The sequence below is a fragment of the Micromonospora sp. NPDC050980 genome, from assembly GCF_040653835.1.
Taxonomy (GTDB): Bacteria; Actinomycetota; Actinomycetes; order Mycobacteriales; family Micromonosporaceae; genus Micromonospora.
The window spans coordinates 82,090-139,760 of record NZ_JBFAGS010000015.1 but is presented as its reverse complement, the minus strand read 5'-3'; the positions used below and the strand labels follow the sequence as shown (position 1 = coordinate 139,760).

General features: G+C 73.3%; 49 protein-coding genes and 1 pseudogene (1 of these 50 running past the window's edge). 43 read left to right on the top strand and 7 right to left on the bottom strand.

The window, feature by feature from the left end; all coding sequences use genetic code 11:
* A protein-coding gene (dnaE, locus tag AB0H28_RS21955; RefSeq protein ID WP_358043066.1) for a DNA polymerase III subunit alpha crosses the window boundary here: on the top strand, positions 1–3,048 show its 3' portion. The gene continues 486 nt to the left of window position 1, outside the view; only the last 3,048 of its 3,534 coding nucleotides appear in the window; its start codon lies off the left edge, out of view; it ends in the stop codon at positions 3,046–3,048.
* Between the two features lie 37 nt (positions 3,049–3,085).
* Positions 3,086–3,979: a hypothetical protein gene (locus AB0H28_RS21950; protein WP_358043063.1), complete on the top strand. Its 894-nt coding sequence runs from the start codon at positions 3,086–3,088 to the stop codon at positions 3,977–3,979.
* A 70-nt stretch (positions 3,980–4,049) separates the two neighbouring features.
* On the opposite strand, the gene AB0H28_RS21945 is transcribed toward AB0H28_RS21950, so the two are convergent.
* The gene (locus AB0H28_RS21945; RefSeq protein WP_358043060.1) at positions 4,050–5,012 is read right to left on the bottom strand and encodes a hypothetical protein; all 963 of its coding nucleotides are present in this window, start codon (positions 5,010–5,012) and stop codon (positions 4,050–4,052) included.
* A 184-nt stretch (positions 5,013–5,196) separates the two neighbouring features.
* Between AB0H28_RS21945 and AB0H28_RS21940 the strand changes: the two genes are divergently transcribed.
* Both AB0H28_RS21940 and AB0H28_RS21935 read left to right on the top strand, forming a co-directional pair.
* Entirely contained in the window at positions 5,197–6,141 is a 945-nt protein-coding gene (locus tag AB0H28_RS21940) for a LysR family transcriptional regulator (protein ID WP_358043057.1), read from the top strand.
* 116 nt (positions 6,142–6,257) lie between these two features.
* The gene (locus AB0H28_RS21935; protein ID WP_358043054.1) at positions 6,258–7,295 is read left to right on the top strand and encodes an aminotransferase class V-fold PLP-dependent enzyme; all 1,038 of its coding nucleotides are present in this window, start codon (positions 6,258–6,260) and stop codon (positions 7,293–7,295) included.
* Here the strand turns inward: AB0H28_RS21935 and AB0H28_RS21930 are convergent, their stop codons facing one another.
* Positions 7,296–8,468 carry an acyl-CoA dehydrogenase family protein gene (locus tag AB0H28_RS21930; RefSeq protein WP_358043052.1) on the bottom strand — a complete coding sequence of 391 codons (1,173 nt, stop codon included), beginning with the start codon at positions 8,466–8,468 and terminating at the stop codon, positions 7,296–7,298.
* 90 nt (positions 8,469–8,558) lie between these two features.
* Here AB0H28_RS21930 and AB0H28_RS21925 point away from each other — a divergent pair, with 90 nt between their 5' ends.
* From AB0H28_RS21925 to AB0H28_RS21875, 11 genes are all read left to right on the top strand, one after another.
* Positions 8,559–9,212, top strand: a complete 654-nt coding sequence (locus tag AB0H28_RS21925; RefSeq protein WP_358043049.1) for a TetR/AcrR family transcriptional regulator C-terminal domain-containing protein — start codon at positions 8,559–8,561, stop codon at positions 9,210–9,212.
* 42 nt (positions 9,213–9,254) lie between these two features.
* Positions 9,255–10,697: an aldehyde dehydrogenase family protein gene (locus AB0H28_RS21920; protein WP_358043046.1), complete on the top strand. Its 1,443-nt coding sequence runs from the start codon at positions 9,255–9,257 to the stop codon at positions 10,695–10,697.
* Positions 10,694–11,770 carry a zinc-binding dehydrogenase gene (locus tag AB0H28_RS21915; protein WP_358043043.1) on the top strand — a complete coding sequence of 359 codons (1,077 nt, stop codon included), beginning with the start codon at positions 10,694–10,696 and terminating at the stop codon, positions 11,768–11,770. Before AB0H28_RS21920 ends, AB0H28_RS21915 begins: the two co-directional genes overlap by 4 nt.
* A gap of 223 nt (positions 11,771–11,993) precedes the next feature.
* Complete coding sequence (locus AB0H28_RS21910) at positions 11,994–12,755, top strand: ABC transporter ATP-binding protein (RefSeq protein WP_358043041.1); 762 nt, start codon at positions 11,994–11,996, stop codon at positions 12,753–12,755.
* Entirely contained in the window at positions 12,742–13,434 is a 693-nt protein-coding gene (locus AB0H28_RS21905; RefSeq protein WP_358043038.1) for an ABC transporter ATP-binding protein, read from the top strand. Before AB0H28_RS21910 ends, AB0H28_RS21905 begins: the two co-directional genes overlap by 14 nt.
* A 42-nt stretch (positions 13,435–13,476) precedes the next feature.
* Positions 13,477–14,733 (top strand): ABC transporter substrate-binding protein, encoded by a 1,257-nt coding sequence (locus AB0H28_RS21900; protein ID WP_358043035.1) that lies wholly within the window; start codon positions 13,477–13,479, stop codon positions 14,731–14,733.
* On the top strand, positions 14,730–15,611 hold the full coding sequence (locus AB0H28_RS21895; protein WP_358043031.1) for a branched-chain amino acid ABC transporter permease: 882 nt from the start codon (positions 14,730–14,732) through the stop codon (positions 15,609–15,611). The genes AB0H28_RS21900 and AB0H28_RS21895 overlap by 4 nt, the downstream gene beginning before the upstream one ends.
* Positions 15,608–16,612 carry a branched-chain amino acid ABC transporter permease gene (locus AB0H28_RS21890; protein WP_358043029.1) on the top strand — a complete coding sequence of 335 codons (1,005 nt, stop codon included), beginning with the start codon at positions 15,608–15,610 and terminating at the stop codon, positions 16,610–16,612. Before AB0H28_RS21895 ends, AB0H28_RS21890 begins: the two co-directional genes overlap by 4 nt.
* Positions 16,613–16,702: 90 nt before the next feature.
* A complete protein-coding gene (locus AB0H28_RS21885; RefSeq protein WP_358043026.1) occupies positions 16,703–17,329 on the top strand; it encodes a transcriptional regulator in 627 nt (208 codons plus the stop codon).
* 146 nt (positions 17,330–17,475) lie between these two features.
* A complete protein-coding gene (locus AB0H28_RS21880) occupies positions 17,476–19,041 on the top strand; it encodes an MFS transporter (RefSeq protein ID WP_358043023.1) in 1,566 nt (521 codons plus the stop codon).
* An 11-nt stretch (positions 19,042–19,052) separates the two neighbouring features.
* Entirely contained in the window at positions 19,053–19,661 is a 609-nt protein-coding gene (locus tag AB0H28_RS21875) for a TetR/AcrR family transcriptional regulator (protein ID WP_358043020.1), read from the top strand.
* Positions 19,662–19,671: 10 nt separating this feature from the next.
* Here the strand turns inward: AB0H28_RS21875 and AB0H28_RS21870 are convergent, their stop codons facing one another.
* Both AB0H28_RS21870 and AB0H28_RS21865 read right to left on the bottom strand, forming a co-directional pair.
* Entirely contained in the window at positions 19,672–21,591 is a 1,920-nt protein-coding gene (locus AB0H28_RS21870; protein ID WP_358043116.1) for a helix-turn-helix domain-containing protein, read from the bottom strand.
* Between the two features lie 14 nt (positions 21,592–21,605).
* Positions 21,606–22,388, bottom strand: a complete 783-nt coding sequence (locus AB0H28_RS21865) for a 3-hydroxybutyrate dehydrogenase (RefSeq protein ID WP_358043017.1) — start codon at positions 22,386–22,388, stop codon at positions 21,606–21,608.
* Positions 22,389–22,570: 182 nt separating this feature from the next.
* On the opposite strand from AB0H28_RS21865, the gene ruvC reads away from it, so the two are divergent.
* The 8 genes from ruvC to AB0H28_RS21825 all read left to right on the top strand — a co-directional run bounded on the left by ruvC (position 22,571) and on the right by AB0H28_RS21825 (position 31,928).
* Complete coding sequence (gene ruvC / locus AB0H28_RS21860) at positions 22,571–23,101, top strand: crossover junction endodeoxyribonuclease RuvC (protein ID WP_358043014.1); 531 nt, start codon at positions 22,571–22,573, stop codon at positions 23,099–23,101.
* Positions 23,098–23,700 carry a Holliday junction branch migration protein RuvA gene (gene ruvA / locus AB0H28_RS21855; RefSeq protein ID WP_358043011.1) on the top strand — a complete coding sequence of 201 codons (603 nt, stop codon included), beginning with the start codon at positions 23,098–23,100 and terminating at the stop codon, positions 23,698–23,700. Before ruvC ends, ruvA begins: the two co-directional genes overlap by 4 nt.
* Positions 23,701–23,710: 10 nt before the next feature.
* The gene (ruvB, locus tag AB0H28_RS21850; RefSeq protein ID WP_358043008.1) at positions 23,711–24,775 is read left to right on the top strand and encodes a Holliday junction branch migration DNA helicase RuvB; all 1,065 of its coding nucleotides are present in this window, start codon (positions 23,711–23,713) and stop codon (positions 24,773–24,775) included.
* Between the two features lie 137 nt (positions 24,776–24,912).
* The gene (gene yajC / locus AB0H28_RS21845; RefSeq protein WP_091067253.1) at positions 24,913–25,257 is read left to right on the top strand and encodes a preprotein translocase subunit YajC; all 345 of its coding nucleotides are present in this window, start codon (positions 24,913–24,915) and stop codon (positions 25,255–25,257) included.
* Positions 25,258–25,482: 225 nt separating this feature from the next.
* The gene (gene secD, locus AB0H28_RS21840) at positions 25,483–27,390 is read left to right on the top strand and encodes a protein translocase subunit SecD (protein ID WP_358043005.1); all 1,908 of its coding nucleotides are present in this window, start codon (positions 25,483–25,485) and stop codon (positions 27,388–27,390) included.
* 1 nt (position 27,391) lies between these two features.
* Positions 27,392–28,573: a protein translocase subunit SecF gene (gene secF, locus AB0H28_RS21835; protein WP_358043002.1), complete on the top strand. Its 1,182-nt coding sequence runs from the start codon at positions 27,392–27,394 to the stop codon at positions 28,571–28,573.
* 91 nt (positions 28,574–28,664) lie between these two features.
* Positions 28,665–29,231: an adenine phosphoribosyltransferase gene (locus AB0H28_RS21830; RefSeq protein ID WP_358042999.1), complete on the top strand. Its 567-nt coding sequence runs from the start codon at positions 28,665–28,667 to the stop codon at positions 29,229–29,231.
* A gap of 255 nt (positions 29,232–29,486) precedes the next feature.
* Positions 29,487–31,928, top strand: a complete 2,442-nt coding sequence (locus AB0H28_RS21825; protein WP_358043113.1) for a bifunctional (p)ppGpp synthetase/guanosine-3',5'-bis(diphosphate) 3'-pyrophosphohydrolase — start codon at positions 29,487–29,489, stop codon at positions 31,926–31,928.
* Between the two features lie 56 nt (positions 31,929–31,984).
* Here AB0H28_RS21825 and AB0H28_RS21820 read toward each other — a convergent pair whose 3' ends face one another.
* Together AB0H28_RS21820 and AB0H28_RS21815 are read right to left on the bottom strand one after the other, a co-directional pair.
* Positions 31,985–32,821 (bottom strand): peptidylprolyl isomerase, encoded by an 837-nt coding sequence (locus AB0H28_RS21820; RefSeq protein ID WP_358042997.1) that lies wholly within the window; start codon positions 32,819–32,821, stop codon positions 31,985–31,987.
* Between the two features lie 73 nt (positions 32,822–32,894).
* On the bottom strand, positions 32,895–33,746 hold the full coding sequence (locus AB0H28_RS21815; protein ID WP_358042994.1) for a peptidylprolyl isomerase: 852 nt from the start codon (positions 33,744–33,746) through the stop codon (positions 32,895–32,897).
* 259 nt (positions 33,747–34,005) lie between these two features.
* On the opposite strand from AB0H28_RS21815, the gene AB0H28_RS21810 reads away from it, so the two are divergent.
* From AB0H28_RS21810 to AB0H28_RS21770, 9 genes and pseudogenes are all read left to right on the top strand, one after another.
* A complete protein-coding gene (locus AB0H28_RS21810; protein ID WP_358042991.1) occupies positions 34,006–34,719 on the top strand; it encodes an MBL fold metallo-hydrolase in 714 nt (237 codons plus the stop codon).
* Positions 34,720–34,761: 42 nt separating this feature from the next.
* Complete coding sequence (gene hisS / locus AB0H28_RS21805) at positions 34,762–36,102, top strand: histidine--tRNA ligase (protein ID WP_358042989.1); 1,341 nt, start codon at positions 34,762–34,764, stop codon at positions 36,100–36,102.
* A gap of 51 nt (positions 36,103–36,153) precedes the next feature.
* Positions 36,154–37,101: an acyl-ACP desaturase gene (locus AB0H28_RS21800; RefSeq protein ID WP_358042986.1), complete on the top strand. Its 948-nt coding sequence runs from the start codon at positions 36,154–36,156 to the stop codon at positions 37,099–37,101.
* Between the two features lie 93 nt (positions 37,102–37,194).
* Positions 37,195–37,460, top strand: a pseudogene (locus tag AB0H28_RS21795) (winged helix-turn-helix transcriptional regulator); the annotation flags it as partial.
* Between the two features lie 210 nt (positions 37,461–37,670).
* Positions 37,671–38,720 (top strand): S1 family peptidase, encoded by a 1,050-nt coding sequence (locus tag AB0H28_RS21790; RefSeq protein ID WP_358042983.1) that lies wholly within the window; start codon positions 37,671–37,673, stop codon positions 38,718–38,720.
* Between the two features lie 210 nt (positions 38,721–38,930).
* On the top strand, positions 38,931–40,736 hold the full coding sequence (gene aspS, locus AB0H28_RS21785) for an aspartate--tRNA ligase (protein WP_358042980.1): 1,806 nt from the start codon (positions 38,931–38,933) through the stop codon (positions 40,734–40,736).
* 65 nt (positions 40,737–40,801) lie between these two features.
* Positions 40,802–41,611 carry a sugar nucleotide-binding protein gene (locus AB0H28_RS21780; protein WP_358042977.1) on the top strand — a complete coding sequence of 270 codons (810 nt, stop codon included), beginning with the start codon at positions 40,802–40,804 and terminating at the stop codon, positions 41,609–41,611.
* A 65-nt stretch (positions 41,612–41,676) separates the two neighbouring features.
* Positions 41,677–42,288 carry a helix-turn-helix domain-containing protein gene (locus AB0H28_RS21775; protein WP_358042974.1) on the top strand — a complete coding sequence of 204 codons (612 nt, stop codon included), beginning with the start codon at positions 41,677–41,679 and terminating at the stop codon, positions 42,286–42,288.
* Positions 42,285–43,715, top strand: coding sequence for an MFS transporter (locus AB0H28_RS21770; protein ID WP_358042971.1), 1,431 nt, complete (start codon positions 42,285–42,287; stop codon positions 43,713–43,715). The genes AB0H28_RS21775 and AB0H28_RS21770 overlap by 4 nt, the downstream gene beginning before the upstream one ends.
* 92 nt (positions 43,716–43,807) lie before the next feature.
* Here AB0H28_RS21770 and AB0H28_RS21765 read toward each other — a convergent pair whose 3' ends face one another.
* Positions 43,808–44,413, bottom strand: coding sequence for a GNAT family N-acetyltransferase (locus tag AB0H28_RS21765; RefSeq protein ID WP_358042968.1), 606 nt, complete (start codon positions 44,411–44,413; stop codon positions 43,808–43,810).
* 26 nt (positions 44,414–44,439) lie between these two features.
* Between AB0H28_RS21765 and AB0H28_RS21760 the strand changes: the two genes are divergently transcribed.
* The 11 genes from AB0H28_RS21760 (at position 44,440) to aroC (ending at position 57,662) form a co-directional block, all read left to right on the top strand.
* Positions 44,440–45,009: a GNAT family protein gene (locus tag AB0H28_RS21760; protein WP_358042965.1), complete on the top strand. Its 570-nt coding sequence runs from the start codon at positions 44,440–44,442 to the stop codon at positions 45,007–45,009.
* 62 nt (positions 45,010–45,071) lie between these two features.
* Positions 45,072–45,284, top strand: coding sequence for a hypothetical protein (locus AB0H28_RS21755; RefSeq protein ID WP_358042962.1), 213 nt, complete (start codon positions 45,072–45,074; stop codon positions 45,282–45,284).
* A gap of 74 nt (positions 45,285–45,358) precedes the next feature.
* On the top strand, positions 45,359–46,858 hold the full coding sequence (locus AB0H28_RS21750; protein ID WP_358042959.1) for a replication-associated recombination protein A: 1,500 nt from the start codon (positions 45,359–45,361) through the stop codon (positions 46,856–46,858).
* A gap of 2,441 nt (positions 46,859–49,299) precedes the next feature.
* On the top strand, positions 49,300–49,995 hold the full coding sequence (locus AB0H28_RS21745) for a hypothetical protein (RefSeq protein ID WP_358043110.1): 696 nt from the start codon (positions 49,300–49,302) through the stop codon (positions 49,993–49,995).
* A gap of 143 nt (positions 49,996–50,138) precedes the next feature.
* On the top strand, positions 50,139–50,600 hold the full coding sequence (locus AB0H28_RS21740) for a DUF948 domain-containing protein (RefSeq protein ID WP_358042957.1): 462 nt from the start codon (positions 50,139–50,141) through the stop codon (positions 50,598–50,600).
* A gap of 31 nt (positions 50,601–50,631) precedes the next feature.
* Entirely contained in the window at positions 50,632–50,937 is a 306-nt protein-coding gene (locus AB0H28_RS21735; protein WP_091578080.1) for a DUF6167 family protein, read from the top strand.
* Positions 50,934–53,615 (top strand): alanine--tRNA ligase, encoded by a 2,682-nt coding sequence (alaS, locus tag AB0H28_RS21730; protein WP_358042954.1) that lies wholly within the window; start codon positions 50,934–50,936, stop codon positions 53,613–53,615. The genes AB0H28_RS21735 and alaS overlap by 4 nt, the downstream gene beginning before the upstream one ends.
* A 181-nt stretch (positions 53,616–53,796) precedes the next feature.
* Positions 53,797–54,270, top strand: a complete 474-nt coding sequence (gene ruvX / locus AB0H28_RS21725; RefSeq protein WP_358042951.1) for a Holliday junction resolvase RuvX — start codon at positions 53,797–53,799, stop codon at positions 54,268–54,270.
* On the top strand, positions 54,254–55,474 hold the full coding sequence (gene mltG / locus AB0H28_RS21720) for an endolytic transglycosylase MltG (RefSeq protein WP_358042948.1): 1,221 nt from the start codon (positions 54,254–54,256) through the stop codon (positions 55,472–55,474). The genes ruvX and mltG overlap by 17 nt, the downstream gene beginning before the upstream one ends.
* Positions 55,474–56,274, top strand: coding sequence for a shikimate dehydrogenase (locus AB0H28_RS21715; protein ID WP_358042946.1), 801 nt, complete (start codon positions 55,474–55,476; stop codon positions 56,272–56,274). The genes mltG and AB0H28_RS21715 overlap by 1 nt, the downstream gene beginning before the upstream one ends.
* A gap of 209 nt (positions 56,275–56,483) precedes the next feature.
* Positions 56,484–57,662: a chorismate synthase gene (gene aroC, locus AB0H28_RS21710; protein ID WP_358042944.1), complete on the top strand. Its 1,179-nt coding sequence runs from the start codon at positions 56,484–56,486 to the stop codon at positions 57,660–57,662.
* Positions 57,663–57,671: the final 9 nt, after the last annotated feature.

The following is a 57,671-nucleotide window of genomic DNA, read 5'->3' as shown; positions in this document are numbered from 1 at the left end:
CGCCTCGGCCAGTTCGACGAGGCGTTGAAGGCGGCAGCCAGATACCAGGACATCTTCGGAAAGGACAACTACTTCCTAGAGATCATGGACCACGGCATCCCGATCGAGCACCGGGTACGCAAGGAACTGCTGGAGATCGGCCAGAAGCTGGGCATCCCGCCGGTCGTCACCAACGACTCGCACTACACCCACGAGGCGCAGGCCGAGGCGCACGACGTCCTGCTCTGTGTGCAGACGGCGGCGAACGTGTCCGACCCGAACCGGTTCCGGTTCGACGGCAGCGGCTACTACATCAAGTCGGCCGACGAGATGCGCGCGGTCGACAACTCCGATGCCTGGCTGGAGGGCTGCCGCAACACGCTGCTGGTGGCGGAGAAGGTCGACCCGGCCGGGATGTTCGCGTTCCACAACCTGATGCCGCGGTTCCCCGTCCCCGAGGGCGAGACCGAGGAGTCCTGGTTCCGCAAGGAGACGTTCGCCGGGCTCAAGCGCCGCTTCCCCGGCGGCATCCCGGAGGGCCACGTCGTCCAGGCGGAGTACGAGCTGGGCGTCATCATCCAGATGGGCTTCCCGTCCTACTTCCTCGTGGTCGCCGACTTCATCCAGTGGGCGAAGAGCCAGGGCATCGCGGTGGGGCCGGGCCGGGGCTCGGCGGCCGGCTCGCTCGTCGCGTACGCGCTGGGCATCACCGACCTCGACCCGATCCCGCACGGGCTGATCTTCGAGCGGTTCCTCAACCCGGAGCGCGTCTCGATGCCGGATGTCGACATCGACTTCGACGAGCGCCGGCGCGGCGAGGTGATCAAGTACGTGACCGACAAGTGGGGCGAGGACAAGGTCGCGCAGATCGCCACGTTCGGCACGATCAAGGCGAAGGCCGCGATCAAGGACTCGGCCCGGGTGCTGGGTTTCCCGTACGCGGTGGGTGACCGGATCACCAAGGCCATGCCGCCGGCGGTGATGGGCAAGGACATCCCGCTGTCCGGCATCTTCGACCCGAAGCACCCGCGCTTCGCCGAGGCCGGCGAGATCCGCGGGCTCTACGAGTCCGACCCGGACGTCAAGAAGGTCATCGAGACCGCGAAGGGCATCGAGGGGCTGATCCGGCAGACCGGCGTGCACGCGGCCGGCGTCATCATGTCCGCCGAGCCGATCATCGAGCACATCCCGCTGATGCGCCGCGACGCCGACGGCGTGATCATCACGCAGTTCGACTACCCGACCTGCGAGTCGCTCGGGCTGCTGAAGATGGACTTCCTCGGCCTGCGCAACCTGACCATCATCGACGACGCGGTGAAGAACATCGGGCTCAACCACGGCAAGGAGCTGGACCTGCTCGGCCTGCCGCTGGACGACAAGGCCGCGTACGAACTGCTCGCCCGGGGCGACACGCTCGGCGTGTTCCAGCTCGACGGCGGGCCGATGCGCTCGCTGCTGCGGATGATGAAGCCGGACAACTTCGAGGACATCTCCGCCGTGCTGGCGCTCTACCGGCCCGGCCCGATGGGCGTCGACTCGCACACCAACTACGCGCTGCGCAAGAACGGCCTCCAGGAGATCACCCCGATCCACCCGGCGCTGGAGGAGCCGCTGCGCGAGATCCTCGCGCCCACCTACGGCCTGATCGTCTACCAGGAGCAGGTGCAGCGTGCCGCGCAGATCCTCGCCGGCTACACGCTCGGCCAGGCCGACCTGCTGCGCCGGGCGATGGGCAAGAAGAAGAAGGAGATCCTGGACAAGGAGTTCGTCCCGTTCCGGGACGGCTGCCGCGCGAACGGCTACCCCGACGACGCCATCCAGGCGGTGTGGGACGTCCTGGTGCCGTTCGCCGGCTACGCGTTCAACAAGGCCCACTCCGCCGCGTACGGCCTGGTCTCCTACTGGACCGCCTACCTCAAGGCGCACTACCCGGCGGAATACATGGCGGCGCTGCTCACCTCCGTCGGCGACGACAAGGACAAGATGGCGCTCTACCTGTCCGAGTGCCGCCGGATGCGGATCCAGGTGCTCCCGCCGGACGTGAACACCTCCGCCGGCCCGTTCACCCCGGTCGGCAAGGAGATCCGCTTCGGCCTCGGCGCGGTACGCAACGTCGGCGCGAACGTGGTCGCCTCGATCATGCGCTGCCGCGAGGAGAAGGGCGAGTACGCCGACTTCTACGACTTCCTGTCCAAGGTCGACGCGGTGGCCTGCAACAAGAAGACCATCGAATCGCTGATCAAGGCCGGCGCGTTCGACTCGCTGAAGCACTCGCGCAAGGGCCTGCTGGCCGTGCACGCCGACGCCATCGACGCGTACGCCGACGTCAAGCGCAAGGAGGCGGTCGGCCAGTACGACCTCTTCGGCGCCGGCTTCGGCGATGCCGACGCCGGCGGCAGCACCACCGTCATGCCGGTGATCGGCGACGGGGAGTGGGACAAGCGCGACAAGCTGGCGTTCGAGCGCGAGATGCTCGGCCTGTACGTCTCCGACCACCCGCTGTTCGGCCTGGAGCACGTGCTCGGCGCGGCGGCCGACACCACCATCGCCGCGCTGTCGGAGGAGGGCACGGTGCCCGACGGCGCGGTGGTCACGCTCGCCGGCATCCTCTCCGGCGTGCAGCGTCGGGTCACCAAGCAGGGCCGGGCCTGGGCCTCGGCCACCCTGGAGGACCTGGCCGGCGGCGTCGAGACGTTGTTCTTCCCGAACACCTACGAGGTGATCGGGCAATACATCGCGGAGGACGCGATCGTGGTGGTCAAGGGCCGGGTGGACCGCCGCGACGACACCCCCCGGATCATGGCGATGGACATGTCCATGCCGGACGTGACGAGCAACCCGGCGAACAAGCCGGTCACGCTCACCATCCCGGTGCACCGCTGCACCCCGCCGCTCGTCGAACGGCTCAAGGAGACCCTGGTGCTGCACCCCGGCGACACCGAGGTGCACGTCAAGCTGCTCAACGGCGGCAAGACCACCACGCTGCGGCTCGGCCCGTTCCGGGTGGCCGCCACCACCGCGCTGATGGGCGACCTGAAGAGCGTCCTGGGCCCGGCCAACGTGAGCTGACCGTGCGGGCCGGTCGGTGATCGGGCAGCATCGGGGCATGCCCCCGACGGACCTGTTGCGCGTGCGCGACCTCGTGCCGGACGCGCTGGCCGCCCTCGGCGAGTGCCGGTCCGTCGACGCGGAACGCTGGCCGCAGGCGTGGCGGTCCCGCTACCTGGCCCGGCACCCGGACGTGTTCGGTGTGCTGGACCGCGGCGGCGACTGGTCCGACCCGCAGGCCGTGACCGCCGCCGTGGCCGGCCTCCGCGACCGGGTCGCCGACCTGGCCGCCCGCGCCGAGGCGGTACGCGAGCTGCTGCCCGCCGGCGTCGCGGACGCGGCCGGCGTGCTCGGCTGGTCCGGCGAGGGCGGGCCGGTCGAGTGCGTGGTGCTCGTCGGGCTGCGCCAGGCCAACGGCTGGGCCGACGACCTCGGCGGTCGCTACGCGCTCTTCCTCGCCGTCGAGGGGCGCGAGCCCGACGACGACGCGCTGCTGGTGCGGCACGAGGCCGCGCACGTGGTGCACGACCGCCGGGCCGGCATCCGCGACTGGCCGTCGCACGGGGTGGCGAACCAGCTCTTCGCCGAGGGGCTGGCCACCCAGGTCACCGCCGAGCTGGATCCCGGCCGGCCGGTCGAGGCGTACCTCTGGTTCGGTCGTCCCGGCCACCGGGCCTGGCTGGACGAGTGTCGCCGCCGGTGGCCGGAGATCGTGGGCCGGGTCCGGGCCGACCTGGACGCCACCGACCCGGACCACCACGCGGCGTACTTCCTGATGCGGGACTCGCCGTTGCGGGGTGACCTGCCCCGGCGCTGCGGCTATCTCGTCGGCCTGGCGGCGGTGCGGCGGTTGCGGGCGCGGCACCCCCTGCCCGAGCTGGCCGGTTGGTCGCTGCCCCGGGTGCGGGCGGAGATGACCGCGGTGCTCGCGGACCTCGCACCGCCGGCCTGACCGTTCGTCGCCGGTGCGCCGGAACACCGCCGCTCGGCCGGGGCAGGCCGGCCGAGCGGCTGGTTCCGGCTCAGAGTCCGGTGCCGATGGCGCTCGTCCAGACCTCGGCGCCCGAGGTGGCCTCCACGGTCCCGCCGGCGTTGAGCCGGGTGTCGAAGTTGATTTTACCGACGTAGCGGTCGGACATCTGCGGGATGGGCACACCGTAGATCCGTACCCCCGCGGGCACGTCCACGTAGATGTCCACCCCGGACTGCGTCACCCGGTAGAAGCCCCGGTTGGAGTCGAGGTAGATGCTGCCGGTGCGGGGGTTCTTGCGTTCGAAGAACAGCCCGGCCGGCACCGGTGAACTGGTGAAGTCGTGCTGGATCGGCTCGATCCGCTGCCGGGTGACCTGGTTTCCGTTCCAGCAGTAGCGCCCCTTGAGCTGGGCGTAGGCCAGCGCCGCCACCACCACGCGGCTGTCGTTGCCGGTGCCCAGCAGTTGTGCCATGGTGACCTGGCCGTAGCGCCCGGTGATGGTGAAGCTGCGGCAGCGCTCGCCCGCCGGCGGCGGGAGGGTGCAGGTGAAGCCCTGCCCGGTGTAGGGCAGGCTGGTGACCCGGGTGATGGTGACGATGGAGCCCACCGCCAGCCGGGCCAGACCGCCGCTCGGCGTCGAGCCGTTCGGCAGGAGCACGCCGCCACCGTCCGTGTTCAGGCTGACCCAGCCGTACGCGCTCTGGTAGGTGAACCGCAGGCCCAGCCCGCGGTTGCCGGCGATGAAGTAATTCGCCGGGATCCAGAAGGTGTTGGTGCCGATCAGGCTCTGGTTGCCCTGGCCGGTGAGGTCGACGCGGTAACAACCGGTGGAGTAGGCGTTGTTGGCGCCGCCGAACTGCAACGTCTGGTTGGTGGTCCTGGTCATGGTGAGGGTGTTCGGGCCGGCGACAGCCGGCGTGGCCGTGCCGACGGCGCCGAGGACGGCCGCCAGGAGCAGGGTCAACAGCCGGGAGGTCCGCCGCTGCCGGGCGGATCGCGGGATGGTTCGCATGGGCCACCTCAGGGTGATTGTCCGGCCGCCGGGTGTCGGCTGCCGCGACAAGAGCCTCCGGCAGCGGCCGAAGCCGGGGAAGTGACGGTTCGGCAGCATCAGGCATCGACCGTTGTCGACTGCGCAGAAGGTCAGGTCGACGCGGGCGATGGTCCGACGGCGCGACGTCCGATACAACTGGAGCGTGCAGTGGGTTGATCTCCACACGTTCGCCGTAGTCGCCGAGACCCTGTCGTTCAGCCGCGCCGCCGAACGGTTGTATCTCACCAACTCCGCGGTGGTGCGCCGGATCCAACGCCTGGAGCGCGCCGTCGGCGTACGCCTCCTGGACCGTTCGACCGTCCGGGTCGCGATGACCCCGGCCGGGGTCCGGCTCGCTCTTGTCGTCCCGGACCTGCTGGGTCGGTGGGAGCAGGCGGTGAACGATGTCGTCGCGGCCCCGTCCACGCGGACGCCGCTGCGGTTGGGCACGATCGAGCTGTACAGCCGGTTGATGGCGGAGCATGTCGAGGCGGCACTGCCGGACGTCGAGCTCGACTGGACGGTCGACGACTCCCCGGCGCTGCTCGCCCGGCTGGGCGAGGGTGGACAGGATGTCGTGTTGGTTGCCGACTTCCCGGGAGAGGCCGCGCCCCTGCCGCCGGGTGCGCACATGGTCACTGTCGTCCGCGAGCCGATCTGGCTGCAGGTCAGTCGCTTCCACCGGCTCGCCGACGCCGCCAGCATCGACATCGAAGATCTCGGCGACGAGTGCTGGGTGGTGAGCCCGCCGAGTCAGAGTCCGCACCGCTGGGAGACGCAGACGCTCGCTCGCCTGCCCCGGACCCGGGTGGTGCCGGCGTTCCAGCTCACCGGTCGGCCCATGATCGACAAGAACAGGGCGGTGGCCTTCAGCAGCGCGCTGGCCCACTCGCGCGGCGATTATCGGGTGGTGCCGCTGACCGGCCTGGCGGCCGGTGAGCGGCATCTGTACCTCGCCTGGAACCCGGAGACGACGGCGTCGGCGGACCTGGAACGCGTCCGGGTGGCCCTGCTCGGCTTCTACCGTCAGTTGGCGCGCAAGTCACCCGCCTACTGGGACTGGATCAGCAGCCGGTCGCACCGGTTCCCCGGCATCGCCGACGGGTGACACCTGCCTGCTCGGCTGGCCGGAAGTCCGCCCGAGCGGTGCGACCGCTGATCGCGAGCCACGTGGAGGGGATTGGCGGTGTCGGGGTGGGGGTGGGGGTGGCTAGCGTCGAGGGCATGGAGCTGGCGCAGGCGCGGAAGTTGTGGCAGGTGGAGCCGGGCTGGTTGAACACGGCGACCTACGGGCTGCCGCCCGACCCGGTGTCGGAGGCGGTGCAGCGGGTGCTCGCCGAGTGGCGCACCGGTGGGGTGTCGTTCGAGGTGTGGGACACCTCGGTCGACCGGTCCCGGGCCGCGTTCGCCCGGCTGGTCGGCGTGGATCCGGCCGACGTGAGCATCGGCTCCGCCGTCTCCCAGCTTGCCGCGCCGATCGCGGCGTCGCTGCCGCCGGGCGCGACGGTGGTGGTGCCCGAGGGGGAGTTCACCTCGATCCTGTTCCCGTGGCTTGTGCAGGAGGAGCGCGGGGTGCGGGTCCGGACCGTCCCGCTCGCCGGTCTGGTCGACGCGATCGACGCCGGCACCGACCTGGTGGCGTTCAGCCTGGTGCAGTCCGCCGACGGCACGGTCGCGGCGTACGACGAGATCGTCTCGGCGGCCCGGGCGCACGACGCGCTCGTGGTGGTCGACGCCACGCAGGCATGCGGCTGGCTGCCGTTCGAGGCCGGCCGGGCGGACGCGGTGCTGGTCGGGGCGTACAAGTGGTTGATGGCGCCGCGCGGCGCGGCCTTCGCCTACCTGGCGCCGGCGTTGCGCGAGCGGCTGCGCCCGGACGCTGCGGGCTGGTACGCCGGCCGCGACCCGCACGCCTCCTTCTACGGCCTGCCGTTGCGGCTGGCCGACGACGCCCGCCGGTTCGACATCTCCCCGTCCTGGCTCTGCTACGCCGGCGCGGCGCCCGCGCTGGAACTGCTCGCCGACCTGGACCTGGCCGCGGTGCGCGACCACGACGTGGCGCTGGCCAACCGGTTCCTGGCCGGGCTGGGCCGGCCGCCCGGCGACAGCGCGATCGTCACCGTGGAGGTGCCGGGCGCGTCGGAGAAGCTGGACGCCGCTGGGGTGCGGGCGGCGGTCCGGGCCGGCCGGGTGCGCGCCTCGTTCCACCTCTACACCACCGAGGCGGACGTCGACCTGGCCCTGGACGCGCTGACCGGGTGATCAGGCCAGGTGGCCGCCGATCTTGGTGTAGCCGCGCAGCAGGTCCCGTGAGATGATCAGCCGCTGCATCTCGTCGGTGCCCTCGAAGATCCGGTACAGGCGCACCTGCCGGTACCAGCGTTCGATCGGCAGCTCGCGGGTGTAGCCCATGCCGCCGTGGATCTGGAGCACCCGGTCCACCACCCGGTTGACCATGCCGGCGCCGTAGAGCTTGCCCATCGAGGAGGCGTGCCGGGGATCGAGGCCCGCGTCGACGGTCCAGGCCGAGCGCAGGATCAGCCAGCGGGCCGCCTCCAGCTCGGTCTCCGAGTCGGCGATCATCCACTGGATGGCCTGGTTGGCGGCGATCGGCGCGCCGAACGTCTCCCGCGTGTTGGCGTGCTCGATCGCCATCTGCAGGGCCCGCTCGGCGATGCCGACGGCGTGCGACGGGATGGTGTAACGGCCCTTGCCGATCCACTCCATGCCCAGCGTGAAGCCCTGCCCGATCTCGCCGAGGATGTTGCGGTGCGGCACCCGTACGCCGTCGAAGACCAGCGACGCGGGGCCACCCTCGCCCATCGTCTGGATGAACTCGGACCGCCAGCCCATCGCGCGGTCGACCAGGAACGCGGTCGCGCCGCCGCGCCGGGCGCCCTTCTCCGGGTCGGTCACCGCGACCACGATGGCGAAGTCGGCGTCGTTGCCTCCGGTGATGAACGTCTTCTCGCCGTCGAGGATCCAGTCGTCGCCGTCGCGGCGGGCGCGCAGCTTGATGTTCGCCGCGTCGGAGCCCGCGCCGGGCTCGGTGATGGCGAAGCAGGAGATCCGTTCGCCCTCAATGGTGGGGATCAGGAACTCATTCTTCTGCTCGTCGGTGGCGTGGAACAGGATGTTGTCCGCCTCACCGCCGAAGCGGAACGGCACGAAGCTGCGGCCCAGCTCGGTCCAGATCAGCGACTGCATGACCGCCGGCAGCGCCATCCCGCCGTACTCTTCCGGCGTGGCCAACCCCCAGAAGCCGAACTTCTTCGCCCTGAGCTGGAGTTCGCGCAGTTCGGAGCGGTCCAGGCCGGGCCGGTGGGTGCGCTCGCGGCGCAGCACCTCCGCCTCCAGCGGCATCACCTCGCGGGTGACGAACGTGCGAACGGTGTCCCGGATCGCGCGTTCCTCGTCGGACAGTGCGAAGTCCACGGTGCCCCCCTCAGGTCGGCGTCCGCTCTAAACTAGCGCTGGAAGTTTTCCGCCGTCCAGCCCCGATGTCGAAGCGAGGATGATGAGCACGTGCCCCGACCCCGACAGGCCCTGCTCAGCCGCGACCGGATCGTCGAGACCGCGCTCGCGCTGATCGACGCCGACGGGCTGGACGCGCTGTCCACCCGGCGGCTCGCCGCCGCGCTCGGCGTACGTGGCCCCTCGCTCTACAACCACTTCGCCACCAAGGAGGAAATCCTGGACGCGGTGGCGGACAGCGTCACGGCGACCGTCGACGTGGGCGCCTTCGACCGGCACGGCTGGCACGAGGCGCTGGCCCGCTGGGCCCGCTCCTACCGGTCCGCGTTGGCCGCCCACCCGAACATCGTCCCGTACCTGGCGCAGGGGCCGGGCCGCCGGCCGGCCGCCCTGGCGATGGCCGACGCCGTCTACGGTGCGCTGGTCCGGGCCGGCTGGCCGCCGGCGCGGGCCACCCACATCGGCGCCGCGCTGCGCTACTTCGTGGCCGGCTCGGCGCTCGGCTCGTTCGCCCGGGGCTTCGTCGAGGATCCGTCGCTCTACGCCGCGCACCCGCACCTCAGCCAGGCGCACCGGCTCCCCGGCCACCAGCGCAGCGTCGACGAGGGCGCGTTCGCGCTCGGCCTGGACGCGTTGCTGCACGGCCTCGCCGCCGAGTACGCGGCCACCGTCGCTCCGCTGGAACGGTCCGGCGGTCGGGAGTAGCGTGCAAACTCCCACCGCTAGTTTCCGCCCCCGAAGGACGCCATGGACCTCGCTGCCGCGCCGCCCGCCCCGCTGACGCGCCGCCACCTGCACGTCGCCGGCGACTGGGTCGACCCGTCGTCGGGCGACACGATCGCGGTGGAGAACCCGGCCACCGGGGAGACGATCGGCGAGGTGCCCGCCGGCACCCCGGCCGACGTGGACCGCGCGGTGGCCGCCGCCCGGGCCGCGTTCCCCGGCTGGGCCGCCACCGACCCCACCGAGCGGGCCGCGCACCTGGACCGGCTGCACGCCGCGCTGGCCGCCCGCGCCGACGACATCGCCCGCACCGTCGCGTCGGAGCTGGGCGCCCCGCTCAAGCTGGCCACCCGGGTGCAGGCCGGCCTGCCGCTGATCGTGCTGCGGAGCATGGTCGAGCTGGCCGCCCGGCCGGCCGCGGAGCAGGTCGTCGGCAACTCGCTCGTGGTCCGCGAACCGGTCGGCGTGGTGGGCGCGATCACGCCGTGGAACTACCCGCTGCACCAGGTGGTCGCCAAGCTCGCCCCGGCGCTCGCCGCCGGCTGCACCGTGGTGCTCAAGCCCAGCGAGCTGACGCCGCTCACCGCCTACCTGCTCTTCGACGCGGTGACCGAGGCCGGGCTGCCGCCCGGAGTGGTAAACCTGGTGCCCGGCACCGGAGCGGTGGTCGGCGAGGCGCTCGCCGCCCACCCCGACGTCGACCTGGTCTCGTTCACCGGCTCCACCGCCACCGGCCGGCGGATCGCGCACCTGGCCGCCGACCGGATCGCCCGGGTCGCGCTGGAGCTGGGCGGCAAGTCGGCAAACGTGATCCTGGCCGACGCCGACCTGCCGACCGCGGTGAAGGTCGGCGTCGGCAACGTGCTGGTCAACTCCGGTCAGACCTGCACCGCCTGGACCCGGATGCTGGTGCACCGCGACCGCTACCACGAGGCGCTCGACCTGGCCGCGTCGGCGGTGGCCGGCTACCGGCTCGGCGACCCGTTCGACCCGGCCACCCGGCTCGGCCCGCTGGTCTCGGCCGCCCAGGCCGACCGGGTACGCGGGCACGTCGACCGGGCGCTCGCCGACGGCGCCCGGCTCGTCGCCGGCGGCCCGGCGGCGCCGGTGCCGCCGCGTGGTCACTTCGTCGCGCCCACCGTCCTCGCCGACGTGCACCCGGACAGCGCGCTGGCGCAGGAGGAGGTGTTCGGGCCGGTGCTCGCGGTGATCCCGTTCGCCGACACCGACGAGGCGGTGGCGATCGCCAACAACTCCCGGTACGGGCTGGCCGGCGCGGTCTGGTCGGCCGACGAGGACGCGGCGCTGGCCGTGGCCCGGCGGCTGCGCACCGGCCAGGTGGACGTCAACGGCGGAGCGTTCAACCCGCTCGCCCCGTTCGGCGGCTACCGGCAGTCCGGCCTCGGCCGCGAGCTGGGCGGGTACGGCGTGGAGGAGTTCACCGAGCTGAAGGCGATCCAGCGATGAGGGCGCTCGTGGTGCACGGCCGGGGCGCGACCCCGGTGGTCGAGGAGGTGCGCCTGCCCGCGCCCGGCCCCGGCGAGCTGCGGGTCCGGATCCGCGCCGCCGGCATCTGCCACTCCGACCTGGCCATGGTGGACGGCACGCTGGCACCGGCGTACCCGCTGGTGCTGGGGCACGAGGCGACCGGTGTGGTGGCCGAGGCCGGGCCGGGCACCCGGCTGGCCGTGGGCACGCCGGTGGTGCTGAACTGGGCGCCGGCCTGCCGCGACTGCTGGCACTGCCGGCACGGCGAGCCCTGGCTCTGCGCCGCCAACACCGCCCCGTCGGTGGCCCGGGGTGAGACCGCGGCCGGGGAGCCCGTGCAGGTCACGCTCGGCCTCGGCGCGCTCGCCGAGGAGGTGGTGGTGCCGGAGCGGGCGACCGTGCCGGTGCCGGCCGGGCTGCCACCGGCGCAGGCGGCGCTGCTGGGCTGCGCCGTGCTCACCGGCGTCGGCGCGGTCCGCAACACCGCCCGGGTCGCCGCCGGCGAGTCGGTCGCGGTGATCGGGCTGGGCGGGGTCGGGCTGGCGGTGCTCACCGCGGCCAAGCTGGCCGGCGCGTCGCCGATCCTCGCGGTGGACGTGGTGCCGGCCAAGCGGGAGCTGGCCCTGGCCGCCGGCGCCACCGACTTCCTGCGCTCCGACGACACGCTCGGCAAGGAGGTCCGTGCGCGGACCGGCGGGCGCGGGGTGGACCACGCCTTCGAATGTGTCGGCCGGTCCGCCACCATCCGGGCCGCCTGGCGGGCCACCCGACGCGGGGGAGCGGTGACCGTGGTCGGCATGGGCGGCAAGGACGACCTGCTCAGCCTGTCCGCGCTGGACATCTTCCACTCGGCGCGCACGCTGCGCTCCTCGGTCTACGGCTCGACCGACCCGGACCGCGAGGTGCCCGAGCTGGCCGCCGCGCTCGCCGCCGGCGACCTCGACCTGACGCCGCTGGTCAGCGGCACGGTGTCGCTGGCCGAGGCGCCCGCGGCGCTGGACCGGCTGGCGCGCGGCGAGGGTGCCCGCTGGGTGGTCACGTTCCCGGACTGACCGGCCGCTGCACCTGGCGTCGCGCGCCGGTCATGGTGAGAGGGGTTCCCTTCTCTACCGGAGGCGTTAACAGGGGGCCCCTCCTTACACCCGCCCCGGGGGAATGTGTGGCGGATCGACATGGCTCGACCGCTTCGACTCGCCGTAGGTTTCCTGCACGCGACCGCCCTGTGACCCCGGTCACCGACCTGGCCGTCGCGTCGGACCTGCGGAGGGTGGGGCGATGGCCGGGCAAGCGATCCTGTCGGCCCGCGGGCTGACCCGGGACTTCCGGGGCTTCCGCGCCGTCGATCGCGTCGACCTCGACGTGGCGCCGGGGACCGTGCACGCCCTGGTCGGCCCGAACGGCGCCGGCAAGACCACACTGTTCAACCTGCTCACCGGCTTCCTGCCGCCCAGCGGCGGGCGGATCGAGCTGGCCGGCCGGGACGTCACCGGGCTGCCCCCGGAGCAGGTGGCTCGCCTCGGTGTGGCCCGGTCGTTCCAGATCACCAGCCTCTTCCCGCAGCTCGGCGCGCGCGAGCACGTGGAGTTGGCGCTCCAGTCGTCGAGCGGCCTGGGCTGGCGGTTCTGGCGCTCGGCGAAGCTGATGCGCCGCTACCGGGAGCGGGCCGGCGAGCTGCTGGCCATGGTCGGCCTCGCCGACCTCGCCGAGGCGCCGGCGGAGGCGCTCGCGTACGGGCGCAAACGGGCCCTGGAGCTGGCCATCGCGCTCGCGCTCGACCCGAAGGTGCTGCTGCTGGACGAGCCGACCGCCGGGATGGGCCTGGAGGACGTCGACCGGACCGTCGACCTGATCGCGACCGTCCGCACCGGCCGGACCGTGGTCATGGTCGAGCACAACATGAACGTGGTGGGCCGGCTCGCCGACACGGTCACCGTCCTACAGGCCGGCCGGGTGCTGGTCGAGGGGCCGTACGAGCAGGTCCGGGCCGACGAGCGGGTCATCACCGCCTACCTGGGAGCCGCGGATGCTGCGCATTGAGAACCTCTCCGCCGGCTACGGCGAGGCCCAGGTGCTGCGGGAGGTGAGCCTGGAGGTGGCCGCCGGGGAGGTGGTCACGCTGGTCGGGCGCAACGGCGCCGGCAAGTCCACGCTGCTGCGGTGCGTGATGGGGCTGCACTCCGAGCAGCGCGGCGCGGTGCGCCTCGACGGCCGGGACATCAGCCGCCTGCCGGCGCACAAGCGGGCGCGGGCCGGGCTCGGCTGGGTGCCCGACGACCGGGGCGCGTACGCCACGCTCACGGTCACCGAGAACCTGACCCTGCCGCCGCGGGTCGGCCCGGACCCGTGGCCGCTGAAGCGGGTGTACGAGGCGTTCCCCGCCCTGTACGACCGGCGCGACTCGGCCGCGACCATGCTCTCCGGCGGCGAGCAGCAGATGCTCGCGCTGGCCCGGGTGCTGCGCATGGGGGCCCGGCTGCTGCTCTGCGACGAGCCCACCGAGGGGCTGTCGCCACTGCTCGTGCAGCAGGTCGGCGACCTGCTGCGGGAGGCCAAGAAGCACGGCGTGACGGTGCTGCTCGTGGAGCAGAACCTGCACTTCGCCACCGGCGTCGCCGACCGGCACTACCTGCTGGCCGAGGGGCGGATCGCGGAGGCGATGGAGAACGCCGAGGTGCGCTCGCGCGAACGCGAGCTGCTGGCGTACCTCGGCATCTGAGTTCCGACGGCTGACCCGCGCGGACCGCGCGGTACGAAGGGGATGGACATGCGTAGGAGCGTGGGTGTGGCCGCCGCCTCGGCGGCGGTGCTGCTGGTGGCGGGCTGCGGCGGCGGTGGCCCGCAGTCCGGCGGCGAGGAGAAGCTGACCGGCGACAAGATCGTGCTGGGCGTGCTCAACGACCAGTCGGGGGCCTACTCGGAGCTGTCCGGGCGCAACTCGGTCAAGGCCGTGGAGATGGCCATCGCCGACTTCAAGGCCGAGCACGGCGACGACGCGGTGACCACTGACATCACCGTGCAGACCGCAGACCACCAGAACAAGCCGGACGTGGCGAACAGCAAGGCCCAGGAGATGTACGACCGCAAGGGCGTCGACGCCATCCTGGACGTGCCGACCTCCTCGGCCGCGCTGAAGGTCGCCGACGTGGCCAAGGAGAAGAAGAAGCTCTATTTCAACATCGGCGCGGCGACCACCGACCTGACCGGCAAGAGCTGCAACAAGTACACGTTTCACTACGCCTACGACACCTACATGCTGGCCCACGGCACCGGCACGGCGACCACCGAGCAGGTCGGCAAGAACTGGTACATCCTCTACCCGAACTACGCGTTCGGGCAGGACATGGAGAAGAGCTTCTCCGCCGCCATCGCCGCGGCCGGCGGCAAGGTGGTCGGCTCCGACGGAGCGCCGTTCCCGAACACCAGCGGTGACTACTCGTCGTTCCTGCTCAAGGCGCCGACGCTGAACCCGAGGCCGCAGGTCCTGGGCACCATGCAGGCCGGCGCCGAGCTGGTGAACGTGGTGAAGCAGTACAACGAGTTCAAGCTGCGGGACAAGGGCGTCGGGCTGGCGGTCGGGCTGATGTTCATCACCGACATCCACTCGCTCACCCCCGACGCGCTGGCCGGCACCACCTACACCGACGCCTGGTACTGGAACTTCGACGAGCAGAACCGGGAGTGGGCCGACCGGTTCCAGAAAGAGACCGGCACCCGGCCGTCGTTCGCGCACGCGGCGAACTACTCGGCGGCGATGCAGTACCTGGAGGCGGTGCAGGCCGCCGGCACCGACGACGCGGACGCCGTGGTCAAGCAGTTGGAGGGCAAGGACGTCGACGACCTCTTCCTGCGCAACGGCCGGATCCGCGCGCAGGACCACCGGGTCGTGCACGACGCCTACCTGGCCCAGGTGAAGCCGCAGGCCGAGGTGAAGGAGCCGTGGGACTACGTGAAGATCCTGAAGACCATCCCGGCGGCGGAGGCCTTCCGCGCCCCGTCGGCGGACTGCAAGCTGTGAGTGGCTTCCTGCAGAATACGTTCAACGGGTTGGTGGGCGGGGCGTTCTACGCCCTGCTCGCCCTCGGGCTCGCGGTCATCTTCGGCATGCTCCGGGTGGTCAACTTCGCCCACGGCGCGTTCTACATGCTCGGTGCGTTCGGCGCGTACGTGCTGCTCGCCGAGGCGGGCGTGCCGTTCTGGGCCGCGTTGGTGATCATGCCGCTGGCGCTGGGCCTGCTCGGCATGGCGCTGGAGCGGGCGGTGATCCACCGGCTCACCCGGCTCGACCCGCTCTACAACTTCCTGCTCACCTTCGGCCTCACGCTGATCCTCCAGGATCTGGTCAAGTCCCGGTACGGCGTGCAGTCCAGCCCGTACGCCACACCCGCCGGGCTGACCGGGACCGTCGACTTCGGACTCTTCGACTTCCCGGCCTATCGGGTCTTCATCCTCGGCTTCACGGTGCTGCTCTGCGTCGCGGTGTGGTGGGTGCTCGGGCGGACCCGGGTCGGCATGGTGGTCCGGGCCGCCACCGAGCGGCCGGAGCTGACCCGGGCGTTCGGCATCGACGTGGGTAGGTGGGTCACCCCGGTGTTCGGCTTCGGCATCGCGCTCGCCGGGCTGGCCGGGGTGCTGGCCGCCCCGATGCGGGCGGTCAACCCGCTGATGGGCGCCGACCTGATCATCGTGGTCTTCGCGGTGGTGGTGATCGGTGGGCTCGGCTCCATCTTCGGCTCGGTGGCCGCCGGTTTCGGCATCGGCCTGGTCCAGGCGTGGGGCGAGGCGTACCTGTCGGACTACCCGCTCGTGTCGCAGACCGTCGTGTTCGTGGTGATGGCCGCCGTGCTGCTGTGGCGCCCGGCCGGCCTGTTCGGCCGAGAGGAGGCTCCCGCATGACCGCAACGGTGGACACCAAGGCTCCACCGGCCCGCTCCGGCCTGCTCGCCGTCGCGCGGGCGCCCAGCTGGGTCCGGTACGCGCTGCTGGCGGTCGGCCTGCTGGTCGCGCTGTGGTTGCCGAACGGCCTCTACCCGGCGGTCGCGGTGGACATCCTGTGCTGGGCGCTGTTCGCCGTCTCGGTGGACCTGCTGCTCGGCTTCACCGGGCTGATGTCGTTCGGGCACGCCGCGTTCTGGGGCACCTCGGCATACCTGACCGGGCTGGTCGCGATCCACGCCGGCCTGCCGTTCCCGGCGGCGGTGCTGGCCGGGGCGCTGGGCGCGGCGCTGCTCGCGCTGCCGATCGGCTACCTGGCGGTGAAGCGCACCGGGATCTACTTCGCCATGGTCACCCTGGCCTTCGCGCAGATGGTCTATTACGTGGCCAACGAGTGGCGTTCGGTCACCCAGGGTGAGAACGGCCTGCAGGGGGTGCCGCGCGCGTTCTTCGGCGCCGACCTCACCGATGACTACTACTTCTACTACGCGATCCTGCCGATCGTGCTGCTCGGCCTGTTCGCCGCCTGGCGGATCGTGCACTCGCCGTTCGGTCGGGTGCTGGTCGGGATCCGGGACAACCCGGCGCGGGCCCGTGCACTGGGCTACCCGGTGCACCGCTACAAGCTGACCGTGTTCGTGCTCTCCGGCTTCCTGGCCGGGCTCGGCGGCGGGCTCTTCGCGGTCGGCCACCGGTTCGTCTCGCTGGACGTGCTGCACTGGACCACCTCCGGCAAGGCGGTCATCGTGGTGGTGCTCGGCGGCATCGGCACGCTGTGGGGCGGCGTGCTCGGCGCGGCGCTCGTGGTCCGGCTGGAGGATTGGCTGTCGTTCTCCGGGTTCGAGGCCATCGGCCTGGTCACCGGCGGCATCTTCGTGCTGGTCGTGCTGTTGTTCCGGCGGGGTCTCTGGGGCACCGTCGCCCACCTGCTGCGACGCCGGGGAGCCGCCCGGCGCGAATGATTTTCCCGCCCGGCGCATCCGGATCCGGCCGACCGGGCGAAGCCCCTGGTAGGAGAGCTACCCGGGGGTGCGTCGTTGCTGAGGAACCAGATGCCGGCCGGGGCCGCCGAGACGGCCCGTAAGCGGCTCCTGGCCGCCGCCGAGGACCTGGACGACAACCAGGTCGCCGGGCTGGTGCTCGACCTGGCCGCCGAGGCCGGCGTGGCGTCGGTCTGGGAGCAGGTCTGCCTGCCGCTGCTGGGCGGGTTGCGCGGGGACAGCCCGGCCGACGTCGCGGTGGAGCACGCCCTGTCCGAGGGGCTGCGGGTGGGGCTGGACGTCTTCCGCCGGGATCCGGGACGGCCGCTGCCCGCGCGCGGGCTGTTGCTCGCCGGCGCCGAGCACGAGACGCACTGCCTGGGGCTGCACGCCCTGGCCGCGGCGCTGCGCGAGCGGGGTCGCGGTTGCCTGCACCTGGGACCGGCGCTGCCCTGGTCGGCGCTGGCCGGCGCGGCGGCTCGGGTGCGACCGCGGGTGGTGGTGGTCTGGTCGCAGACTCCCCTGACCGGGCGGGCGTACCGGTTGGTCCGCCTCCGGCGGGACCTGCCGGGCGTCCGGGTGCTCGCCGCCGGACCGGGCTGGATCGAGCCGTTCCCACCCGGCCCGTCCGCGCCCCGGCACGTCACCACGCTCCCCGAGGCCACCGCCGCCTGCCTGCAAGCCGCGGCGTCCGCCTGACGTCCGCGGCGGTGGGTCGGACGTGACCTGACGCACATTCGATACGAACCGGTTCCGTATCGAAACTCCCTCGCCTACGCTCGGCGACAGTTACGAGTCTGCCCCGTTTCGTATCTGGACGCGGGTCAACCGGGGGGAGAACCCGAATGGAACCCAACGAGAACACCGGACACCCGAGGAGGTGGGCGATCCTCGGGGTGCTGGTGATCAGCCTTCTCGTGGTCGTCCTCGACAACACGATCCTCAACGTCGCCCTGCGCACCCTGGCCGACCCGGTGCGCGGCCTCGGCGCGAGCCAGGGTGAGCTGGAGTGGGCGATCAACTCCTACACCCTCGTCTTCGCCGGCCTGCTCTTCACCTTCGGCGTGCTCGGCGACCGCTTCGGCCGGCGGCGGTTCCTCATCGTCGGACTTGTGCTGTTCGGGCTGGCGTCGCTGCTCTCCGCGTACGCGCAGGACCCGGCCCAGCTGATCGGCGCCCGGGCCCTGATGGGCGTCGGCGGCGCGGCCATCATGCCGGTGACGCTCTCGATCATCTCCAACGTCTTCGACCCCCGCGAGCGCGGCCGGGCGATCGGGGTCTGGGCCGGCGCGGTCGGTCTCGCCGTGGCCATCGGCCCGGTGCTCGGCGGCGCGCTGCTGGAGCACTACTGGTGGGGCTCGGTCTTCCTGATCAACGTGCCGGTGGTGGCGGTGGGCGTGCTGCTGGTCGCGCTGCTGGTCCCCGAGTCCCGCGACCCGTCCCCGGGCCGGGTGGACGTGCTCGGCGTGCTGCTCTCCGTGGTCGGCCTGGTCGCGCTCACCTACGGCATCATCGACGGCGGCGAGCACGGCTTCGGCCGGCCGCAGGTCTGGGTCTCGATCGTCGGCGGCCTCGCGGTGCTCGGCTGGTTCGTCGCGCACGAGCTGCGCAGCGACCACCCGTCGCTGGACGTGCGGCTGTTCCGGGTGCCCCGGTTCGCCGCCCCGGTGGCCCTGGTCGGGCTGGTCTTCTTCGCCGCGATGGGCGTGCTGTTCTTCGGCGCGTTCTACCTGCAACTGGTCCGCGGCTACAGCCCGCTGGAGAGTGGCCTGCTCTACCTGCCCTTCGCGGCGGCCCAGCTCATCTTCGCCCCGCGCAGCGCCGCGATGGTCCGCCGCTACGGCGGCCGGGCCGTGGCGACGGTCGGGCTGCTGCTCACCGTGGTGGCGCTCGCCGGGTACGTCCTCATCGACGCGGACACGCCGATCTGGATCTTCTCGGCGCTGGGCTTCCTCCAGGGCACCGGGATGGCCAACATCATGCCGCCCGCCACCGAGTCGATCATGTCCTCGCTGCCGCGGGAGAAGGCCGGCGTGGGCTCGGCGGTCAGCAACACGGTCCGTCAGGTGGCCGGCGCGCTCGGCGTGGCGGTGCTGGGCTCGGTGCTCTCCGCGCTCTACCGCGACCAGGTCGGCCCGGCGGTGTCCGCGCTGCCCGGACCGGTCCGCGACGCCGCCCGGGAGTCGCTCTCCGGGGCGTACGCGGTGGCCGACCGGCTCGGCCCGGCCGCGCCGCGGCTGATCGACGCCGCGAACGACTCGTTCGTCTCGGCGATGCACTGGGCGGCCGGGGTCTCCGCGCTGGTGGCCGCGCTCGGCGTGGTGATCGTGCTGCGCTGGATGCCGGGCCGGCCGGTCGTCGCACCCGACGCGACGCCGGCCACCGAGCCGGAGTTGGCCGGGACCGCCTAGGTTCGTGGACAATGTGTGACATGACTTCCACGGCGGGTGCTCCGCGGTCGCCCGGGCGACCGCGGAGCACCCGCGCGGACGAGGCGATCGTGGAGGCCACCCTCGACCTGCTGGCCGAGGGCAGCACCATCGAGGCGCTCTCCATCGAGGCGATCGCCGCCCGCGCGGGGGTGGGCAAGGCCACCATCTACCGCCGCTGGCCCGGCAAGGAAGCCCTGCTGCTGGACGCGTTGAGCCGGCTCAAGGGTGACCCGCCGCGCACCACCGGGTGCTCCGTCCGCGACGACCTGGTGCAACTGGTCGGTGCGGTCGGGCAGCACGTCGACCCACGGGCCCGCATGATCATGCCGTGCCTGGTGCCCGAGGTGAGCCGCAGCTCCGCGCACCGACAGGCCTACGAGGCGATCATCGAGCCCCGGCGGGAGGCGATGCGCGAGGTGCTGCGCCGCGCGGTCGACCGCGGCGAGCTGCGCCCCGACCTCGACGTCGAGGTGGCCATGGCGTTGCTCACCGCGCCGATGCTGACCCAGCGGATGGTGCACTGGTATCCCGGCGCCGACGAGCGGCGCCTGCCCGAGCGGATCGTCGACGCGGTGCTGGACGGCCTGCGCGCCCGCTGACCCGGCCGGGTCAGGCGGAGGGCCTGCGCAGTCGGTGCAGGCGCAGCGCGAGCTGCACCTCCAGCGCCCGCTCCGGCTTCTGCCAGTCGGCACCGAGCAGCTGACCGACCCGCTCCAGCCGCTGGGTCACGGTGTTCACGTGCACGTGCAGCAACTCGGCCGCCCGGGCCAGACTGCCGCCCACCCCGAAGTACGCCTCAAGCGTCTTCACCAACGCGGTGCCCCGCCGCGCGTCGTAGTCGACCACCGGCCCCACCGTGGCGGTGAGGAACCCGCTCACGTCCCGGTCGCCGGCATCGCCGACCGCGCCCAGCAACAGCCCGACGAAGCCCAGCTCCGCGGTGCTCGCCCCCTGCCCGGCCCGGCCGAGCGCGCCCAGCGCGGTCAGACAGCGCTCCGCCTCGGCGAACGTGACCGCCAGCGACGCCGGGCCGGTCGACGGCCCGCTCGCGCCGGCGGTCACCGGCCGGCCGGTCACCCGGGACAGGTCCCGGGCCACCGCCCGGGCCGCCTGACCGGCGTCCCGGCCGGGCAGCATCAGCACCACCCGCCCGTCGCGCGCCGCGGCCAACCCGCCCCGGGTCGACGCGTACGTGGTGGCCCAGGACAGGACCCGCTGCCGGGCCGAGCCGGTCTCGGCGAACGCGTCGTCGCCGACCGCCACCAGCACGTGCGGGGCGTCCAGGTCCACAGCGATCCGGCGGGCCCGGCCACGCAACGCGTCGGTGTCGCGCAAGGGCCGGGCGATCAGGTCGTCGAGCAGCTCGCCCCGGACCCGGCCCTCCGCCTCGGCGACCGTCCGGCGGAACAGCAGCAGCAGCGCGGTCACCAGCGCCGCCCGCTCCAGGATTCGCTGGTCGGCGTCGACCAGCTCGTCGTCCGGGCGCAGCACCAGCGCGCCCAGGTTCTCCGCGCCGGCCACCACGGCCGCGTACCAGAGCGGACCGCGACGCACGCTGCGCCCCTCGGTCCGCGACGCGGCGACCGCCTCCACGATGTCCGCCCGGTCCGGTTCCTCGATCTCGCCGACCCGGGCCAGCCGGCGGCCCTCGGCGTCCAGCGCCAGCAGCGCCCCGCCGAGCACCTCGGTCACCGCCGCCGCCACGTCCTGCATCCCGCCGCCGCGCACCACGAGCGCCGTCATCCGGTCGTGCGCGGCGGCGGCCCGCTCCACCGAGCTGCTGTGCGCCCGGATGGTGCTGTTCGCCGCCGACAGCTCCGCCAGCGCCGAGCGGGTCTCGGCCAGCAGCCGGGCGGTGTCGATCGCCACCGCCGCGTGCGCGCCCAGCGAGACCAGCAGCGACACCTCCTCCCGGGCGAACGGGCGGGCCGAGCGGTTGGCCGCGTAGAGCACGCCGATCACGCTGGAGCCCAGCCGCAGCGGCACGCCGAGGATGGCCACCAGGCCCTCCTCGCCCACCCCGCCGTCGATCTCCCCGGTGTGCTTGAAGCGGTCGTCCTCCTGGTAGTTCGAGGTGACGTACGGGGTGCCGGTCTGCGCCACGAGGCCGCCCAGGCCGTCGCCCATCTCCAGCCGTAGCCGCTGGAACCGGGCCGAGATCGACCCGTCGGTGACCCGCATGTAGGTGTCGCCGCGCTCGTCGTCGTTGAGCGTCATGTAGGCCACGTCGGTGCCGAGCAGGATCCGCGCCCGGTGCACGATCGCCCGCAGCACGTCGTCCAGGTCACGCAGCCCGGCCAGGTCGCTCGCGGTGTCGTAGAGACCGGACAGCTCGGTCTCCCGGCGACGCCGGCGCTCCAGCAACGCCCGGACCCGCAGCGCCACCACCTTCGCCTGCTCCAGCTCGGCCAGCCGGTCGGCGGGCAGGCCGGCGGCGCGCGCGGCGACCAGCGGGCCCTCGAACTCGACGGCGGCGGCCTCGCGCGCCAGCAGCTCCAGGAACTCCACCGGCGACGACATGACCGACATTGTGCGCGGTGCCACTAGTTGGCCGTCCAGCCCCCGTCGAGGGCGATCGAGGCGCCGGTGAGGAACGCGGCCGGGGGAGCGCACAGGTACGCCACCAGCTCGGCCACCTCCTCCGGCTCGATCAGCCGTTTGATCGCCGCCCGGGCCAGCATGATCTTCTCCACCACCTCGTCCTCGCCGATGCCGTGGCTGGCCGCCTGGTCGGCGATCTGGCTCTCCACCAGCGCGGTCCGCACGTACGCCGGGTTGATGCAGTTGGCCGTCACGCCGTGCGCGGCGCCCTCCAGCGCCACCACCTTCGACAGCCCTTCCAGCGCGTGCTTCGCCGAGACGTACGCCGCCTTGAACGGTGAGGCGCGCAGCCCGTGCACCGAGGAGATGTTGACGATCCGGCCCCAGCCGTGCGCGTACATCCGGGGCAGTGCCCGGCGGATCAGCAGGAACGGCGCCTCCACCATCACCCGCTGGATGTACTCGAAGCGCTCGACCGGGAAGTCCTGCACCGGCGCGACGTGCTGCAACCCGGCGTTGTTCACCACGATGTCGGCGTCGACGTCGAGCCGGTCCACCGCCTCCGGGTCGGCCAGGTCGATCCCCTCGGCCCGGCCGCCGGCCTCGGCGGCCACGGCCTTCGCCGCCTCCACGTTGCGGTCCAGCACCACCACCGCCGCCCCGGCCGCCGCCAGGCGCAGGGCGCAGGCCCGTCCGATGCCGCTGCCACCACCGGTCACCAGGGCGTTGCGACCGGAGAGGTCGACGTGTACGACGTGGGGGACCGCCACGGGTTCTGCCGTCATGGCGCAGAAGTTACGAGGCGTGTGGCCCCGGGCACATGGGGCGGCGACACATACTCGACCGTTTCAGTGTGTGGTGCGTGCCGCGCCGATCGTCCCCGGCGTGTCCGCCCGTCCGGGCGGCGGAGCGCACCAGTAGGGTGTGTCGAACACACGTACTGCTGGCGGCTCGGGGAGGAGGCGGCGTGCGCGTGCTGGGCGTCGATCCGGGCCTGACCCGGTGCGGGGTCGGCGTGGTCGAGGGGGTGCCGGGCCGCCCCTGCACCCTCGTCGCCTACTACGTGATCTACACCGATCCCGCCGACGAGCTGCCGCTGCGCCTGCTGCACCTGGACCGGTCACTGGCCGGCCTGGTCGCCGAGCACCGGCCGGACGCGGTGGCGGTGGAGCGCGTGTTCAGCCAGCACAACGTGCGTACCGTGATGGGCACCGCGCAGGCCAGCGGCGTGGCGGTGCTGGCCGGCGCGCGCGTCGGGCTGCCGGTGACGACCTACACGCCGAGTGAGGTGAAGGCGGCGGTGACCGGTTCCGGTCAGGCGGACAAGAAGCAGATGACCACCATGGTCACCCGGCTGTTGCGGCTGGCGGAGCCGCCGAAGCCGGCCGACGCCGCCGACGCGCTGGCGCTGGCCATCTGTCACGTCTGGCGCGGCGGCACCCGGTCCAGACTGGCCGACGCTGCCGACCAGGCCCGACGAGGAGGGGCGCGACGATGATCGCGAGTGTGCGCGGCACGGTGACCGCGACCGGTCCGGACCACGCCGTGGTGGAGGTGGGCGGCATCGGCCTGGCCGTGCAGTGCGCCCCCGGCACCCTCGCCGACCTGCGGGTCGGCCAGCCGGCCCGGCTCGCCACCAGCCTGGTGGTCCGGGAGGACTCGCTCACCCTCTACGGCTTCGCCGACGACGACGCCAAGCAGCTCTTCGAACTGCTCCAGACCGCCAGCGGGGTCGGCCCCCGACTGGCCCAGGCGGTGCTCGCCGTGCACACCCCGGACGCCGTCCGCAAGGCCATCGCCAACGCCGACACCGCCGCGCTGACCCGGGTGCCGGGCATCGGCAGGAAGGGCGCCGAGCGGCTCGTGCTGGAGTTGCGCGACCGGGTCGGGCCGGTGCCGATCGGTCCGGACGGCGCGGCCGGGGTGACCGCCGGCGCCTGGCCGGAGCAGGTGCGCCAGGCCCTGGTCGGGCTCGGCTGGTCGACCGCCCAGGCGGAGCAGGCGGTGGTCGCGGTCGCCGAGACCGTGGACGGCGACACCCCGCCGGTGCCGGTCCTGCTCAAGCAGGCGATCCGCCTCCTGGGCCGCACCCGATGACGGCCCGCCGATGAGCAACGACAACCTGGTCTCGGCGTACGTCAGCGACACCGAGCTGGACGCGGAGGCCACCGTCCGGCCGAAGCGGCTCGCCGAGTTCATCGCCCAGGACCGGGTCCGCGACCAGCTCGACCTGCTGTTGCAGGGCGCGATGCGGCGCGGCTCGCCGCCGGACCACATCCTCCTGTCGGGTCCGCCCGGGTTGGGCAAGACCAGCCTGGCCAACATCGTCGCGGCGGAGCTGGGCACCGGGATCCGGGTGACCAGCGGGCCGGCCATCGAGCGCTCCGGCGACCTGGCCGCGATCCTGACCAGCCTGGCCGAGGGCGACGTGCTCTTCATCGACGAGATCCACCGGATCGCCAAGCCGGCCGAGGAGCTGCTCTACAGCGCCATGGAGGACTTCCGGGTCGACGTGGTGGTGGGCAAGGGCCCGGGCGCGACCGCCATCCCGCTCGACGTGGAGCCGTTCACGCTTGTCGGCGCCACCACCCGCTCCGGCCTGCTGACCGGGCCGATGCGTGACCGGTTCGGTTTCGTCGCGCACCTCGACTTCTACTCCCCGGCCGACCTGGAGACGCTGCTGCACCGCTCCGCCCGGATCCTCGGCGTGCCGATCACGCCGGAGGGCGCGGCGGAGGTCGCCGGCCGCTCCCGCGGCACGCCCCGGATCGCCAACCGGCTGCTGCGCCGGGTCCGCGACTACGCCGAGGTGCGTGCCGACGGGGTGGTCAACCTGGAGACCGCCCGTGCCGCGCTCACCGTCTACGACGTCGACGCGCTCGGCCTGGACCGGCTGGACCGGGCGGTGCTCACCGCGCTCGTCGACTCGTTCCGGGGTGGCCCGGTCGGCGTCTCGACGCTCGCGGTGGCGGTGGGGGAGCAGCCGGACACGGTCGAGGAGGTCTGCGAGCCGTTCCTGGTCCGGGCCGGCCTGCTGGCGCGTACGCCCCGGGGGCGGGTGGCCACCGGGGCCGCCTGGCACCATCTGGGCCGTAAGCCACCGAATGGTACATTTGGTGCGGACACCCCGCCGGAGCCCGATCTGTTCTCGACGTCTACCGATGGGCCGTGATCCGTTCGTGATCTGTGCCGCATTCGGTCTTTCCAGGAGCAGGGACTAGACTTCGCCGCGGTCTCTACAGGACGTGAGAATCCGCCTCCGCTGCGGCGCCCCCGGGGCCGACGGAGGCCAACCGGAAGGTCGACACCGTGCTTTACGCAGCAGCGAGTGGCGGGGGAGCCGGCGGTCTGACGCCGATCCTCATGATCGCTCTGCTCTTCGTCGTCATGTACTTCATGATGATCCGTCCGCAGCAGAAGCGCCGCCGCGAAGCGGAGCAGATGCAGTCCGCCCTCGCCCCCGGCGACGAGGTGGTCACCATCGGCGGCCTGCACGGCACGGTCACCGTGGTCGAGGACGACACGGTCCTGCTCGAGGTGGCCCCGGGCGTGCAGACCCGGTACGCGCGTCCCGCTGTGGCCCGGGTGGTCAAGCGGGCCGAGGCGCCCGAGGCGGAGACCATCAGCGAGGAAGCCGAGTCGGTCAAGGAGTGACCGTCCGCCCTCGGACGGGGCAGCGGGAACACCTCCACAAGTGGATAGTTGGGTCGGCGTCCGACGCCGGCACGCGGCCAGGCCCGCGCGACGCCCCCGCGTCGCGCCCGGGTCGGCGTGCCGGTGAGCGGGGCCGGCCCGCCGGAGCAGTCGGGCGGACACCCCCGGCCCGACAGTTGTCGCCGCCGTGGAAACGGCGCGACCGTACAGGGAGACAGGACAGCCGTGGCACCACCTCAGGGACAGATGCGCCCCGGACGGCAGCTCGCCGTGCTCGGGTTCATCTTCGTCGTCCTCTATCTTTTGGTGTTCTTCTCGGGCGGCGCCAGCGGTGGCTGGAAGGACCGGCTGGAGCCCCGGCTCGGCCTGGACCTCATCGGCGGCACCCGGCTGACGCTCGAGGCCACCAACACGGTCGACGGCAAGCCGCCGACCGCCGAGAACCTCGAAGAGGCACGTCAGATCATCGAGAGCCGGGTCAACGCCTACGGCGTGGCCGAGGCCGAGGTGGTCACCGAGGGCAACCGCAACATCGTCATCTCCCTGCCCGGCGAGAACCGTGACCTGACCGACGTGGGCAGCGCCGCCGAGCTGCGCTTCCGCAAGGTGCTCAGGGCCACCGACGGCAGCGGCGCCGCCGCCGCGCCGGCGCCGAGCCCCAGCGCCACGCCGTCCGGCAGCGCCACCCCGAAGCCCTCGGGCAGCGCGTCGCCGAAGCCGAGCGCGAGCGCCAAGGTCACCGCGTCGCCGAGCGCCGGCGGGCAGGGCGGGATGGCCCCGGCCCCGAGCGCCAGCGCCACGCCGACCCCGTCGGCTTCGCCGAGCGCTGCCGCGCCGAGCCCGAGCGCCAGCGCCGCGCCGGTGCCGCAGAGCATCGAGCAGCAGCGTCAGGCCGTGCAGCAGAAGGTGGGCGCCGCCGCCTGGGCCGCCGCCTCGGGGCTCCAGGCCCCGGCCGACCTCACCGCCGACCCGTCGCTGGCCGACAAGCTCAAGCCGTTCGGCACGCTCTCCCCGCAGGAGATCGCCGTGCTGCCGGTGGAGATGCAGTTCAACGTTCCCACCATCACCTGCGCCCAGCTCGACAAGCGCCCGGCCGGCTCGATCAACGACCCGAAGCAGAAGGCGGTGGCCTGCGAGTCCGGGGCGAAATACCTGCTCGACGTGGCCAAGGTCGAGGGCACCGACGTCAAGAACGCCTCCGCCCAGCTCGACCAGACCAGCTCCTGGGTGGTCAGCCTCACCTTCAAGGGCGACGGCCAGGAGAAGTGGACCGCGCTGACCCGCGAGGCGTTCAACAACGAGGGCCAGGCCTGCGACCAGACCGCGCTCGGCCAGGACGGCAAGTGCCGGGTCGCCGTGGTGCTGGACAACGAGATCGTCTCCTCCCCGGAGATCCAGGGCGTGCTCACCGGTGACTCGCAGATCACCGGCAGCTTCGACAACAAGTCGGCGAACGCGCTGGCCAGCCAGCTCCGCTACGGTGCGCTGCCGGTCACGTTCGAGCCGCAGGAGAGCCAGAACGTCACCGCGACGCTCGGCGACAGCCACCTGAGGGCGGGTCTGCTGGCGGCCGGCATCGGCATGCTGCTGGTCATCATCTACTCGTTCTTCTACTACCGCCTGCTCGGCTCCGTCATCTTCCTCAGCCTGGTGCTCTCCGCGCTGCTGGTCTTCGGCGCGCTGGTGGTGCTGGGCCGGTCGATCGGCTTCACGCTCACGCTCGCCGGCATCGCCGGCATGATCGTCTCGCTCGGTGTGGCGGCGGACTCGTTCGTCATCTACTTCGAGCGACTGAAGGACGAGATCCGGGAAGGCCGCAGCCCGCGCAGCGCGGTGCCGCGGGCCTGGATCCGGGCCCGCCGCACGATCATCTCGGCCAACGCCATCACGCTGATGTCGGCGGTGGTGCTCTACATCGTCTCGGTCGGCGCGGTGAAGGGCTTCGCCTTCGCGCTCGGCCTGGCGACCGTGCTGGACCTGGTCGTCGTGTTCCTCTTCCGCCACCCGATCATGACGATGTTCGCCCGCACCCGGGCGTTCCTGTCCCCGCGGGTCAGCGGTCTGGGCCGGGCGCTGCCGGCCCGCTCGGCCGAGTCGGGCACCGCCCGCAACCCGCGCGTCAAGGAGGCCTGAGATGGCGAAGAATGGTCTGGCCGCCCGGCTCTACCGGGGCGAGGCCGATCTCAACATCGTCGGCAAGCGCAAGCTGTGGTTCGGCGTGGCCGGCGTGCTGGTGCTGATCGCGGTCCTGAGCTTCGCGTTCAGCGGCTTCAAGCTCGGCATCGAGTTCGCCGGCGGCAACTCGTTCCAGGTGCCGGCCAGCGTCGGCACGCTCGACGAGGCCGAGCGCACCATCGACGGCGTGCTGGCCAAGGAGGCCCCGGGCGTCGAGGTGGTCACCGCGCAGAAGGTCGGCGGGGCCGGCGGCGAGACCTACGAGATGCGCACCGGGCAGCTCAGCCAGGAGCAGGCCAACGCGGCCAAGACCGCGATGGCGCAGGAGTTCGGCATCCAGCCCGACCAGATCAGCGGCAACCAGGTCTCCGAGGCGTGGGGCAGCCAGGTCACCTCCCGCGCGCTGCTCGGTCTGGTGATCTTCATCGCGGTGGTGTCGGTCTACCTGGTGTTGCGCTTCGAGTGGCGGATGGCGGTCGCCGCGATCGCCTCGCTGCTGACCAACCTGGTCCTCACCGCCGGCATCTACTCGCTCGTCGGCTTCGAGGTCACCCCGTCGACGGTCATCGGCTTCCTCACCATCCTGGGCTTCGCGCTCTACGACGTGGTGGTGGTCTTCGACAAGGTGCAGGAGAACACGCGCGGCATCACCGCGAACAACAACCAGACCTACGGCGAGGCGGCCAACCTGGCGCTCAACCAGAGCCTCATGCGCTCGTTGAACACCTCGGTGGTGGCGCTGCTGCCGGTCGGCGGCCTGCTCTTCATCGGTGCCGGGCTGCTCGGCGCGGGCACCCTGAAGGACCTCGGCCTGGTGCTCTTCGTCGGCATGGCGGTGGCGTTCCTGACCTCGATCCTGCTGGCCACCCCGCTGCTGGTGCTGCTGAAGAACCAGGACCCGCGGATCAGCGCGCACAACAAGCGGGTGCACTCCCGCCGGGCGGCCATGGCCCGGGGCGAGGTCACCCCGAAGGGCGCGCCGCGGCCCGCGCCGAGCGGCGACCAGCCGGTCGACCCGGACGCGGCGCTCGCCGGCGCCGCCCCGAAGGTCGGCGCCCGGCCGACCGGCAAGCGCCCCAGCGGCGCCCGGGGCGGCCGTCCCGGTGGAGGCAACCGGCCGGGCGGCGCGAAGCGCCGCTGACCCGGACGGAATCGACACCGGCGGCGTCCGTCATGCTGTTGCCGCGGCATGACGGACGCCGCCGTCGTTTCGAGAGGACATGGGACGCATCGTGACGGAGACCCACACCACCGGCGTGCGGGGAGACAGCGGCCCGGAGGTCGCCCAGCTCGTGGCCAGCCGGTCGTTGGACGTGCCGGACTTCCCCCAGCCGGGGGTCGTCTTCAAGGACCTGATGCCGCTCTTCGCCGACGGGGTCGCGTTCCGTGAGGTGATCGACGGGATCATCGCCTACCACGGTCCCGAGTCCTTCGACGTGGTCGCCGGCATCGAGGCGCGCGGGTTCGTGCTGGCGGCGGCCGTGGCCTACGCCACCGGTGTCGGCGTGGTGCCGGTGCGCAAGGCCGGCAAGCTTCCCCGGGCGACCCACTCGGCCTCCTACGCGTTGGAATACGGCGAGGCGACGCTGGAGGTGCACCAGGACGCGTTCACCGCCGGCCACCGGGTGCTGGTGCTCGACGACGTGCTCGCCACCGGCGGCACCGCGGAGGCCACGCTCGATCTGGTGGAGCGGGCCGGCGGCACGGTGTCCGGGTTCACCGTCCTGCTGGAGCTGGGCTTCCTCAACGGCCGCCAGCGCCTCGCCCCGCGTCCGGTCCATGCCCTGTTGACCGTTTGACGCCGGCCCCCGGTCGGGTCCGTCGGCACGGACCGTCCGGGGGAGAGGTGGCGTACCCTGCGTACGGGTAGCATTGCCCTTTGCCTGACCGGGCGGGGGACCGTCCGCAGGCGGCGGAGCCGCCGGGGCGCAGCCCCCGGTGACCGGCACGGAACAACACCGGCCCTCGGGTCGGTTGGACCAGACGTCGGCCGGACGGCCGGCGCATCCCGGCGAACGGTGAGGAGGCCGGTGTCCCACGATGTCGTCCCTCCGGTGGAGGGCACGGTGCACCCGACAGGCGACGCGGACGGCTCGGTGACCGAGCGCGGCGGGAATCCGCCGGCCCGGGCGACCGGCGCCACCGACGGCACGCCGGACGCGACGGCCGACGGCAGCGCGGTGGTGGTGCCGTTCCCGACCGACGGTGACCCCACCTCCAGCGGCGGTTTCGCCCTCTCCAACGCGCCCACCGGCCGGCGGGTGCGGGCCCGGCTGGCCCGGTTCAACGCGCCCTGGCAGACCTCCCAGGTCAGCGAGGTGCTGGAGCCGCTGATCTCCGCCCACCGGGACGCCCATCCCAAGGCCGACGCCCGGCTGCTGCAACGCGCCTTCGACACCGCCGCGCGCTGGCACTCGGGGCAATACCGCAAGTCCGGCGATCCCTACATCACCCACCCCCTGGCCGTGGCGACCATCCTGGGCAACCTGGGCATGGACACCACCACGCTGGTGGCGGCGCTGCTGCACGACACCATCGAGGACACCGAATACACGCTCGACGCGATGCGCGCCGACTTCGGTGGTGAGGTCGCGTTGCTGGTCGACGGCGTGACCAAGCTCGACAAGGTAAAGCTGGGCGACGCGGCCAAGGCGGAGACCATCCGCAAGATGGTCGTGGCGATGGCCAAGGATCCCCGGGTCCTGGTGATCAAGCTGGCTGACCGGCTGCACAACATGCGGACGCTCACCTTCCTGCCCCGCCCCAAGCAGGAGCAGAAGGCCAAGGAGACGCTGGAGATCCTCGCCCCGCTGGCGCACCGGCTGGGCATGAACACGATCAAGTGGGAGCTGGAGGATCTGGCCTTCGGCACGCTGTTCCCGAAGCGGTTCGAGGAGATCAACCGGCTGATCGGGGAGCACCAGCCGCAGCGCGAGGCGCTGCTGCGCCAGGTGACGCAGAAGGTGTCGACCGACCTGAAGGCCGCCAAGATCAAGGCGGAGACGACCGGGCGGCCGAAGCACCTCTACTCGATCTACCAGAAGATGATCGTGCGCGGGCGCGACTTCAACGACATCTACGACCTGGTGGGCGTGCGGATCCTGGTCGACACGGTGCGCGACTGCTACGCGGCGTTGGGTGTCATCCACGCCAACTGGCAGCCGGTGCCGGGCCGGTTCAAGGACTACATCGCCATGCCCAAGTTCAACATGTACCAGTCGTTGCACACGACGGTCATCGGGCCCACCGGCAAGCCGGTGGAGATGCAGATCCGCACCTACGCGATGCACCGCACCGCCGAGTTCGGCATCGCCGCGCACTGGAAGTACAAGGAGCACAAGGGCACCCAGGTGGTGGGCCCGCCGGCGCACATCGACGAGATGACCTGGCTGCGGCAGTTGCTGGACTGGCAGCGGGAGGCGGCCGACCCGAGCGAGTTCCTGGACGCGCTGCGCTTCGACCTGTCCAGCCAGGAGGTGTACGTCTTCACCCCGAAGGGTGACGTCATCCCGCTGCCGACCGGGTCGACGCCGGTGGACTTCGCCTACGCGGTGCACACCGAGGTCGGGCACAAGTGCATCGGGGCGCGGGTCAACGGCAAGCTGGTGCCGCTGGAGTCGACGCTGTCCAACGGCGACGTGATCGAGATCTTCACCTCGAAGTCCGACACGGCCGGCCCGACGCAGGACTGGTTGGGCTTCGTCAAGAGCCCCCGGGCCCGGACGAAGATCCGCCAGTACTTCAACAAGGAGCGGCGCGAGGAGGCGATCGAGGCCGGCAAGGACGCGATCGTCAAGGCGATGCGCAAGCAGGGCATGCCGTTGCAGCGGATGCTCACCTCGGACGCGCTGATGGCGATCGCCCGGGACCTGCACCTCGCCGACGTGGCGTCGCTCTACGCGGCGGTCGGCGACAGTCAGGTCTCCGCGCAATCGGTGGTGCAGAAGCTGATGGCGTCCTACGGCGGCGAGGAGGGCGCGGCGGAGGACATCGCCGAGACGGCCGTCGCCACCCGGCCGCCGCGCAGCCGGCAGAGCAGCGCCGACCCGGGCGTGGTGGTCCGCGGCGTCAGCGACGTCTGGATCAAGCTGGCGCGGTGCTGCACGCCGGTGCCGCCGGATTCGGTGTTCGGCTTCGTCACCCGCTCCGGCGGGGTCAGCGTGCACCGCGACGACTGCGCCAACGCCGAGGACCTGCGGGCGCAGCCCGAGCGGGTGGTCGAGGTGAGCTGGAAGCTGACGTCGGCCTCCACGTTCCTGGTCGCCATCCAGGTGGAGGCGCTCGACCGGCACAAGCTGCTCGCCGACGTCACCCGGATGCTGTCCGAGGAGCGGGTGAACATCCTCTCCGCGACCGTGACCACCACGCGGGACCGGGTGGCGGTCAGCCGGTTCAGCTTCGAGATGGCCGACCCGAAGCACCTCGGGCACCTGCTGGCCGCGGTGCGTAAGGTCGACGGCGTGTTCGACGCCTACCGGGTCACCTCGGGGGCCTGAGCGCAGACGGAAAACGCCCGCCGGGTCGCTCCGGCGGGCGTTTCTCGTACCCCGGGTCAGCCCTCGATCGGGCTCATCGAGATGTCCTTGATGACGATCTCCTTCTTCGGGTGACCGCCGCCGGCCTGGTTCGCGAACGCGCCGTCGTCACCGGCCGCGGCGACCTGCTTCACCACGTCCATGCCGCCGGTGATGGTGCCCAGCACCGTGTAGTTCGGGTCGAGCGGGGAGTCGCCGTACACGATGAAGAACTGGCTGCCGGTGCTGCCCGGCTGCCCGGAGTTGGCCATCGCGATGACGCCCTCCGGGTACGGCGGGCGCTTGTTGGTGGGCAGGTTCTCCTCGGCCAGGTTGTAGCTCGGCCCGCCGGTGCCGTCGGTGTCCCGCCAGCCCTTGCCGGTAGCGCTCGGGTCGCCGCACTGGAGCACCTTGATGCCCTCGGTGACGAGCCGGTGGCACTTGGTGTTGTCGAAGAAGTCCTTGCTGGCCAGGTGGGTGAAGCTGCCGGCGGTGCAGGGCACCGCGGCCCGGTCGAGCTTCGCGGTGATCGGGCCCAGGTTGGTGTCGATCGTCATCGTCTGGCTGCCCTTGTTCGCCTGCTGCGCCGGTGGCGGCCCGACGTCCTTGATCTGCGCCGGGCGGCCCTCCTTGGGCACCTCGGTGTAGGCGCACTGGGTGAAGCCGGCGCCGGCGCCGGCCTGCTCCTTGTCCTCGTCGCCGCCGAGCGACGTGGCGAGCCAGACGGTGCCGGCCACGACGAGCACCAGCACGGCCGCGGCGCCGACGATCGCCTGCGTCTGCCGGCGCTTGCGGGCCTTGCCGGCCCGCTCGGCCATCTCCCGTTCGAGCCGGGCCCGCGCCGCCGCCCGCTGGCGGTCTCTCGTGGACGTCACGCTCACTCCTCACCTGCTGCGTATCGGGGGGCGGCGTGGGGCGCCGCCGAGTCATCGGTGGATCAGCGGTGGATCAACCCGCGCTGGGGCTGGCCGCCGGGGCGGTGTTCGGCTCGCCGACGGTCAGGCTCTGGATCACCACGTCCGTCTTCGGCTTGACCTTGACGCCGCCGCCGTTGTCGACGGTCGGCAGCGCGCCGATCTTCTCCACCACGTCCATCCCGCCGCTGACCTTGCCGACGACGCTGTAGGCCGGCTTGGCCGGGTCGAAGTCCTTGAAGAAGATCAGGAACTGGCTGCCGTTGCTGCCGGGCGGGTTGCCGATCATGGCGACCGTGCCCTTCGGGTACGCCGGCGGCTGGCCCGGCGCCGGCGAGGCCGACGGGCTGGGCTCGGGCGCGGTGGGGACGTTCTCGTCGTAGAACGAGTAGGTCGGGCCGCCGATCCCGGTGCCGCTCGGGTCGCCGCAGCGCAGCGCGCCCTCGGTGGTGATCTCATGGCACGTGGTGTTGTCGTAGAACGACCTGCTCGCCAGGTGGGCGAGGCTCGCGCTGCCGCACGGCGCGGCGGCCAGGTCCAGCTCGACGGTGATCGGCGCACCCTGGTTGGTGGTGATCGTCATCGGCCGGGTGCCCGAGGTGGGCAGGTCCTTGGTGTCGGGGGTGCCGATGTCCTTGAGGTCGGCGTTCCCGGCGCCGTCCTGCGGCGTCCAGAGGCAGGTGTCCTCGGCGGCCTGCTTCTTCGGCTCCGAGTCGAACGCGCCGAGCGCCCAGGCCGAACCGGCCACGATCAGCGCGAGCACCACCGCGGCGCCCACGCCGGCCTGGATCTGCCGGCGACGCTTCGCGGCCGCGGCCCGCCGGGCGAGTTGCCGGTCGAGCTTGGCCCGCGCCAGTTTGCGCTGCCGGTCCCTGCTGGAAGCCACAGGTGCTCCCCTTCCTCTGCCTGATCGTCGCCGGCGTCCGGGCGCTGCCCGCCACCGCAGTCGGGGGGGTGCGCCACGCCACACGCCCGCCAGAGTGTACGGGTACCGACTGTGAATGTGGTGTACGAGGTCCCGCCTGCGCTTATCGGACGTTGTCACTGGGCCGGTTGGGGCGGGTGGGTCGGTGCGGGCGAATCCCGCTCGCCGGGGCGACTAGGCTGCTGGACGAGGACGACGACCGGACGGAGAGGGGACGGACGTGCTCGTGGCCGGCTTTCCCGCGGACGCCTTCGGCACCAACTGCTATGTGGTGGCGACCGGGCCGGGTGAGCAGTGCGTGGTGGTCGACCCCGGCATCGGGGTGCTCGACCGGCTCGACGCGGTGCTCGCCGAGCACCGCCTGCACCCGGCCGCCGTGCTGCTCACCCACGGCCACCTCGACCACACCTTCTCGGTCGCGCCGGTCTGCGGTGCGCGGGGCATCGCGGCCTACGTCCACCCGGAGGACCGGGAGCTGCTGGCCGACCCCGCCAAGGCGCTCTCGATGGACCTGACCGCGCTGTTCGGCGGGCGGCTGCCCTACGCCGAGCCGGACGACGTGGCCGAGCTGACCGACGGCGCGACGCTGTCGCTGGCCGGGTTGGAGATCACCGTCGACCACGCCCCCGGCCATACCGGCGGGTCGGTGCTGTTCCGGATGCCCGGCGCCGGCTCGCCCTGGGAGGCCGACGAGATCTGCCTCTCCGGTGACGTGCTGTTCGCCGGCTCGATCGGCCGCACCGACCTGCCGGGCGGCAGCATGCCCCGCATGCTGGCCAGCCTCCGGAAGAAGGTCCTCCCGCTGGCCGACGACACCGTCGTCCTGCCCGGCCACGGCCCGCAGACCACGATCGGCCGCGAGCGCGCGAGCAACCCCTACCTCGTCGAGGTGGCGGGGTCCGCGCGCCCGGCCGCGCCCACCCGAGGCCTCTAGACCCTCACCTCGCGCCGCGCGCGGGTGCCCAAGGAGTACGCCATGAGCAAGCCCACGCCCATCTCCGGCTTCCCCGAGTGGACGCCGGCGCAGCGGATGATCGAGCAGTTCGTGCTGGACCGGATCCGCGCCACGTTCGAGCTGTACGGCTTCGCGCCGCTGGAGACCCGCTCGGTCGAGCCGGTGGACCAGTTGCTGCGCAAGGGGGAGACCTCGAAGGAGGTCTACCTGCTGCGCCGGTTGCAGGCCGACACCGACGGCCCGGCCGGCGACGACGCGCTCGGCCTGCACTTCGACCTGACCGTGCCGTTCGCCCGCTACGTGCTGGAGAACGCCGGCAAGCTCCAGTTCCCGTTCCGGCGCTACCAGATCCAGAAGGTGTGGCGGGGCGAGCGCCCGCAGGAGGGCCGCTACCGGGAGTTCCTCCAGGCCGACATCGACATCGTCGACCGGGACACGCTGCCGCCCCACTACGAGGCGGAGATGCCGCTGGTGATCGGCGACGCGCTGCGGTCGCTGCCGATCCCGCCGGTGCGCATCCAGGTCAACAACCGCAAGATCTGCGAGGGTTTCTACCGGGGCGTCGGGCTGGCCGATCCGATGGCGGCGCTGCGCGCCGTCGACCGGTTGGACCGGATCGGCCCGGCGGGCGTCGCCGATCTGCTGGCGTCCACCGCCGGGGCGAGCGAGGCGCAGGCCAAGGCGTGCCTGGCCCTCGCGGAGATCGCCGCGCCGGACGCCTCCTTCGCCGACGCGGTGCGCGCCCTCGGGGTGACCGACCCGCTGCTCGACGAGGGCATCGCGGAGCTGACCGCGGTGATGGAGACCACCGCCGCGCACTCGCCGGGGCTCTGCGTCGCCGACCTGCGCATCGCCCGCGGGCTGGACTACTACACCGGCACGGTCTACGAGACGCAGATGGTCGGCTACGAGCGGTTCGGCTCGATCTGCTCCGGCGGCCGGTACGACAACCTGGCCAGCTCCGGCACCGTCCGGTTCCCGGGGGTGGGCATCTCGATCGGGGTGACCCGGTTGCTCGGTCTGCTCTTCGGCGCGGAGGCGCTGTCGGTGTCCCGGTCGGTGCCGACGTGCGTGCTGGTCGCGGTCACCGCCGAGGAGGACCGGGCGGCCAGCGACGCGGTCGCGGCGGCGCTGCGCTCGCGGGGGGTGCCGACCGAGGTGTCGCCGTCCGCGGCGAAGTTCGGCAAGCAGATCCGCCACGCCGAGCGGCGGGGCATCCCGTACGTCTGGTTCCCCGGCGCGGACGGCGACGAGGTGAAGGACATCCGCTCGGGGGAGCAGGTGCCCGCGTCGGCGGGCGAGTGGACCCCGCCCCGGGCGGACCTGAAGCCCCTGGTCGGGCCGGCCGGCACTGGCGTCTGACGACGATTCGACCTACGGTGGCGTAAGTTACGCCACCGTAGGGAGAACGTCGTGACCGTGCTCAGCCAGACCGCTCTGCTCACCGAACTCGAACCGGTGGTCGAGAAGAACCTCGACCGGCACCTGTCGCTGGCCAAGGAGTGGTTCCCGCACGAGTACGTGCCGTGGAGCGCCGGGCGCACGTTCGACGGACCGCTCGGCGGAACGGCCTGGTCGCCGGCCGACTCCACGATTCCCGAGGTGGCCCGCACCGCGCTGATCGTCAACCTGCTCACCGAGGACAACCTGCCCTCCTACCACCACGAGATCGCCACGCTGTTCGGGCGCGACGGCGCGTGGGGCACCTGGGTGCACCGGTGGACCGCCGAGGAGGGCCGGCACGGCACCGCGATCCGGGACTACCTGACGGTGACCCGGGCGGTCGACCCGGTGGCCCTGGAGCGGGCCCGGATGGTGCACATGTCCGCCGGCTACCGCAACGTCCACGACGACGAGGTGCTGCACTCGCTGGCGTACGTGTCGTTCCAGGAGCTGGCCACCCGCATCTCGCACCGCAACACCGGCCGGGCCACCGGCGACCCGGCCTGCGAGGCGTTGCTGGCCCGGGTGGCGGCGGACGAGAACCTGCACATGGTCTTCTACCGCAACCTGCTCGCGGCGGCGTTCGAGCTGGCCCCGAGCCAGGCCATGCGGGCGGTGGCGGACGTGCTCGCCGACTTCCAGATGCCGGGGGTGGGCATCGACGGCTTCGCCCGCAAGTCGGTGGCGATCGCCCTGGCCGGCATCTACGACCTGCGCCAGCACCGCGACGAGGTGGTGATGCCGGTGCTGCGCCAGTGGAACCTGTTCGAGGTGACCGGCCTGGACGGCGACGGCGAGGCCGCCCGCGACCAGATCGCCGCCCACCTGGACACCCTGGAGACCCAGGCGTCCCGCTTCGAGGAGCGCCGCGCCGCCCGCGCCGCCCGCCCCCGCACCCCGCCCCTTCGGCCCCGCTGATTCACGGAAAGAGTGGCTGTGCGGCGGACGATGGCCACTCATTCCGTGAATCAGCGGGGTCCGAGGGGTGGGGTGGGAGGGGGAAGAGGAGGCAGGTTGAGGTGGGTCGGCGTCCCGCGCCAGGTGCTGACCAACCGCCTGTCGATGCGGGTGGAGCGCGGGGTGCTGCGCCGGGAGCCGTACCGCGAGCCGGGCCGCCGGGCGCGGCACGAGTACCGGCTCACCGAATGGGGTGGGACCTGTGGCCGGTGCTGGTCGCGGTGCTCGGCTGGGGCGACAGATGTCTCGCCGACCCGGAGGGCGCGCCGCTGACCGTGGCGCACCGCGACTGCGGCGCCGAGGTGCGGGTGGCGTTACGTCTGAGGGGCGCCTCTGACACCTCGTGACGATCTTGTTGCTCCGGTGTTACATCCGGCGGCGGCGTGAATCCGGGCAAAATCGTGTCTTGCTTACGATCTTAAATATGTGAATACTTTGGTCAGCCCGGACGGTTTCCCCAGGTCGCCCGGGTTGTCCTCGGGCGTTCCCCCCATGACGACGCCCGTTCACCCCCGTTCGGAGGTTGTTACATGCGACCCACGAGGTCCACGCTCCGTCGCGCCGCCGCCGTCGCCGTGGCCGGTACCCTGGTCACCGGCTCCCTGCTCGGCGCCCCCGCCCAGGCCGCCCCCGCGTCGCCCGCCTCACCCGACGCCGCCGCCAGCCTCGTCGCCAAGCTCGGCGACCGCGCGGCCGGCACGTACGCCGACGCCAGCGGCAAGATGGTCGTCACGGTGACCGACGCCGCGGCCGCCCGCCAGGTGCACGCCGCCGGCGCCACCCCGAAGCTCGTCACCCGCGGCGCCAACCAGCTCCGAGCCGCCACCAGCGAGCTGGAGCGTTCCGCCAAGATCCCGGGCACCGCCTGGTGGACCGACGCGGCGACCAACCAGGTCGTCGTCTCCGTCGACAGCACCGTCACCGGCGCCAAGCTGGCGCGGGTCAAGGCCGCCGCCGCCCGCACCGGTGGCGCGGTCCGCATCGAGGCCGAGGCCGGCACGCTGACCACCCGGATCTCCGGCGGCCAGGCCATCTACACCGGCGGCTACCGCTGCTCGCTCGGCTTCAACGTGCGCAGCGGCTCGACCTACTACTTCCTCACCGCCGGCCACTGCACCAACCTCGGCTCGACCTGGTACTCGAACTCCGGCCAGTCGTCCGTGCTGGGCAGCCGGGCCGGCACCAGCTTCCCGGGCAACGACTACGGCATCGTGCGGTACACCAGCAGCGTGTCCCACCCCGGCAACGTCTACCTCTACAACGGCAGCTACCAGGACATCACCTCGGCCGGCAACGCCTACGTCGGCCAGTCGGTCCGCCGTTCCGGCAGCACCACCGGCCTGCGCAGCGGCACCGTCTCGGCCACCAACGCGACGGTCAACTACGCCGAGGGCAGCGTCTCCGGCCTGATCCGCACCAACGTCTGCGCCGAGGGTGGCGACAGCGGCGGCTCGCTGTTCGCCGGCAGCACCGCGCTCGGCCTCACCTCCGGCGGCAGCGGCAACTGCTCCTCCGGCGGCACCACCTACTTCCAGCCGGTCACCGAGCCGCTCAGCGTCTACGGCGTGAGCGTCTACTGATCCGCACCCCACGAACGGGCCGCCGGGCGACCGGCGGCCCGTTCCGCGTGCACCGGCGGACGAGCGGGGTCGACGGGCCGGCGGCGGGGCCCGGTTCAACCACCTGCTGCCGGCCGAGCCGGGGCGACCCGGCGGGTGCCGGGGTGCCGGCCCGCCCGCCCTGACAGAATGCTCCGGAGCAGTCGTGGACCAGATGAGGAGACGCCAGCCGTGATCCGTACCCACAATGCCGGAAGCCTGCGCGCCGCGGACGCCGGCTCGACGGTGACGCTCGCCGGGTGGGTGGCCCGCCGGCGCGACCACGGCGGGGTCATCTTCGTCGACCTGCGCGACGCCTCCGGCGTCGTGCAGGTGGTCTTCCGCGAGGAGGACGCGCACGCGCTGCGCAACGAGTTCTGCGTCACGGTCACCGGCGAGGTGACCCGCCGTCCCGACGGCAACGAGAACCCCGAGCTGCCGACCGGCGAGGTCGAGGTGACCGCCGCCGCGCTGGAGGTGCTCGCCGAGGCCGCGCCGCTGCCGCTGCCGGTGGACGACCAGGTCGAGGCCGGCGACGACATCCGGCTCAAGTACCGCTACCTCGACCTGCGCCGCAGCGGCCCGGCGCGGGCGATGCGGCTGCGCTCGCGGGCCAACCAGCTCGCCCGCACGGTGCTGCACGAGCGGGACTTCCTGGAGATCGAGACGCCGACGCTGACCCGCTCCACCCCGGAGGGCGCGCGCGACTTCCTGGTCCCGGTGCGCCTGCAGCCCGGCAGCTGGTACGCGCTGCCGCAGTCGCCGCAGTTGTTCAAGCAGTTGCTCATGGTCGGCGGGATGGAGCGCTACTACCAGATCGCCCGCTGCTACCGGGACGAGGACTTCCGCGCCGACCGGCAGCCGGAGTTCACCCAGCTCGACATCGAGATGTCCTTCGTCACCGAGGACGACGTGATCGACCTCGGCGAGGCGATCGTCGCCGCGCTGTGGAAGGACCTGGCCGGGCACGAGATCAGCCGGCCGATCCCGCGCATCACCTGGCACGACGCGATGGCCCGCTACGGCTCCGACAAGCCGGACCTGCGCTACGGCGTCGAGTTGACCGAGCTGACCGACTACCTGCGCGGCACCGCGTTCCGGGTGTTCGCCGGCGCGATCGACGCGGGCGGCTACGTCGGCGCGGTGGTGATGCCGGGCGGCGCCAGCCAGACCCGCAAGGAGCTGGACGGCTGGCAGGACTGGGCCAAGGCGCGCGGCGCGCGCGGCCTGGCGTACGTGGTGCTGGACGCGGAGACCGGCGAGGCGCGCGGCCCGGTGGCGAAGAACCTGTCCGAGGCGCACCTGGCCGGGCTGGCCGACGCGGTCGGCGCGAAGCCGGGCGACGCGGTCTTCTTCGCCGCGAGCACCGACACCCGGGAGGCGCAGGAGCTGCTCGGCGCGGCCCGGATCGAGATCGCCAAGCGGGCCGGGCTGGTCGACGAGTCCGCCTGGGCGTTCTGCTGGGTCGTGGACGCGCCGATGTTCGAGCGGACCGACGATGGTGGCTGGACCGCCGTGCACCACCCGTTCACCTCGCCGAACGCGGAGTGGGTGGACCGGTTCGAGTCCGCGCCGGACCGGGCGCTGGCCTACGCGTACGACATCGTCTGCAACGGCAACGAGATCGGCGGCGGGTCGATCCGTATCCACCGGGGCGACGTGCAGCAGCGGGTGTTCGACCTGCTCGGCATCACCCCGGACGAGGCGCGGGACAAGTTCGGCTTCCTGCTGGAGGCGTTCAGGTACGGCGCCCCGCCGCACGGCGGCATCGCGTTCGGCTGGGACCGGGTCTGCATGCTGCTGGCCGGCGCGGACTCGATCCGCGAGGTGATCGCGTTCCCGAAGACCCGCGGCGGCTTCGACCCGCTGACCGGCGCGCCGACCCCGATCACCGGGCAGCAGCGCGCCGAGGCCGGCATCGACGCCAAGCCGAAGGCGCCGGCCGCCCCGCACGCCGGCACCGCCGGCCCGGCCGCCCCGGTGGCCGACCCGACCTGATCCTCGCCTCGTCGAAGGGCCCGCGTCATGATGACGCGGGCCTTTTCGATCATCAGGGGGACGGCATGAACCTGCTCGTGGTGGGCGCCAGCGGTTTTCTCGGCGCCGAGGTGTGCCGGCAGGCGGTCGCCGCCGGGCACCGGGTGGTCGGCACGGGCCACTCGGCCGCCGTCGCGGTGCCCGGTGTCGCGCCGCGCCGGCTCGACATCACCGACCGCGCCGCGGTGCGCGCGCTGCTGACCGGGCTACGCCCCGACGCCGTGGTCAGCACGCCGTACCGCGTCGACGACTGGGCGGTCACCGCCGACGGGGCGGCCCACGTCGCGTCCGCCGCCGCCGAGGTGGGGGCGCGGCTGGTGCACCTGTCCAGCGACGCGCTGCACGCCGGGCGGCCCGAGCCGTACGCCGACGCCGAGGCGCCCACGCCGGTGTATCCGTACGGGGCGGCGAAGGCGGCGGCCGAGACGGCGGTGCGGGCGGTCGATCCGGCAGCCCTGCTGGTGCGGACCTCGCTGATCCTGGGGGAGGGCAGCAAGCAGATCCAGCGCTGCCGGGACGCGCTCGCCGGGCGGGCCACCCTGTTCAGCGACGAGATCCGCTGCCCGGTGGACGTCACCGACCTGGCCGCGGCGGTGCTGGAGCTGCTGCCGACCGACCTGGCCGGTCCGCTCAACGTGGCCGGCCCGGACGAGGCCAGCCGCGCCGACCTCGGGCGGCTGCTGGCCCGCCGGCTCGGCGTCGACCCGGCCGGGCTGCGGACCACCACCACGCTCGCCGCCGGCCTGTTCCGCCCGATCGAGGTACGCCTCGACTCGGCCCGGGCCGCCGGCCTGCTCCGTACCCGGCTGCGCGGGGTGGCCGAGTTGTACGGCTGAGCGGTTGCACAATTATTTTGCACGATCCTTGTGCACAGGAACTGTGCACAGATATTGTGCATCCTATGGAGAGTGCACCCACCCGCCCCGAGCCGCGCCGGGTCCGCCTCGACCACCAGCAGGTGCGCGTGCTGGCCCACCCGCTGCGGATGCGCCTGGTCGGCGCGCTGCGGGTGAACGGGCCGGCCACCGCCACCCGACTCGCCGAGCTGCTCGACACCAACACCGGCGCGACCAGCTATCACCTGCGCCAACTCGCCGAGGTCGGGATGGTGGTGGAGGACCCGGACCTGGGCACCGGCCGGCAGCGGTTCTGGCGGGCCGCGCACGAGGTCACCCAGTGGGAGGCCAGCGACTACGACGACGACCCGGACGCCCGGGCCGCCATTGAATGGATCGAGGCGGACTACATCCGCTTCTTCAGCCACCACGCCGAGCGGTGGGCCGCCCGCCGGCACGAGTGGTCGCCGGCCTGGCGCGACGCGTTCGGGATGGGCGACTTCTTCATGCGCATCCCGGCCGACCGCCTGGAGGCGATCAAGGCGGAGGTCTTCGCGGTCTTCGAGCGCCACCGGGACGAGACCGATCCCGACGACCCCGACGCCGAGCTGGTGCAGCTCTACCTCGCCGCCTTCCCGCTGAGCCCGGTCCTGCCACCCACCGAGGAGAAGCCGTGAGCGCCCTGTCCGTACGCCAGGTCCGCCTCCGCTACCTCACGCTCTACGGCCTGCGCTGGCTGCCCAGCGGCCTGCTGATGACCGTGATGATCCTGCTGATGCAGGAACGCGGGCTGTCGTTGTCGCAGATCGGCCTGGTCGCCACCGCGCAGGGGCTGGTGGTGCTGGCGCTGGAGCTGCCCACCGGCGGGTTCGCCGACGCGCTCGGCCGCAAGCCGGTGCTGCTGGCCGCCTGGGTGGTCGCCCTGGCGTCGCTGGCGCTGATGGCGGTGGCCGACTCGTTCTGGATGTTCTTCCTGGTCTGGGCGTTGCAGGGCGTTTACCGGGCGCTCGACAGCGGCCCGCTGGAATCCTGGTACGTCGACGCCACGCTGGCCGCCGACCCGACGGCCGAGTACGAACGCGGCCTCGGCTGGGCCGGCACCGTCATCGGCGTCGCCATCGGCGCCGGCGCGCTGCTCGGCGGCGGCCTGGTCGCCCTCGGCCCGGTCGGGCCGGTCAGCGCGCTGACCCTGCCGGTGCTGGTCGCCGTCGTGCTCCAGGCGCTGTCGATCGGGGCGCTGCTGCTGCTGATGACCGAGCAGCGACCCGCGTCGGGCCCGGTCGCGCTGCGCGCCTCGGTGGCGGAGGCGCCCCGGATGGTCGGCCAGGCGGTCGGCCTGCTGCGCCGCAACCGGGTGCTGCTGGCGCTGGTCTCGGTCGAGCTGTTCTGGGGCTTCGGCATGGTCACGTTCGAGTCGCTGCTGCCGGTGCGGCTGTCCGAGGTGGTCGGTGACGCCGACCGGGCGGCGACGCTGCTCGGCCCCGCCGGCACCGCGGCCTGGCTGGCCAACGCGGCCGGCGCCGCGCTCACCCCGGTCCTGCTGCGCCGCCTCGGCGCCGCCCCGGCCGCCGCGCTGATGCGGGTGCTCCAGGGCGTGACGGTGGTCGGCATGGGCCTGCTCGCCGGCCCGGTCGGCGTGCTGATCGCCTACCTCGCCTGCTACGCCGTGCACGGCGCGTCGAACCCGCTGCACATGGGGTTGCTGCACCGGCAGGTCGACGGGCCGTACCGGACCAGCGTGCTGTCGCTGAACTCGATGATGGCCCAGCCGGCGGGGGCGCTCGGCGCGGTGGTGCTGACCGCGCTGGCGGACGCCACAAGCGTCGGCGTCGCCATGCTCGTCGGCGCCTTGATGCTCGCCGTGGCCGCGCCGCTCTACCTGCCGGCCTGGCGCGCCGGCCGGGCCGCCGCGGGGTCCGGGCCCGCCGAGCCCGGCGCCGCGGAGTCCGACACCGTGCGGCCCGAGAACTCCGAGGCGGCGCGCCCCGCGCCCGGGCCGGTCCTCGCGACCGGTCCCGACGGGAGCCTCGCGGCCCCCGGTGCGGTGGCGGTCCCGACGTCGGCGCCGTCCGCCGCAGCCGGTGCGGCGGGCCGGGCCGGGTGACGGACGGCGACGGCGCCGGGCGACGAGGTGGCCGGCGGCCACGGGCGTGATGGCGCGGGGCGACCGACGCCGGACGTCGGAGCAGCGGGAGGTCAGCCCAGGCGGATCGAGGTGCGGTGCTCGACGTTGGTGAAGCCGAGCCGGCGATAGAGCCGGATCGCCCCGACATTGTCCGGATAGACGCCCAACGCCACCTGGTCGTAGCGCCCGAACAGGGCATGCGTCATGCCTGCGGTCAGCGCCGCGCCCAGGCCCCGGCCACGCTGCCCCGGTGCCACGGTCAGCCCGGCCAGGAAGCCGACGTCGCCCCGGCTGCGGTCGGCGCCACAGGCGAGCAGGCGGTCACCGTCGCGGATGCCGTACCAGTCGACGATGCCCGCGTCGCCCGGCCGCGAATCGGCCACCGGCAGGCACGCCGTCACCGTGGCGGGCGCGACGCGGGACAGGTTCACCGACTGGCCGGGCCGCAGCGTCCCGTCCGCCCGCAGCGCGGCGAAGACGTCCAGCGCCGGTTCGGGCGGACCGACCGCGCCGCCGGCCGACCACTCACCCGGCGCGAGCAACCAACCGACCGTGCCGTCGTGCCGCCACCCCCGCGCGGGCCGGTCGGGTCGCAGCGCGTGCCGGGCGTACGGGTGGTGGCCGGCGGCGGCGAGCAGCGCCTCCCGCCCGCTCAGCACCTGGTCGGCCGTGATCATGTCGCCAGCCTACGAGAGGACCAGCCGTGACCCCTATCCGCTCCGTCCGGGCGGTTCACCTGCCCGGCCCCCGGTGCGCGCTGCGCGAGTGGACCGACGCCGATGCCCTCGTCCTGCACGCCTTCCTGACCGAGCCGGCCGTGGCCGACGGGCTGCTGGACGACGAGGTGCCCACCCCGGCCGCGGTGGCGACCGCGATCTCGGCGTGGCAGGCGGCGGCCGGGGACGAGCCGCGCCCGGAATACCGGTTGGCGGCGGTCGACGGCGACCGGCTGGTCGGCCTCGGCGGGCTGGCCGTGACCTCGGTGGAGCACCGGCGCGGCGAGATCGGCTACGCGGTGCGCACCGCGTGTCAGGGTGCCGGCCTCGGCACGGAGATCACCCGTCTGCTGCTGGACCTCGCGTTCGAGCAGGTGGGGTTGCATCGGGTGGAGGCCACCACCCGGCCGGACAACGCCGCCTCCCGCCGGGTGCTGGCGAAGGCCGGCCTGCGGCCGGAGGGGGTGAGCCGGGACCACCTGCTGGTCCGCGGCGTCTGGCGGGACTCGGCCCGCTTCGCGATCCTCGCCACCGACCGGTTCCACGGTGGAGATTGACGAACAGACCGATCGGGTACATCCGTCGCCGACCTACTGGGAACCCCCACCGGAGGAACGACATGCTCGCCATTCTCGCGGCCATCGTGTTCGGCTTCGCGCTGCTGCTCGACTTCCTGAACACCGACCTCGGCGCACCGGATCTGTTCAGCACCTCGACCCTCATGCTGATCGGCTTCCTGCTGCTCTCGCTCTACCTCGCCGGGGTCGGCTCCGGCCCGCGCGGCGGCGGGGGCGGTCGCTGGTACCGGGGTCGCCGCCCCGGCCGCGGCTGACCGGAAACGACCACCCGGGTCGGGTCGGCGGCGTGATTCCGGCGCCGTCGGTCCGGCCCGGTACTGTTCTCGTGATGGAATCCGACGCCCTCTTCACCCTCGGCGAGCCCGCCGGAGCGCCCGGCGCACCCGCGGCCTCCGGTGGCGTCGACGGCTTCACCGCCGCCCGGGCGGACTCGCCACTGCCGGTCCGGATGCGTCCGGCCGGCATCGACGAGCTGGTCGGTCAGGACCATCTGCTCGCCCCCGGCGCCCCGCTGCGCCAACTGGTCGAGGGCGCGACTCCGATGTCGGTCATCCTCTGGGGCCCGCCCGGCAGCGGCAAGACCACCATCGCCCACCTCGTCGCGCACGCCACCGACCGGCGCTTCGTGGCGATGTCCGCGTTGACCGCCGGCGTGAAGGACGTCCGCGCCGTCATCGAGACGGCCCGACGGCAACGCCGCGCCGGCGGGCCGCCGACCGTGCTCTTCATCGACGAGGTGCACCGGTTCAGCAAGACCCAGCAGGACTCCCTGCTCGCCGCCGTCGAGGACCGCACGGTGACCCTGCTCGCGGCGACCACGGAGAACCCCTACTTCTCGGTCATCTCGCCGCTGTTGTCACGCTGCGTGTTGCTCACGCTCCAGGCGCTCGGCGACGACGCCGTACGCGGGCTGCTGCGTCGCGCGGTGGCCGACGAGCGGGGGCTCGGCGGCGCGCCGGTCCTCACCGAGGAGGCGGAGGATCATCTGGTCCGGCTCGCCGGCGGCGACGTCCGCAAGGCGCTCACCGCGCTGGAGGCGGCGGCGGCCACCGCGACCGCCACCGGCGTCGACCGGATCGACCTCGCCGTGGCCGAGCAGGCGGTCGACGTGGCGGCCGTGCGCTACGACCGCGACGGCGACGCGCACTACGACGTCACCAGCGCGTTCATCAAGAGCATGCGCGGCTCGGACGTGGACGCCGCGCTGCACTGGCTGGCCCGGATGCTGGTGGCGGGCGAGGACGCCCGGTTCATCGCCCGCCGGTTGGTGATCTTCGCCAGCGAGGACGTCGGCATGGCCGATCCGACCGCGCTGACCGTGGCCACCGCCGCGGCGCACGCGGTGGAATACGTGGGCCTGCCCGAGGCGCAGCTCAACCTCGCCCAGGCGGCCATCCACCTCGCCACCGCCCCGAAGTCGAACTCGGCCACCAGCGCCATCGGCGCGGCCGTCGCCGACGTGCGGGCCGGGCGCGGCGGCCCGGTGCCGCGCGGGCTGCGCGACGCGCACTACGCCGGGGCGCGCGGCCTCGGTCACGGGGCGGGCTACCGCTACCCGCACGACGACCACCGGGGGGTCGTCACCCAGCAGTACGCTCCGGACGATCTCGTCGGGACGGACTACTACACGCCCAGCGGGCACGGCGCGGAGCGGGCGGTGGCCACCCGGCTGCCGGTGCTGCGCCGGATCGTGCGGGGGTTGCCGGTGCCGGCGACGCGGGGGGAGGCCGGTGCGCCGGCAGCCGCGAACGGGGCCCGGGTGGGCGGCATCGAGCAGGTCGGCGGGGCGAGCGAGGGCGGCGGCGACGCCACCGAGGGGGGTCAGTAGTGATGGCGCGTGGTCCGGAGCGGCCGGCGGACGGCCCCGACGAACGGCGCGATCCGAAGGCCAGGGGCCGCCGGTGGGGCCGCGGCCGGGCCGCGGCCGAGCCGGAGCAGGCTCCGGCCGGCGAGGAGTTCGGCTGGATCGACGACCTGCGCACGGCCAAGCAGCAGCGCGGCGGGCTCGGTCCGGAGGGGCCCGGGCCGCTCGCCGAGGCATCGGGCGGCCCGGCGCCGCGAGCCGCCGCGGCCCCGCCGGGGCCGGCCGGGCCCGCTCCGGGCGCGCCACCGGCGGCCGGCGGACCGACTCCGCCGTCCGACCGCCCGGCCGCGCGGCCTCCGGCTCCCGGCGGACTCCCGCCGGCCGCCGGGCGGCCGGGGCCACCGCCGGTGACGACGGGTCCGCAGCCGCCGGCCACCGGGCGGCCGGGTCCGCAGCCGCCGGTGACGACCGGTCCGCAGCCGCCGACCGCCGGGCGGCCGGGGCCGCCGCCCGCGGCGACGGATCGGCCGGGCCGCTCCGGCCCGCCACCATCCGCCGGCCCGCCCGGCTCCGGGCCGCAGGCGCCGGGCCGAGCCCACCCGACGGCTCCCGGGGCCCCCGGCCGCACCGGTGCGACGATGCCGCCGGTGGTGGGTCGCCCGGCCGCGACGCCGGCCGCCGACGCGACGCCCCCGGGCGCCGCCCGTGGCGGGGGAGACCTTCCGCCCGGCGCCGCTCGCCCCGGCCCGCCGACGTCATATCCCGGTGGCCGCCCCGATCCCCGTGCTCCGGGCGCGCGACGCGCCCCGGACGGGTCCGCGCCGCCGCCCGCCCGCCCGGCTGGTCCCGATGCGGGCGGGCCTCGCCGTCCGGTGGACGGCCCCTGGCCCGGCATGCCCGAGGCATCCCGGCCGGGTGGCCTGCCGCCCCGGGGCGGCGCGGACGCCCCGACCGGCCAGCAACCGCCGCTCCCCGGCCGTCCGGTCGGCCCGGGTGGTCCCCGGGGCGCGTCCCCGGCCGTCCCGGGCCGAGGCCGGCCCGGAGCCGATCGTGGGCCGGTGGAGCCGGGCCCGGGTCGGCCGCCGTCCACGGACGACGACGGCGTGCGGGTGGTGACGCCACCCACCCCGCGCGGCCGGCACGGTGTGGAAGCGCCCGACGCCGACCCGGCCGGATCCGGTTCCACGGTTCGGCCCGCCTCCGGTGGACGCCGTGCGCTGCCCGAGGACGTCGCTGGCGTCCGGCCGGTCTCCGGCGCCGGTCGCCGGGCGCGGCCGGACGACGCGCCGACCAGTGGCGGCCACCGGTCGACGGCCGGCGACGTCCACCCCGCCGGAGGCGACGCCCCGGGCACCGGCCGGCGGGCCGCCCGGGAGCCGGACCGGCCGGTGGTGGTGCCGCGCAGCGGGAACGCACCCGGCCTTCCCGGCGCCACCGCGCCCGTCTCCGGCGGACCGGTGGAGGGGACGGGCCCGAGCGCCCGCCGTGATCCGGGCCGTGGCCGCCGGGCCGCGCCCGACGAGGCCGACACCGGCCCGGCCCGCACCCGCCGCCGCGCCGCGGAGGAGTCCGCCGAACCACGCCCGCAGCGGCCGGAACGGCCGGCCGACTGGCTGCGGCAGGCCGGTCGCGCGCCGCACACCGACCCGGCCATGCCGGCTGCCCGCCGGCCGGCCGGCCCGCCGGTGGACGAGCCGCCCGTCCGCCCCGCCGGGATCGACCGTGGGACGGGTGGCCGTGCCGGCGCCGCCGGGCCGCCGGTCCGTCCCGACCAGTCCGGCCCGGCGGCACAGCCGAACCGGACCGGGTCGCCCGGCCCGGCCGTGCCGCCGAACCGGACCGAATCACTCGGCCCGGCTGTGCCGCCGGGCCGGGGCGCGCAGCCCGGACCGGCCCGGGGCGCGGCGCGTCCCGGCGCGACACCGGCCGGCGGTGACCGGGCCGGTGGTGCTCCGGCCCGGTCCGGCCAGCCACCGGTGGGCCCGGGCACGCCCGGCCCGCACGGCGACAGCGAGCGCAACGGTGGGATGCCGGTCGGCGGCGGCCGTCCCGGCGGACGCGGCCCGGCCGGTGACCCGTCTCGCGCCGGTGACCGCCCGAGCGGCGGCGCCCGCGCCACTGTCCCCGGGGCGGCAGCGGTACGACCGGCCGGTGACGGGCCCGGCCCGGTCCGGTCCGGCGGTGCCGTCCCGGCCGGCGGTGTCGTCGCGTCCGGCGGCGCACCCGGCCCGGCGGGTGCGCCGGGACCTCGCGCGGCCTCGGCCGGCCCGGTGGTGGCCCGGGGCGGGGCGGGCCTGGCCCGCCCACCCGCCCCGGGCGAGCAGACGGGCGGACGGGCCGTTCCGCCCACCCCGGATCGGCCCGCAGCCGCGGGTGCCGGTGCGCCGGCGGTGGCGCGGGCGGCTGCGGTCGTACCGCCTGCGGGGGAGCCCGTGGGGACGCGGCCCGGCGCGGGCGACGGACCGGTGCCGCGACCGGGTGGCGCCGACCCGGCGCAGGACGCGACGGCGTCCGGCGGCGCCCGCTCCGACCTGCGGCGGCAGCTACGCGAGCGGCGCCGGCTGCGGATGGCCGCCCTCGCCCTGGTCAGCCTCGTGCTGCTGGGAGCCGTGCCGCTCTACTTCGGGCTGCGGACGCTCAGCCGCGACCCGGTCTTCGACACCCTCGACGCGCTCGACGTGCCGTCCTGGGCGGCGACGAACACTGTCGACAACGTCAGCGGCAGCCGATGGTGCCTGCAGGACTGCCGGCTGCGGGAGCGCGCGGTCGAGTCGGAGCGGGGATGGAAGCCGACCGTCGCGGCCTACGAGCAGGCGCTTGCCGAGGACGGCTGGCGCCGCTGGAAGGTCGACCGCTGCCCGGAGGAGAAGGTCGAGGGCAGCTACACCTGCTGGCGGCGGGACGAACTCACGCTCGACCTGTGGGTGCGCGACCCCGCCTGCACGCCGCCGCCGGTCGACGGGGAGCCGGCGCCCTCCGCGCCGCCCGCGACCGCTGCGGCGACCTGCACCGGCTCGTTGGTGTTGGTGAAGGTGCGTAACGCGATCGACGACGAGCGCACCGGCCCCACGCCGACCACCGATCCGTCACTCACCGGTGAGGATCCCTACCCGACCCTGACCGACGACCCGCTCGGCGAGCCGACCCCGTCACCGTCGTGAGCCGACTTCCATCACGGACGGTAGGGTCTGGGGCTGGCGCGCCCGCCCGCGCCCGATGACCGGGTCGGCGGGGGGCGCGGTGGGCAGGTACGGTCGCGCGTCCCGGAGCGTCGGTTCCGGAACCCTGGTTGAGGAGGACATGCGTGAGTTTTGGAGAGGTCGCGGCGCTCGTCGCGGCGATCGCGTTCGCGATGCTCGTGTTGATCCTGACGCTGCCGATCCTGCGGCTGCGACACACCGTCGACGCCGCCACCCGCATGATCAACGACCTCAACGACCGCACCGGGCCGCTGCTCGGTGACGTGAACACCACGGTGCAGAACGTCAACACCGCGCTGGAGCAGGTGCAGACCTCGCTGGACGGGGTGAACCTCCAGCTCGCCAAGGTGGACACCATGACCAGCCACGCGCAGAACGTCACCGCGAACGTGGCGAACCTGGCCACCGTGGTCTCCGCCGCCGCCGCGAACCCGCTGGTGAAGGTGGCCGCGTTCGGCTACGGCGTGCGCAAGGCCGCCTCCGCCCGCCGGCACGCCGAGACCGAGCGCGAGGTGCGCGACACCATCAAGCAGCAGCGCCGGGCCGCCAAGCGCGGCAATCGCTGACCCGGCCGGCGTACGCGGGAAGGATGAGAGCATGAGGCGGTTGTTCTGGCTGGGCATCGGCCTGGCCGTGGGTGTCCTGGTGGTGCGCAAGGCCACCCGGACCGCGCAGGCGTACACCCCGGCGGGCATCGCCAGCGGGCTGTCCGAGTCCGCCGGCGGCCTGGTCGAGTCGGTGCGTGCCTTCGTGGACGACGTGCGGGTCGGGATGGCCGAGCGTGAGCAGGAGATCCACGAGGCATTCGCCCGCGGCGAGGCGTACGACGACGAGTTCGCCGAGCTGCGGGAGGACCCGCGGATCGGTGACCGAGAGATTTTCCCGGAGGAGCACCAGCGATGAAGACGGCGGAGATCAAACGGCGGTTCCTCGCCCACTTCGAGGCGAACGGCCACGCCGTGGTGCCGTCCGCTCCGCTGCCCGCCATCAGCGACCCGAACCTGCTGTTCATCAACGCGGGCATGGTGCAGTTCGTGCCCTACTTCCTGGGTCAGCAGACCCCGCCCTACCAGCGGGCGGCGAGCGTGCAGAAGTGCATCCGGACGCCGGACATCGACGAGGTCGGCAAGACCAGCCGGCACGGCACGTTCTTCCAGATGAACGGCAACTTCTCCTTCGGTGACTACTTCAAGTCCGGGGCGATCCCGCTGGCCTGGGAGCTGGCCACCACGTCGGTCGAGGCGGGCGGCTTCGGGCTGGACCCGGAGCGGATCTGGGCGACGGTCTACCTCGACGACGACGAGGCGTACGACATCTGGCGGGCCACCGGCGTGCCGGCCGAGCGGATCGTGCGCCGGGGCAAGGCGGACAACTTCTGGTCGATGGGCATCCCCGGCCCGTGCGGCCCGTGCTCGGAGCTGTACTACGACCGGGGCCCGGAGTACGGCCGCGAGGGTGGTCCGGAGGTCGACGAGGACCGTTACCTGGAGTTCTGGAACCTGGTCTTCATGCAGTTCGAGCGCGGTCCGGGCGCCGGGAAGGAGGACTTCCCGATCCTCGGCGACCTGCCGGCGAAGAACATCGACACCGGCATGGGCCTGGAGCGGATGGCCTCGCTGCTGCAGGGCGTGGACAACCTCTACGAGATCGACGAGGTCAAGCCGATCCTGGACCGGGCGGCCGAGCTGACCGGCAAGCGCTACGGCGCGCACTCCGGGCACGCGGCCAACCAGTCGCACCCGGACGATGTGCGGTTGCGGGTGGTCGCCGACCACGTGCGCACCGCGCTGATGCTGATCGGCGACGGGGTGACCCCGTCGAACGAGGGCCGGGGCTACGTGCTGCGGCGGATCATGCGCCGGGCGATCCGGTCGGTGCGGCTGCTGGGCTACCAGGATCGGGCGCTGCCGGAGCTGCTGCCGGTGGCGCGGGACTGCATGGCGCCGTCGTACCCGGAGGTGGCCGAGGACTTCGGCCGGATCTCGCAGTACGCGTACGCCGAGGAGGACGCGTTCCTGGCCACGCTGCGTGCCGGCACCACGATCCTGGACACCGCGATCGCCGAGACGAAGTCGGCCGGCAAGCCGGCGCTGTCGGGTGACAAGGCGTTCCAGTTGCACGACACGTACGGCTTCCCGATCGATCTGACCCTGGAGATCGCGGCCGAGCAGGGCCTGCAGGTCGACGCGGACGGCTTCCGCCGGCTGATGGCCGACCAGCGCGGCCGGGCCAAGGCCGACGCGCAGGCCCGCAAGACCGGACACACCGACGTGTCGGCGTACCGGTCGGTGCTCGACGGCGGCGGGCCGGTGGAGTTCACCGGCTACACCGAGCTGAACCGGGAGTCCCGGGTGCGGGCGCTGCTGGCCGGCGGCGCGGCGGTCGGCGCGGCGGTCGAGGGCGACACCGTCGAGCTGGTCCTGGACACCACCCCGTTCTACGCCGAGGGCGGCGGCCAGCAGCCCGACCAGGGGCTCATCACGGTCGGCGGCGGGCAGGTCGAGGTCTTCGACGTGCAGCAGCCGGTGCCCGGCCTGATCGTGCACCGGGCCCGGGTGGTGCGCGGCGAGGTGCGGTCCGGCGAGACCGGGTACGCGGAGATCGACGTGTCCCGCCGCCGGGCGATCTCCCGCTCGCACACCGCGACGCACCTGGTGCACCAGACGATGCGCAACTTCCTCGGCGAGTCGGCGACCCAGGCGGGTTCGCTGAACGCCCCGGGCCGGCTGAGGTTCGACTTCAACACCCCGACCGGGGTGGCGCCGAGCGTGCTGCACGACGTGGAGCAGCAGGTCAACGAGGTGCTCCTGGCCGACCTGGAGGTGCACGCGTTCGTCACCAGCCAGGAGGAGGCCCGCCGGATCGGCGCGATGGCGCTGTTCGGCGAGAAGTACGGCGAGCGGGTGCGGGTGGTCGAGGTCGGCGACTACGCCCGGGAGCTGTGCGGCGGCACGCACGTGGCCCGGTCGGCCCAGCTCGGCCTGGTCAAGATCCTCTCCGAGGCGTCGGTCGGTTCCGGGGTCCGCCGGATCGAGGCGCTGGTCGGCATGGACGCGTTCGGCTTCCTGGCCCGGGAGCACCTGCTGGTGTCCCGGCTGGCCGAGCTGTTCCGGGTGCCGGGCGAGCAGGTGGCCGACCGGGTGGAGCAGACCGTCACCCAGTTGCGCGACGCCGAGAAGGAGCTGGAGAAGCTGCGCGCCCAGCTCGTGCTCGGCGGGGCCGGCGCGCTCGCGGCGCAGGCGAAGGACGTGCGCGGGGTGGCGTACGTGGGCATCGAGGCGCCCGAGGGCGCGGCGGCCAACGACGTGCGGACCCTCGCCCAGGAGATCCGGGGGCGGATCGACGCGGCCCGCCCGGCGGTGGTCGCGGTGGCCGCCCGGGCCAACGGCAAGGCATCCCTGGTGGTGGCCGTCAACGCCGCCGCCCGGGGCCGGAGCCTGAGCGCGAAGGATCTGGTGAAGGCGGCGTTCTCCGGCCGGGGCGGCGGCAGCGACGACCTGGCCCAGGGGGGCGGCCTGCCCGCCACTGAGGCCCCGAACCTGTTGGCCACCGTGGAGAAGGCGGTCGCGGGCTCGGCATGAGTGAACGCACCGAGCGGAGCGAGGGCCGTGCGGGCATGCCCGGCTTGCTCGGCATGAGTGAACGCACCGAGCGGAGCGAGGGCCGAGCGGGCATGCCCGGCCCGCACGGCATGAGCACACCGATCGACGCCAGGGCGGACCGGCTGGTCCGCCCTGGCCCGTACCGGTGGGGAGGTGGCGGATGACCGGGTTCGTCAGTGGCGTCCGGCTGGGCGTGGACGTCGGCCAGGTCCGGGTCGGTGTGGCCCGCAGCGACCCGCACGGCATCCTCGCCACCCCGCTGGTCACCCTGGCCCGCGACCTGACCGCCGATCCGGACGCGGTGCCCGCCGACATGGCCGGGCTGGTCCGGCTGGCGGCCGAGCACGAGGCGGTCGAGATCGTGGTCGGGCTGCCGGTCAACCTTGCCGGAAAGCACGGTCCGGCGGCGGCGAACGTATCGGCCTATGTCGCCCGTTTGGCCGATGTAATGGGGTCGATTCCGGTGACGCTGACGGACGAGAGGATGTCGACCGTCGTGGCGAGTCGTAGGCTGGCCGAACGGGGCGTCCGGGGAAAGCGCCAACGGGCGGTGGTCGACCAGGCCGCCGCGGTGGAGATTCTGCAGAGCTGGCTTGACGCACAGCGGAGGCGGACGCATGATCGACGATCTTGACCTGGGGTTTGACGAGCAGGAGAGGGGGGAGAAAGGCCGGCACCGCCGCGGCGCCGTGCAGCGCAGGCAGGGCAGGTCCGGCGGCGGCCGAGGAAAGACGATCTTCGCCCTCCTGATGGCGTTCGTCCTGCTCGGCGGCATCGGCGGCGGCGCGTATGTCGGCTTCGACCGGATCCGCAACTACCTGGTCACTCCCGACTACGACGGTCAGGGCACCGGCGAGGCGCTGGTCGAGGTGAAGGCGGGCGAGTCGCTCACCGACATCGGAAACACGTTGTACGAAGCCGGCGTGGTGAAGAGCACCAAGGCGTTCATCGAGGCCGCGGACGCGAACCCGCGCAGCAAGAACATCCAGGTGGGCCGGTACAAGGTCCGCAAGGAGATGAAGGCGGCGGACGCCATCACCCTGATGCTCGATCCGAAGAGCCGGGTGGTCAACGGCGTGACCATCCCCGAGGGGACGATCACGCTGAACGTCTACCAGATCCTCTCCAAGGAAACCAAGATCCCGGTCAAGGAGTTCCAGGCGGCGGCGAAGGACCCGGCCAAGCTGGGTGTGCCGGATTTCTGGTTCAAGCGTGAGGACGGCAAGAAGGGCCCGAAGAGCCTGGAGGGCTTCCTCTACCCGTCGACGTACGAGATCCCGCCGAAGGCCACCGCCGAGCAGATCCTGTCGATGATGGTGGACCAGTTCCTCAGCGTGACCGAGGAGCTCGACTTCGTCGACCGGGCGAAGAACGACCGCAAGATCTCCCCGTACGAGGCGTTGATCACCGCTTCCATCGCCGAGGCGGAGGCGGTGAACGCGGTCGACCTGCCCAAGGTCTCCCGGGTGATCTACAACCGGGTCTACGGCGGCAAGATCGGTTGCAACTGCCTCGGCATCGACAGCGGCATCAATTACTACCTGCGCTTGCAGGGCAAGGACCCGAAGGACTCCGACGACCTGCTGCAGAGCGAGATCAACGACCTGAAGAACCCGTACAACACGCACAACGTCGCCGGCCTGCCGCCCACCCCGATCAGCAATCCCGGCCAGGCGGCCCTCAAGGGCGCGTTGGAGCCGCCGCCCGGTGACTGGATCTTCTTCATGACCGTGGACCAGAAGGGCACCATGGGCTACGGCTCCGACGACGCCGACTTCCGCAAGCTGCAGCGGCAGATGTGCGACAACAAGGTGCTCACCGGGGAGAACTGCGCCTGATGCGGGCCGCCGTGGTCGGCCGGCCGATCGGCCACTCGCTCTCCCCGGCGATCCACCGCGCCGGTTACGCGGCGGCCGGGCTGACCGGGTGGTCGTACACCCGGATCGAAGCTGGCGCGGACGAGTTGCCCGCCCTGGTCGCGGGCCTCGGCCCGGAGTGGGCCGGGCTGTCGGTGACCATGCCCGGCAAGGAGGCGGCGCTCGCGCTGGCCGACGAGGTCTCGCCGGTCGCCGCCGCGGTCGGTGCCGCGAACACGCTGGTACGCCGACCCGACGGCATCTGGTACGCGGACAACACCGACGTCAGCGGCATGGTCGAGGTGCTCACCGCCGCCGGCTGCGTGGCCGGGGCGGTGGTCACGGTGCTCGGCGCCGGCGGCACCGCCCGGGCGGCGATCGCGGCGGCGGCCCGGGTCGGTGCGGCCGAGGTGACGGTGGTGGCCCGCCGGCCCGAGGCGGTCGACGAGCTGCGCCGGGTGGCGACGGCGGTCGGCGTGCCGCTGGCCGGCGCCGAGTGGGACGGCGCTCCCGCGCACGCCCGGGCCGACCTGGTGATCTCCACGGTCCCGAAGGGCGTCGCCGACCCGCTCGCGGAGAACTTCGACTGGCGGCCGGAGACGGTGCTCTTCGACGCGCTCTACGACCCGTGGCCGACACCGCTCGCGGCGGCGGCGCTCGCCGCCGGCTGCCGGGTGATCTCCGGCCTGGACCTGCTGCTGGCCCAGGCGGTCGGCCAGTTCGAGCAGTTCACCGGCGTCCCCGCCCCCCGCGACGCGATGCGCGCCGCGCTGGGCCGGTAAGGAAGGGCCCCTTCTTAACGCCTCCGGTATAGCAGGGGCCCCCGCTTAACACTCGCGGCCGAGCGGCAGCGAACGAGCGGGTGGGTGAGCTGGCGTAGGCGGCGGATGGCGGTTCGGCGAGGGCCCGGTGGCGCGACGGGATGGTCCGCAAGGCGGGACGCCGTCGGCGCCGCGGCGGGACGGACCGGGGGCGTGACAGACTATCCGCTGTGTTGCGCTGGCTGACTGCAGGTGAATCGCACGGACCCGCCCTCGTCGCGATGCTCGAGGGGGTGCCCGCCGGGATCGAGGTGACTACCACCGAGATCCGTGGCGAGCTGGCCCGCCGCCGGCTCGGCTACGGCCGGGGCGCCCGGATGGCGTTCGAGCAGGACGAGATCGAAATCATCGGCGGGCTCCGGCACGGCGTGACACTGGGCAGCCCGGTGGCGATCCGGGTCGGCAACTCCGAGTGGCCGAAGTGGCGCACCGTGATGGCCGCCGACCCGGTCGACGCCGAGGAACTGGCCGCTCAGGCCCGCAACGCGCCGCTGACCCGCCCCCGCCCGGGCCACGCCGACCTGGCCGGCATGCAGAAGTACGGGCACACCGACGCCCGGCCGATCCTGGAGCGGGCGAGCGCCCGGGAGACCGCCGCCCGGGTGGCCGTCGGCACGGTCGCCAAGGCCCTGGTCCGGCAGGCGCTCGGCGTCGAGATCGTCTCGCACGTGGTGGAGTTGGGCCCGGTCGCCGCCAAGCCGGGGCTGCGGCCCACCCCCGACGACGCGGCGCGGATCGACGCGGACCCGCTGCGCTGCCTCGACCCGCAGGCCAGCGCCCGGATGGTCGCCGAGGTCGACGCCGCGAAGAAGGCCGCCGACACGCTCGGCGGCGTGGTCGAGGTGCTGGCGTACGGGGTGCCGCCGGGCCTGGGCAGCCACGTGCAGTGGGACCGCAAGCTCGACGCCCGCCTCGCGACCGCGCTGATGTCCATCCAGGCGATCAAGGGCGTGGAGATCGGCGACGGCTGGCAGCAGGCGCGTTCCCGTGGTTCCGAGGCGCACGACGAGATCATTCCCACCGCCACCGGGGTACGCCGGGTGACCGACCGGGCCGGCGGGTTGGAGGGCGGCATCACCACCGGTGAGCCACTGCGGGTGAAGGCGGCGATGAAGCCGATCTCGTCGCTGAACCGCGCCCTCGCCACGATCGACGTGACCACGGGCGAGCCGGCGACCGCGATCAACCAGCGCTCGGACGTGTGCGCGGTGCCCGCGGCGGCCGTGGTCGCCGAGGCCATGGTCGCGCTGGTGCTGGCCGAGGCGGCGGTGGAGAAGTTCGGCGGCGACTCGGTCGCCGAGATGCGCCGCAACCTGGCCGGCTACCTCGACAGCCTGGTGGTCCGGTGAGCGCGAGGA

Coding starts and splice junctions, on each gene's coding strand:
- AB0H28_RS21950 (WP_358043063.1), top strand. CDS start 3,086: ATGCCCCCGACGGACCTGTTGCGCGTGCGCGACCTCGTGCCGGACGCG.
- AB0H28_RS21945 (WP_358043060.1), bottom strand. CDS start 5,012: ATGCGAACCATCCCGCGATCCGCCCGGCAGCGGCGGACCTCCCGGCTG.
- AB0H28_RS21935 (WP_358043054.1), top strand. CDS start 6,258: ATGGAGCTGGCGCAGGCGCGGAAGTTGTGGCAGGTGGAGCCGGGCTGG.
- AB0H28_RS21920 (WP_358043046.1), top strand. CDS start 9,255: ATGGACCTCGCTGCCGCGCCGCCCGCCCCGCTGACGCGCCGCCACCTG.
- AB0H28_RS21915 (WP_358043043.1), top strand. CDS start 10,694: ATGAGGGCGCTCGTGGTGCACGGCCGGGGCGCGACCCCGGTGGTCGAG.
- AB0H28_RS21910 (WP_358043041.1), top strand. CDS start 11,994: ATGGCCGGGCAAGCGATCCTGTCGGCCCGCGGGCTGACCCGGGACTTC.
- AB0H28_RS21905 (WP_358043038.1), top strand. CDS start 12,742: ATGCTGCGCATTGAGAACCTCTCCGCCGGCTACGGCGAGGCCCAGGTG.
- AB0H28_RS21900 (WP_358043035.1), top strand. CDS start 13,477: ATGGACATGCGTAGGAGCGTGGGTGTGGCCGCCGCCTCGGCGGCGGTG.
- AB0H28_RS21890 (WP_358043029.1), top strand. CDS start 15,608: ATGACCGCAACGGTGGACACCAAGGCTCCACCGGCCCGCTCCGGCCTG.
- AB0H28_RS21885 (WP_358043026.1), top strand. CDS start 16,703: ATGCCGGCCGGGGCCGCCGAGACGGCCCGTAAGCGGCTCCTGGCCGCC.
- AB0H28_RS21880 (WP_358043023.1), top strand. CDS start 17,476: ATGGAACCCAACGAGAACACCGGACACCCGAGGAGGTGGGCGATCCTC.
- AB0H28_RS21875 (WP_358043020.1), top strand. CDS start 19,053: ATGTGTGACATGACTTCCACGGCGGGTGCTCCGCGGTCGCCCGGGCGA.
- AB0H28_RS21870 (WP_358043116.1), bottom strand. CDS start 21,591: ATGTCGGTCATGTCGTCGCCGGTGGAGTTCCTGGAGCTGCTGGCGCGC.
- AB0H28_RS21865 (WP_358043017.1), bottom strand. CDS start 22,388: ATGACGGCAGAACCCGTGGCGGTCCCCCACGTCGTACACGTCGACCTC.
- ruvA (WP_358043011.1), top strand. CDS start 23,098: ATGATCGCGAGTGTGCGCGGCACGGTGACCGCGACCGGTCCGGACCAC.
- ruvB (WP_358043008.1), top strand. CDS start 23,711: ATGAGCAACGACAACCTGGTCTCGGCGTACGTCAGCGACACCGAGCTG.
- secF (WP_358043002.1), top strand. CDS start 27,392: ATGGCGAAGAATGGTCTGGCCGCCCGGCTCTACCGGGGCGAGGCCGAT.
- hisS (WP_358042989.1), top strand. CDS start 34,762: ATGAGCAAGCCCACGCCCATCTCCGGCTTCCCCGAGTGGACGCCGGCG.
- AB0H28_RS21790 (WP_358042983.1), top strand. CDS start 37,671: ATGCGACCCACGAGGTCCACGCTCCGTCGCGCCGCCGCCGTCGCCGTG.
- AB0H28_RS21780 (WP_358042977.1), top strand. CDS start 40,802: ATGAACCTGCTCGTGGTGGGCGCCAGCGGTTTTCTCGGCGCCGAGGTG.
- AB0H28_RS21775 (WP_358042974.1), top strand. CDS start 41,677: ATGGAGAGTGCACCCACCCGCCCCGAGCCGCGCCGGGTCCGCCTCGAC.
- AB0H28_RS21765 (WP_358042968.1), bottom strand. CDS start 44,413: ATGATCACGGCCGACCAGGTGCTGAGCGGGCGGGAGGCGCTGCTCGCC.
- AB0H28_RS21755 (WP_358042962.1), top strand. CDS start 45,072: ATGCTCGCCATTCTCGCGGCCATCGTGTTCGGCTTCGCGCTGCTGCTC.
- AB0H28_RS21750 (WP_358042959.1), top strand. CDS start 45,359: ATGGAATCCGACGCCCTCTTCACCCTCGGCGAGCCCGCCGGAGCGCCC.
- AB0H28_RS21735 (WP_091578080.1), top strand. CDS start 50,632: ATGAGGCGGTTGTTCTGGCTGGGCATCGGCCTGGCCGTGGGTGTCCTG.
- alaS (WP_358042954.1), top strand. CDS start 50,934: ATGAAGACGGCGGAGATCAAACGGCGGTTCCTCGCCCACTTCGAGGCG.
- ruvX (WP_358042951.1), top strand. CDS start 53,797: ATGACCGGGTTCGTCAGTGGCGTCCGGCTGGGCGTGGACGTCGGCCAG.
- mltG (WP_358042948.1), top strand. CDS start 54,254: ATGATCGACGATCTTGACCTGGGGTTTGACGAGCAGGAGAGGGGGGAG.
- AB0H28_RS21715 (WP_358042946.1), top strand. CDS start 55,474: ATGCGGGCCGCCGTGGTCGGCCGGCCGATCGGCCACTCGCTCTCCCCG.